Raw genomic sequence first — 57671 nt, 5'->3', positions numbered from 1 at the left:
GAACTGGGCGGCCCGGCCGACGTGACGGCCTATGCGCGCAGCATCGGCGACCAGGCCTTCCGCCTCGACCGCTGGGAGACCGAACTGAATACCGCGATTCCCGGCGACCCGCGCGACAGCACCACGCCGCGCGCCATGGCCCAATCGCTGCGCAAGATCGCGCTGGGCGACGCCCTGCCCGCTGCGCAGCGCCAGCTGATGCTCGAATGGCTGGTGGGGAATACGACCGGCGGCAACCGGATCCGTGCAGGCTTGCCGAAAGACTGGAAGGTGGGCGACAAGACCGGCGCCGGCGCCTATGGCAGCAACAACGACATTGCCATCATCTGGCCGCCGGGCCGCGCTCCGGTGGTGGCGGCCATGTACTCCGTGCGCAAGCAGGAAAAGATCGACTCGCGCCCGGACATCCTGGCTTCCGCTGCACGGCTGATTGCCGCCGCGCTGTAAGCGCTATTCGGGGAAGGTGCCGGGCAGCAGGATGTTCCGGTCCACCTTCTTCACGTCCCGCAGGCCGCAGAAGGCCATCGTGATATCGAGTTCATTACGGATGATCTGAAGGCTGCGGCGCACGCCCTCCTCGCCCATCGCGCCCAGTCCGTACAGGAAAGCGCGGCCGATGTAGACGCCGCGCGCGCCCAGCGCCAGCGCCTTGATCACGTCCTGGCCGGAACGGATGCCGCCGTCCATATGCACCTCGATCTCCTTGCCCACCGCCGCCGCAATGGCGGGCAGCGCGGCAATCGAGGACTGCGCGCCATCCAGCTGGCGCCCGCCATGGTTGGACACGATCAGCGCATCGGCGCCGCTTTCCACGCAGAGCCGCGCATCTTCCGCATCCATGATGCCCTTGATAATCAGCTTGCCGCCCCAGCGCTGCTTGACCCACTCCACATCCTTCCACGACAGCGTGAGGTCGAACTGCTGGCTGGTCCAGGACGACAGCGAGGACATGTCGGACACCGAGGTCGCGTGTCCCACGATATTGCCGAACTGGCGGCGCTTCGTGCCCAGCATGCCCAGGCACCAGCGCGGCTTGGTCGCCATGTTCACGATATTCGGCAGCGTGAGGCGCGGAGGGGCGGACAGGCCGTTGCGGATGTCCTTGTGGCGCTGGCCCAGCACCTGCAGGTCCAGCGTCAGCACCAGGGCCGAGCACTTCGCGGCCTTGGCGCGGTCGATCAGGCGCTCGATGAAGGCGCGGTCCCTCATCACATACAGCTGGAACCAGAACGGCTTGCTGGTGTTGGCCGCCACGTCCTCGATCGAACAGATGCTCATGGTGGACAGGGTAAACGGCACGCCGGCCTGTTCCGCCGCACGTGCCGCGAGAATTTCGCCATCCGCATGCTGCATCCCCGTGAGGCCGGTCGGCGCAATCGCCACCGGCATCGACACTTCCTGGCCCACCATCGTGGTCTGCAAGGTGCGGTTCGACATGTCGACCGCAACGCGCTGGCGGAACTTGATCTTCTCGAAGTCCGTGCTGTTGGCGCGATAGGTGGATTCGGTCCAGGAGCCGGAATCGGCGTAGTCATAGAACATGCGCGGCACGCGGCGTTCGGCGATGCGGCGCAGGTCTTCGATGCAGGTGATGGTGGTCATGCGCTAGTCCTTATGTTTGCGCGAACATCATCAGGCATTTTGCGCCGCTTGCCAACTGACCTCTGGTCAGCGCGGCAGCCCATGCCTGCTGAAAGCGGGATCGAACGTATAAAAAGCGGGCATGGTGAGGCGCGTGCCGCGCAGGATTTTCAGCACCGCATGCTCGTGGTGCCAGCCGCTGGTGAAAGCGACCAGCGCACCGGCTCTCGGTTTGATCACGATATTGAGCGCAGTCAGGTAAAACTCGCCGCCTTCGTAATCGTCATTCAGGTAGACGATGCTGGCGAAATTGCGGTGCGGCGAAGAGTGTGGTTTTCCGTCCGCATTCGCGTTGTCGCAATGCGGCGGCATATGCATGCCTTCCGGCCAGCGCACCAGCTGGATGGTGTCGGCGTAGATCGGCGCCGACAGCGCGTAATGCGCGGCGATGCGTTCGATGGCGGCGGCGCGGGCGCGGTACATCACGGCGCCCGCCTCCGGCAAGGCTGCCGCCACATCGTGGTGGAACAGGATGCGGCCCTTCCAGTAATCGAGCGGCACGTTGTCCACGGCCTGCCGGTCTTCCAGCTGCGCCGCTGCCGCGCACAGGGTGCGGCATTCCTCGGCACTGAGGAAGTCCGGCAGGTAGATGAAGTCTTCGCCGATGGCTGCCTGGCCGGGGTCGAGCCAGCGCGTGTCCGGCGATGGGCTGAGCACACCGTCATGCAGGCGCGCGCGGCCGGCAGTGTTGCGCTCGGTCTGGCCTTGCGGCAGGCGTTCCAGCAGGCTGGGCGGGGCGGCGCCGAAACGGTAAGAGGTGATACCGGCAGCAGGCAGGGAGCGGCCGTAATCCGGCAGAAAAGAATTTCGCATGAGCAAAATGTAGCATGCAGGCGGGCAAAGAAAAAGGGACCAGATCTTCCGATCTGGTCCCTCATATTGGTGCGGCTGGCAGGAATCGAACCCACGACCCCTTGGTTCGTAGCCAAGTACTCTATCCAGCTGAGCTACAGCCGCGTAAAACTTACTTATTTTATTATTATAACAGGGCGGTCGACACCGCCTGCTTTCTACTCTTTACTACTAAATTCTGGTGCGGCTGGCAGGAATCGAACCCACGACCCCTTGGTTCGTAGCCAAGTACTCTATCCAGCTGAGCTACAGCCGCTAAGAAGCAAAATTATATCGCATTCATTTCAAGTTGGAAAGGTTGAACTTTCGTCCAAGAATCGCGTTACACTGCCATTCATCCCAACCAAAAAGCCTGCGCTTTCTGCTTTCTTCCGAAGTGTCATCTCCGAAAGAAGCGAGATTATAGACAGAAGCGAACGGCTTGTCCAGAGTGAAAATGAAGAGATTTTTCGCCGCCGCACTTTTCGCCCTCCCCTTCGCCGTGCATGCCGATCCCGCGTGGAAAGCACTGGACGGCAGCCCGCGCCACGCCGCCGCCATCGAGCCGGAAATCCGGCGCATGATGGAGGCCGCCAAAGTTCCCGGCCTTGCGGTCGCCGTCATCAATGACGGGCAGGTGGTCTACCAGCAGGCCTTCGGCTACGCGGACCCCGCCAAAAACATTCCCCTGCACAGCGACACCATCATGTACGGCGCCTCGCTGACCAAGGCCGCCTTTGCCTATATGACGATGCAGCTGGTGGAAGAAGGCCTGTTCGGGCTCGACACGCCGGTGACGGAGCTGCTGAAGAAGCCGCTGCCGGAATATCCGGACTGGGCGGACCTGGCTGCCGACCCGCGCTGGAAACTGTTCACGCCGCGCATGATGCTGTCGCACACCACCGGCATGCCGAACTTCCGCTGGATCAACGACGACAAGAAGCTGGACATCAAATACCCGCCCGGCTCGCGCTATGTATATTCCGCCGAAGGCCTGCACATCCTGCAGCTGATCATCGAGGAACGCAGCGGCAAGTCGCTGACGGAGCTGATGCAGGTGCGCGTGTTCGACCGCTTCGGCATGCGCAACACCAGCATGGTATGGCGCCCGGACTTCGCCGGCCGCGTGACCGCCCATTTCGACAAGGACGGCAAGGAGGTGCGGCACAGCCAGCGCAGCCGCCCGCGCGCCGCCGGCTCCATGGATACCACGCCCGCCGACTATGCCCGCTTCCTGGCCGGCGTGCTGCGCGGCGAAGGACTGTCTCCGGCCGGCTTCAACGAGATGTTCAAGCCGCAGCTGGCCATCGTGCAGCCCAAACAGTTCCCCTCGCACTGGCCTGGCGAAACCGAGGCCAACAAGCCGCTTGGCCTGGCCATCGGCCTCGGCTGGCCGCTCTACAATTCCCCGGCCGGCCCGGCCTTCTTCAAGGAGGGGAACGACGACGGCACCAACAACTTCGCCCTCGGCTTCCGCTCCCAGCGCACCGGTGTGCTGCTGATGTCCAACAGCTCTAACGGCCAGCCCATCTTCGTGCCGACGGTGGAAAAACTGATCGGCCGCGTCTGCCTGCCCTGGTTCTGGATGAACTACATCCCCTATGACCAGCCGCAGTGGAACGACCCAAAATGGCGTGAAAATCCGCCCGTTCTTTCCTGCGGGAAATGACTTATTCACCAAACGTATGACCACCATCACAAGATATCATTGGCAAACGATTGCGCTATCAGGCATTATTCACCTGTCTCCTCTATTCTCCTCAAAAGGAATAGACTTCAGCCCGCTCCCGTAGCGGGCTTTTTTTTCCTGTTCTCAGCTATATTCCTCCGCTTAGCGCCCTGCCCAGCCGGAACAGCATTTATCGGGCTCATGGTGTATTCTGCGGTTTGGTTTTTTACAATGCCAGCGGAGAGCCGAGCATGCCACCAGCACCAGCCAACGAACAACATGGCCCAAGCGATACCGCCGCGGGCCCGGCCGAACATTGGCCGCTGCCCTTGCGCCTGACCGTCAATATCATGCAGAACACGCCCCTGCCGATGCTGCTGATGTGGGGCCGCCAGCAACTGATGCTGTACAACGCGGGCTACGCCCGCCTCGCCGGCCTGCCGGAAGAACGCGTGCCAGGCGGCACGGTGCCCGTGGTGCTGCCAGCGGCCTGGAGCTGGAATCCGGCAGTGCTGGAACTGGCCTGGGCCGGCGAGGCGCAGACCTATCCCCGCCAGCCGCTGCAGCTGTGGCGCGGCCCTGAAGCCCAGGAAGACCTGTTCGACCTGCACTACACGCCCGTGCACGAACAGGACGGCGCGGTGGCCGGCATCCTGTGCACCATCGCGCCGCCGGGCGCCGCCCAGCCGCAGCAGGCAGACCAGCCGCTGTCGGTGCTGGTGGTGGAAGACAATCTCGACGCGCAATACCTGGTGTGCGAAATGCTGCGCACCTTCGGCCACCGTGTGGAGGCCGCCACCAGCGGCGAGGAGGCGCTGCGCCTGCTGCAGGGCGGCCGCTACGATGTGCTGCTCAGCGACGTCAGCCTGCCCGGCATGTCCGGCGTGGACCTGGCGCGCGCGGCCCTGCGCGAAAATCCCGTGCTGCGGGTGGTCTTCGCGTCCGGTTACAGCAGCTCGCTGACCGAGCACCTGGACTTCCCTGCCATGTCGATACAGAAACCTTATGACATCGAGCAACTACAAGCGATTCTCCAAAGCATAGCAGCCGAAACCAGCCCCGCGCGCCCCCTGTAACTAGCGATCAACCGTGTGGGCCTTGCCGGAGGCATGAGGCTACAATCGGCTCTCGGCGGACGACCCCGCCACCGACCGATGCAGCCGAATATTCATGATTTTCTCCCCAGGGCAGGATGCCGACACGGCGCCCCTCAGCAACAGCAGCGACCGCCTTCAGGCCGTACTCGGCAGTATCGCTGACGGCTTCGGTGTGTTCGCGCCCGACTGGACCATCAGCTACCTGAACCCGGCCGCCGGCGAGCTGCTGTGCATTGAAGACGGCAGCGCGCTGGCCAACCGACCGCTGTGGGATGCCGTCCCTGCCCTGCTGGGCACCGTGTTCGAAGCGCAATGCCGCCTGGCCATGGAACGCGAACAGGCCTGCAGCTTCGAGCTGTATTACCTGCCGCGCCAGCGCTGGCTGGAGGTACGGGCCTATCCCTCCTCGGCTGGACTCAGCTGCCTGATCGCCGACATCCACGTGCGCAAGCAGCAGGAGCGTTCGCTGCGCGAGAACAGCAACCGCCTGCAGGTGGCCATGTCTTCCGCCCGCCTCGGCGACTGGAGCTGGGACGCGGCCAGCGGCAGCGTCATGCTGGGCCTGCGCGCCGCCGGCATCTTCGGCCTGCCGGCCAACCAGCCGGTCTCCTGGGCCGCGCTGCAGGAAAAGCTGGACCGGCGGGACCGGGAACCGGCGCGCAGGGCCTTGCTGGAGGCCTTCTCCTCGCGCCAGGACTTCGATATCGAATGCCGCATCGAACACGAGGGCGAACGGCGCTGGCTGTCGGTGGTGGGCCACGGCAGCTACGACGACGCAGACCAGCTGCGCGGCATCACCGGCATGGTGCAGGACATCACCGAACGCAAGGCCGCCGAAGACAGCCTGCGCCACAGCGAAGAACAGCTGCGCGCGCTGGCCGATTCGATTCCGCAGCTGGCCTGGATCGCCCAGGCTGACGGCGCCATGGTCTGGTACAACAAGCGCTGGTTCGAATACACCGGCACCACCGAAGCAGACATGCTGGGCGACGGCTGGCGCCAGGTCTACGACCCGGCCTGCATTCCGCCCATGGTGGCGCACTGGCAGCAGGCCATGCGGAACGGCGAGCCCTTCGAGATGGAATTCCCCATCCGCGGCGCCGATGGCCAGTACCGCTGGTTCCTCACGCGCGCCAACCCCGTGCGCGACCGCGAAGGCCATATGGTGCGCTGGTTCGGCACCAGCACCGATGTGGACCAGGTCAAGCGCGCGCAGGAAGCGCTGCGTGACGAAACCAATGTGCTCGAACTGCTGAACAGCACCGGCAATGCGCTGGCCCGCCACCGCGACCTGCAGCCGCTGCTGCAGGAAGTGACGGACGCGGCCACCCGCATCAGCGGCGCGCGCTTCGGCGCCTTCTACTACAACCACCATGACGGCGGCCCGCTGACGCTGTACACGCTGGCGGGACGGCCGCTGTCCGATTACGGCGACCTGGACCGCGCGCGCGCCACCCTCCTTTTCGGCGACAGCCTGCAGGGCGACGGCATCACGCGCTGCGACGACCTGCGCAACTTCCCCGGCTGCGCGCCGCACGAGAGCCTGAGCCAGCTGAAAGGCATGCGCAGCTTCCTCGCCGCACCGGTGGTGTCGCGCTCCGGCGATGTGACGGGCACGCTGCTGTTCGGCCACCCGGAACCGAATATGTTCAACGAGCGTACCGAACGCATACTGGCCGGCATCGCCGCCCAGGCCGCCATTGCGATCGACAATGCGCGGCTCAACGAAGCGGCGCGGCTGGCGGCGGAAGAACGTATCAGCCTCCTGATCAGCGAACGCAGCGCGCGCGAGGAAGCGGAACGCAGCAGCCAGATGAAGGACGAATTCCTGGCCACGCTGTCGCACGAACTGCGCACGCCGCTGACGGCCATCCTCGGCTGGTCGCAGGTGTTGCGGCGCGGCGGCAAAGGCCAGGCCGATATGGAGAAAGGCCTGCAGACCATCGAACGCAATGCGCGCGCGCAGGCGCAGCTGATCGAAGACCTGCTCGACATGAGCCGCATCATGTCCGGCAAGGTGCTGCTCGACATGCAGAGCGTGCGGCCGGAGGCCGTGGTGGAAGCGGCGATCGATGCGGTGCGCCCTGCGGCGGCGGCGCGCAATATCACGCTGCACAGCCGCTTCGAGCCCACCGGCATGGTGGCGGGCGATCCGGGCCGCCTGCAGCAGGTGGTGTGGAACCTGCTGTCCAATGCCATCAAGTTCACCCAGACCAATGGCAGCGTGCACATCAGCGTCAGCGAAAGCGCGGGCCAGGTGGAGATTGCCGTCAACGATACCGGCATCGGCATCGGCCCCGAGTTCCTGGCGCACGTGTTCGACCGCTTCCGCCAGGCCGATGCGTCCTCCACGCGCCGGCACGGCGGCCTGGGGCTGGGCCTGTCCATCGTCAAGCACCTGGTGGAACAGCATGGCGGCACGGTCGCGGTGGAAAGCGCGGGCGAGGGACAGGGCTCGTCCTTTACCGTGCGCCTGCCGCTGATCACGGAGCAAGCCAATGCGCTGATGCAGCCGCGGCCGCTGGCGCCGCTGCGCAGCACGGCGCTGCGCCCGGGCGCGGCGGCCGAGCGCGACCTGCGCGGCTTGCGCGTGCTGGTGGTGGACGACGAACCCGATACGCGCGACCTCATCAAGCGTGTGCTGGGCGACTGCAATGCGAAGGTGCAGGTCGCGGGCAGCGCCGCCGAAGCGCTGCAGATGATGCCCTCGGTGCAGCCGGAGCTCATCGTCAGCGATATCGGCATGCCGGAAATGGATGGCTTCGAACTGCTCAGCAAAATCCGCGCCCTGCCGGCCGCGCACGGCGGCCAGGCGCCGGCCATCGCCCTCACCGCCTTCGCCCGCGCCGAAGACCGCAAGCGCGCGCTGGACGCCGGTTTCACCCAGCATATTGCCAAACCGGTGGAGCCTGCCGAATTGATCACAACCGTTGCGATTGCTGCAATGCAAGGTTGAAAACAGCTGTTGCAGGCGGCCCGGACACTCCTACCGATGCACGCGGCGATGTCCTACAAGAAACTCCACAGGGCTTTGCTAGACTCAAAGGCATGAGAGCTCAGCTTTGAGCAATGTTTTTTTGACACGTGCGCCGCAGCAAATCGCTAGACGCTACACTTGCTTTTCACAGGCTTGTCGCCTGAACAACGAGACGAATATGCCCAGCCCAGATGAGATCCTGAACGCCAAGATCCTCGTGGTGGACGACTGCGCTGACAATGTGGATCTGATGCTTGAGATCCTGCGCGAGGCCGGCTACACCGATGTGATGGCAACCATGCTGCCCGATCAGGTATGCGACCTGCATCGCCAGCATAGTTACGATCTCATCCTGCTCGACCTGCAGATGCCGGGCCTGAACGGCTTCCAGGTCATGAAAGGTCTGAAGGAAATTGAACAGGACGGCTACCTGCCGGTGCTCGCGCTGACGGCGCAGCCCAGCTTCAAGATCGCCGCGCTGGAAGCGGGCGCGCGCGATTTCATCAGCAAGCCTTTCGACCTGCTGGAAGTGCACAAGCGCATCCACAATATGCTGGAGGTGCGCCTGCTGTACAAGGAACTGGCGCAGTACAGCCGCCAGCAGCAGGAACTGGCCCTGCATGATGCCTTGACCAGCCTGCCGAACCGCCGCCTGCTGGAAGACCGCATCGAAACCACCTTGCAGCATGCCACGCGCCAGCAGCGCAAGGCGGCCGTGATGTATCTCGACCTCGACGGCTTCAAGGCCATCAACGACACCCACGGCCACGCCTACGGCGACGAAGTGCTGAAGCAGGTGGCGCAGCGCCTGGTCTCGTCCTCGCGCAAGGAAGATACCGTGGCCCGCGTCGGCGGCGATGAATTCGTGATCCTGCTGTCGGAAGTGAGCGGCCTGGCCGATGCGCAGGAACCGGCGGGGAAGCTGATCGAAGTGGTATCCGAGCCTTACCTGGTCAACGGGCTGAACCTGCGCCTGTCCACCAGCATCGGCATCGCCCTGTTCCCGGACGATGCGACCAATGTCGGCGACCTGATCCACGCTGCCGACAATGCCCTCTATGATGCCAAGCGCAGCGGCAAGAACCGCTACTGCGCCGCCCCGGGCAGCGCGCAGGCGGCCGCTGCGGCGATGAAAAGCGTCGTCGGCTCCGCCGCCTGAACCGACTCACCACCCATATATAAAAAAAAAGCCCCGCCGCGGCGGGGCTCCGATCTCACCAGCTATCAATGAGCCGTGGCTGCTTCCTTACCCGATTCGGTCGATTCTTCCACCTTGCCCGCGTGCTGGTGGTCGGTTTGCGCATCCACCTTTTCCGGCGGCACTTCGATGCGCGTAATGCCGGAATCGACGGAGATGGGGTCGCTGGCCGGGAAGGTCATTTCCACCGCATCGTCCAGCAGCGTTTCCTTGGCCTTCTCTTCCGGCGCCATCTGCTCCTCGTCGGCCAGGGTGGCGATGGCGGAAGCCCACTTTACAAAGTTCAGGTTGGCGAGCTCGCGGATGGTGCTCACGCCGAAAGCCTGCTGCAGCGCTTTGGCGTCCTTGACGCTGACACCGCGCAGCGCGCTGAGCGGTGCGTCGGCCAGGTCGCGGAAGCATTTGCCCAGGTAGTCCTTGTCCACAACGGTATCGATATTCATGATGGCTGTCCTTTCACGCAGTAAATTTGCCGGATGTTTCACGCTTTCACTATGGCATGCGCGACCGCCACTGTATGTGCGCAATCGAACGTTGGGGGCGCGTTCTGTTGCCGTACAGTCTTTTGACTTTGAATTGTGCTGTTGCTATGATCCAAGCGAACTTTTGACTATAAGCATCGTTTTTTGCGCCAGCGAATAAACGGACAATACTAATCGTGCCAAAACTCGAAAAACCAAAAATCCTGGTCGTCAACGATGACGCGAACAGCCTGTTCGCGCTGACCAGTTTGCTGGCGCAATGGGCTGAGCAGGATTCGTATGAAGTCATCGCCGCCCGCAGCGGCGAGGAAGCCCTGCGCCATGTGCTGATGAACGATTTCGCCGTCATCCTGCTGGACGTGAACATGCCCGGCATGGACGGCTTCGAGACGGCCGAGGCGATCCACCAGCGCGCGCGCTCCGCCAACATTCCCATTATCTTCATCACCGCCTTCGTGGCCGATGAACTGGACCGCCTGAAGGCCTACCAGAAAGGCGCGGCGGACTTCCTGTTCACCCCCGTGATCCCGCAGGTGCTGTATGCAAAGATCTCGGTCTTCGTTGCCCTGGCGATGAAGAACGAGGAACTGAAGAAACAGGCACGCCAGCTGAGCCAGCGCACCACCGATCTCATCTCCAGCAACAAGCGCCTGATGCAGGAGATCGAGGAACGCAAGGTGGCCGAGCGCCAGAACCATGCGAAGGACGAATTCCTGGCCATGCTGGGCCATGAGCTGCGCAACCCGCTCAGCGCCATCAGCAGCGCGGCCTCGCTGATCGGCCTGCCCGGCGTGTCGCAGGACGGGGTGGCGCGCGCCAAGCAGATCATCCAGCGCCAGAGCCATCACCTGGGCCGCATCGTGGACGACCTGCTGGACCTGAGCCGCGCCATGTCCGGCAAGATCCTGCTGAACCGCGTGCCGCTGGACATGGCGGCCCTGGTATCGAACTGCCTGGATACCTACAAGACCACCGGCCGCACGGCGGACTTCACCATCAGCACCGAGCTGGAGCCGGGCTGGGTCAGCGGCGACGTGACGCGGCTGGAACAGATCTTCAGTAACCTGCTCGACAATGCGCTGAAATACACGCCGCCCGGCGGCGCCATCGATATCTTTGTGGAAGTGGAGGACGAGGAAGTCATCCTCAGCCTGCATGACACGGGCGTCGGCATCGCCCCCGAGCTGCTGCCGAATGTGTTCGACGTATTCGTGCAGGGCACCAGCACCATCGACCGCGCACAGGGCGGCCTCGGCATCGGCCTGGCGCTGGTGCGCCGGCTGGTGGAGCTGCATGGCGGCAGCGTGCAGGCGCACAGCGCGGGCGCGGGCGAAGGCAGCACCTTTACCTTGCGCCTGCCGCGTACCGAACGTGTTACCGAACCAAGGCAAGAGACCATGGAACCGAACCAACAGAGCAAGCCGAATGTGCTGCTGATTGAAGACAATGAGGATGGCCGCGAAATGATGGCCATGATGCTGAGCTGCTATGGCTATGAGGTGCGCAATGCGCCCGATGGCCTGCGCGGCCTGGAGCTGGCCACCAGCTACCGGCCGGATATCGCCCTGGTCGACATTGGCCTGCCGGGCATCGACGGCTATGAAGTGGCGCGCCGCATGCGCACCAATCCGGACACCCACCACATCAAGCTGATCGCCCTCACCGGCTACGGCCTGGCCGAAGACCAGCGCCGCGTGCTGGAAGCCGGCTTCGACCTGCACCTGGTAAAGCCGGTCGATATCGACAACCTGATGAAGGCCATCGCCAGCTGCACCGCCGGCGCGGCGGCTCAGCTGGAAGCGCCGGTCAGAGGCTAGGCTGGCTGTAGCGCACTTTCGGCGCGCCAGGCATTTCCACGCCGGGGACGGTATCGATCTCGTCCTTGCGCGCCTGGATCTGTTCACCCAGCTCGACCATGTCCAGGCCGCTCTTCTTCGCCTGCGGGAACATCTCCTGCTCCTCTTCCTTGACGTGGTGGTCGATGTATTCGCCCAGCACTTTCACTTTTGCGTCGTACAGGTCGTCATGCGGGTCCATGGTGCTGATCTGGGCGATCAGGTCCTTGGCGGAGGCGTGTTCCACCGTCGCTTCATCGACCAGGTCTTCGCTTTCTTCGAAGGCGCCGCGCACCGCAGGGTAGAAGATTTCCTCCTCGGCCGTGGCGTGCTTGGTCAGTTCGAGGCAGATCTTGTCGGCCAGTTTTTTTTTGCTGGCAAAGGCGCGGTCGCCCAGTTCTTCATACTGCTTGAACATGGCTTTGACTTCGTCGTGGTCTTTCTTCAACAGGGCAATAGCGTCCTGGGATTTGGCTGTCGCGCTCATGGCTGCTCCTTGGTGGTTGGTCGGCTTACAGGCACAGCTTCTCAGCTTTGTAAGCTGCTGTATGTGCGCCATTTCACGATTTATGCCCGTGCGACATTTCCTCAAAACCTCATGTATGATCGGTTTCCTTAACGATTGGCATTTATTTGATGACCATGTCCGCTTCTGCACCGGAAGACCAGCACAGCGCAATGCGCGCCGCCGACCTGAGCGACCTGCTCGGCCACGTCAACACCTGTTGGGACAATGAGCGCCGGGCTCTCGCGCGCCAGCTGCACGACAGCCTGGGCTCCTCGCTGACCGCACTGACCATGCACCTCGGCCTGCTGACGGCCAAGCTGCCGCAGGAACCGGCCCTGCTGGACCGCGCGACGCAGATGAAGAATTTGCTGCACACCATTATCGAGACCAACCGCCAGATGCAGCACCGGCTGTGGAACGACAAGCTGGAGTTCCTCGGCATCCGCGTTGCACTCAGCGAACTGGTCACACAGTTCGGCGAGCAGCACGGCATTACCTCTCGCTGCAGCCTGCCGGATGAGGAACCGATGGTGCCGCGCAGCCACGCCGTGGTGCTGCTGCGCACGCTGGAAGAAGGCCTGCGCAATGTCACCGCCCATGCCGGCGCCACCGAGGTGGATGTGATCGTTGACGACAACGAGGACGAGATCATGCTGACGGTGAAGGACAACGGCGTCGGCCCCGGCAGCCAGCCGGCCGGAACCGACGGCAAATACGGCCTGCGCGTGGTGCGCGAACGGGCGGTCTACCTGGGCGGCAGGCTGGCCCTGAACGGCAACCCGGACGGCGGCTCGGCGCTCACTGTCATCCTGCCCAAGCCGGTTCCGCAGGCCAGCTAATTCCAGATCCGGTACACCCAGAAACTTTCATCGGTCAGGCTCAGGCGCGCGAATTCGCTGGGCGGCAGGCCCGTGATCTGGCGCGCTTCGCGGCTCAGGTGCGCCTGGTCGGCATAACCGCCGCGCGCGGCGACATCGCTCCACGACACCTTGCCGTGCAGCAGTTCTGCGCGCGCCTCAAAAAACGACTGCTCCGCACGATGGATACGGCGCAGCGAACGCATGGGCTGCCCCGCCCACGCGCGGATACGCCGCTCGGCCATACGGGCGCTGCGGCCCAGTCCTGCAGCGGCGGCGCGAACAGCGAGGCCGCGTACCCAGTCCGTTACACCGGCGGCCAGCTCCGGCTGGCGTGACGCTTGCCAGCGCGGTTCCAGGAAGTCCTCGACGATGCGTGTGCGCGCCTCCGCATCCGCCGCAGCGAAGACAGCGGCCGCCATCGCCTGCCATCCGGCGTCCAGCACCTGTTCCATCGGCAGCATCTGGTCCATCATGCCAGCCATGTCGATGCCGGTCAGCCGGTGCATCGCGTCGGGGAAGAACATCAGCGTCATGAAGTGCACTTCGCCCGGGCTGCCGCTGATGGTGGGCATGGTGTGCGGGCCAAAGAACAGGGCCTGCCGCGGCCGCAGGACGGCACCCTCGATGGCTGGCTGCACCAGCGCGAGCTCGCCCTCGAACAGCAGGGTAATGCCGCAGAACGGCGTGGCCGGATACCGGTTCAGGCGCTGGTCGGGGGGCAAAGCGCAGCCGAGCGTACTGCGCTCGACGATGGCGCGCAGGCAGGAAGCCAGCGCAATGCGCGGCGCAATCAGGCGTGCAATGGTTGGCGGTGACGAAATGGCGTCCGGCATGCGATCATTGTAGCCGAGCCGTGTCGAAAAGATTCAAGACGCCGGTCCGCTGTCCTGCAATACTGGCTGCATCCGATGACCACCCACAGGAGAGTTCATGAGCGCACCTACCAGCGCCCGCACCGACACCGCCACCACGCCGCCGCGGCGCATTGCCGACCTTCCCGGCCCGCGCGGCCTGCCCCTGCTGGGCAACGCCCTGCAGCTGAAGCCGCGCAGCATTCACTTGCAGATGGAAAGCTGGGCGCGCAAGTACGGGCCCTGCTTCCGGGTGCAGATGGCCAACAAGCCGGTGGTGGTGTTCAGCGACCATGCGGTGATCGCCGATATCCTGCGCGAGCGGCCGGATACCTTCCGCCGGCCCGCCATCACGGCCGAGGTATCGATCGAGCTGGACGGCCCGCCGGGCGTGTTCCTGGCCGAAGGCACGCACTGGCGCAAGCAGCGCCGCATGGTGATGCAGGCCTTCGCGCCGCATGCCATCAAGGCCTACTTTCCCCTGCTGAACAAGGTTGGCGCCCGGCTGGAGAAGCGCTGGATGCAGGCGGCGCAACAGGGCGCAAGCATCGACCTGGGCGCCGACCTGAAACGCTTCACCGTCGATGTGATCGCGGGCCTGGCCTTCGGCGCCGAGGTCAATACCGTGGAAACGGGCGACGACGTGATCCAGGAGCATATGGAAGTGGTGCTGTCCGGCGTGGCGCGGCGCTCCTTCATGCCCTTCCCCTACTGGCGCTATTTCAAACTGAAAGCCGACCGCGAGCTGGAACACAGCTCGGCCGAGTTCCGCCGCGCCGTCAACGGCTTCGTGGCCGAGGCGCGCGCCGAGATGGCGGCCAATCCGGCGCTTGCCGCCAATCCTTCCAATCTGCTGCACGCGATGATCGCCGCCACCGACCAGCCTGACAGCGGCCTGGGCGACCTGGACGTGGTGGGCAATGTCACCACCATGCTGCTGGCCGGCGAGGATACCACGGCCAGCGTGCTGGGGTGGCTGGTCTGGCTGCTGCATACCAATCCGGAAGCGATGCGCCGCGTCCAGGCGGAACTGGACCAGCATGTGCCGGACGTGGAGCACATGACGCTGGCCCAGGCCGATGCGCTGGATTACATCGACGCCTGCGCGCACGAAGCCATGCGCCTGAAGCCGGCGGCGCCCTTCATTCCACTGCAGGCGGTAAAGGACACTCAGGTGGCCGGCATCGCCCTGCCCGCGGAAACGCTGCTGTGGTGCGTGATGCGGCATGACACGATGGACAAGCAGTACTTCCCGCTCGCGCAGCAGTTCGATCCGGAGCGCTGGCTGGAAGGCGGCGGCGGCGCGCGCGGTGTGCACCTGCCCTTCGGCGGCGGGCCGCGCATGTGCCCGGGCCGCTACCTGTCGCTGCTGGAGATCAAGGTGGCGATCGCGGCGCTGCTGCGCCGCTTCAATATCGCCAGCCTCGAGGCCGCAGACGGCCTGCCGCCCGAGGAGGTGATGGGCTTTGTGATGGGCCCCGCGCCGATGCGCATGCGGCTCACGCCGCGCTAGTGCGCATTAGTGCAGCTTGACCAGCGGCGTGGTGCGCTTGATGAGGAAGCGCGCCAGCGCCAGCACGCCGGTACGGATCGATCCCAGCACGGCCTGGTGGTGCATCAGGTGCAGGCTGGTGTACATCATGCGCGCGAAGAAGCCTTCCACGAACCAGTTGAACCCGCGCAATGAGCCCATCAGGCTGCCCACCGAGGTGGACTGCCCGAAAGACACCAGCGAACCGTAGTCGCGGTATTCGTATGGCTTGCCCAGCGGCGCCTGGCCGCGTTCGATGCGCAGGAAGGCGGCCAGCAGGTAGTCGGCCTGCTGATGCGCGGCCTGGGCGCGCGGCGGCACCGGCTTGCCGTCTGCGCCGATGCACAGGGCGCAGTCGCCCAGCGCGTAGATATTCGGGAAGCCTTTCACCACCAGTTCCCCGCTCACTTCGATCTGCCCGCCCTTGGCCACCGGCAGGCCGAGGCCGCGCAGGAAGTCCGGCGCCTTGATGCCGGCCGCCCACACCACGATATCGCAGGGATAGACCTCGCCCTTGGCCACGGTAACGTGGTCCGGCTTGATGTCGGTGACGCGGGTATCGGTAACGACGGTGATGCCGCGTTCATTCAGCAGCTTGAGCGCGGCGCCGGACACGCGTTCCGGTAGCGGCGCCAGGATGCGCGGGGCGCCTTCCAGCAGCGTGATGCGCACATCCTTCTTCGGGTCGAGGTGGCCGAAGCCGTAAGCGGTGTAGACGCCGCTCGCTTCGCGCAGCTCCGCCGCCAGCTCCACGCCGGTGGCGCCGCCGCCGATGATGACCACGTCCACGCCGGAAGTGCTGCGGTCGCCCTTCTCCAGCGCGGCCTTGGTCAGCAGCTTGAGCAGGGTAAGGCGGAAGCGCTCCGCGTCTTCGGTGGCATTGAGGGAGATGGTGTGCTCGGCGGCGCCCGGCACGCCGAAATAATTGGAGGTGCTGCCGACAGCCATCACAAGATGCTCGAAATGGATTTGCCGCTCCGGCAGCACGGTCTCACCCGCCTGGGTGGCGATGGCATCGACGGTAATGGTGTTGGCGGCCGTGTCCAGCGCGCGCATGGCGCCGTAGACATAGGTGAAGCCGTTGTCATGCGCCAGCATCTGGTAGGACAGGCCTTCCTGGTGGATGTCCAGCGTGCCGGCCGCCACTTCATGCAGCGAGGGCTTCCAGATGTGATAGAGGCGGCTGTCCACCAGCATCACCTTGGCGGGGCCCAGCTTGCGCCCCAGTTTGCAGGCCAGCTCCAGGCCGCCCGCCCCACCTCCTACGATCACGAATTTGCTTTGCAAACGGTTCTCCCTGAGTGATGGGGCGGCGGCCCGCCATCGTCAGTCGTGGCCCCTGCCGTGCCCCTTGCCGTGATTGTCGTGCTTGTCGTGCTTGTCGTGCTTGCGCTCGTGCTTGTCGCGGCCGTGACCACGGTCGTGATCGTGATGGTCCCGGTGTCCGTGCTCGGCGCGGTAGCGCGGCGCGTAATCGTTCAGGTACCAGCTGTCGCGCACAAAGTAGACGCGGCGCCCACAGGCATTATACCGGCCGCAGTGCTTGCGCCAGTTTTTCGCGTGGCCAGGCGGAACACGCAGGTACAGCGGTTCTTCGATGTAGTGCGCCGGGCGCTGCACGATGATGGGCTGGGCGTAAATCACGGGCGGCGGCGCCGTGTTGCCGATGTCGATGCGGCCATAGAAACCGGGCTGGCCGATATTGATGGATACACCGACGTCCTGCGCGGAGGCGGCTGCTGAAATGGCCAGCAGACTGGCGGCGAGGAGGATAGTTTTCATGTCGTACTCACTAAAAGTCATGGCAAGCGCCATACCGGCATTCTAAGGCTGAGCCGGGCGTCCGTATGTACGCCAGCGCACTTAAATATTGCGTGATAGAATATACTTAGATATCTAACCATTAGCCATCTTATATGTCGCTGACTATCGAAGAACGCTTTTCCCACGCCCTGCACAGCACGGCCCGCGCCTGGCGCCTCGCCCTGGACCGGCGCATGAAGGAGCTCGGCCTGAGCCAGGCCAGCTGGCTCGCGATCGGCTCGCTGGCCAAGTACGGCCCGGTGCCGCAAACCGAGCTGGCCCGCCTGCTCGGCATCGAAGACCCGTCCATGGTGTCCATGGTGGACCGCATGGTGAAGGCCGGGCATATGGAACGCCAGCCATCGCCGACCGACCGCCGGGTGAAGCTGGTCGCCCTCACGGACAGCGGCCGCGCCGTCTATGCCCACCTGCGCAGCCTGGCCGATCCCTTCCGCGAAGAGCTGCTGGGCGGCGTTGACCGCGACAAGCTGGCCATGATTACCGAGTTCCTTGAATCGCTGCAGGCCGCCATCGAATCGAAAGCATGAACACGGATACCGGCATCAACCGCCGCATGATCACGGTCTCCATCATGCTGGCGACCATCATCCAGGCGCTGGACGGCACCATCGCCAACGTGGCGCTGCCGCATATGCAGGGCAGCCTGTCCGCATCGCAGGACCAGATCACCTGGGTGCTGACTTCCTTCATCGTGGCTGCCGCCATCGCCACGCCGCTGACCGGCTGGCTGTGCGACCGCTTCGGCCAGAAGAACGTCTTCCTCGCCTCGGTGGCGGGCTTCACCATCGCTTCGGTGCTGTGCGGGCTTTCCAGCTCCCTGACCGAGATCGTGGTGGCGCGCCTGCTGCAGGGCATTTTCGGCGCGGCGCTGGTGCCGCTGTCGCAGGCCACGCTGCTCGACATCAATCCGCGCGAGAAGCACGGCTCGGCCATGGCGGTATGGGGCATGGGCGTGATGATCGGGCCTATCCTCGGCCCCACGCTGGGCGGATGGCTGACCGACAGCTACAACTGGCGCTGGGTGTTCTTCATCAACGTGCCGGTGGGCGCGCTGGCCTTCTACGGCATCTGGCGCTACATCCGCCCCGTGGCAGCGCCGCGCAAGATGCGCTTCGACGCCTTCGGCTTCATCACCCTCAGCCTGGCCATCGGCGCGCTGCAGATGCTGCTGGACCGGGGCGAGCAGAACGACTGGTTCGCCTCCACCGAAACCTGGGTGGAAGCCATCCTGCTGGCCATCAGCTTCGCCTGGTTCGTGGGCCACACGCTGACTACGCCGCCCGGCAAGTCCTTCTTCGACTACCGACTGCTGAAGAATGCGAACTATGTGAGCGGCCTGCTGTTCATCTTCATCGTGGGCCTGGTGCTGTTCGCCACCCGCGCGCTGACGCCGACCATGCTGCAAGGCTTGATGGGCTATCCGGCCGCCGTCGCCGGGCTGGTAACGGCGCCCAGCGGGCTGGGAACCATGGTGGCCATGATGGTGGTGGGCCGGCTCGTGGGCCGCTTCGACCTGCGCCTGCTGCTGGGCACCGGCTTTGCCATCACGGCCTTCTCTCTATGGCAGATGAGCCAGTACACGCTGGTGCTGTCGCAGAGCGACATCGTGTGGCCTGGCGTGATCCAGGGCTTGGGGCTGGGCCTTGTGTTCGTGCCGCTCAGCGCCGCCACCTTCGCCACGCTGTCGCCGGAGATGCGTGCCGAGGGCACGGCCATCTACAGCCTGGTGCGCAATATCGGCAGCAGCATCGGCATCGCGCTGGTACAGACCCTGCTGGTGCGGAATACGCAGGCCATGCACGCCTCGCTGGTGGAAAAGGTGAACATTACCAACCCGGCATTGCTGAACAACGTGGCCACGCCGGATGCGGCGCTGGCCCTGAACAATGAAATCACACGGCAGGCATCGATGATCGCCTACGTGAACGATTTCTGGCTGATGACCTTGTTGACGCTGGCTGTGATTCCGCTGCTCCTGCTGGTTCGCCCTCCGGCAAAACTGGCCGCACCAGCCGTCGATCACGCCGCAATGGAGTAAGAATGAAGAACACAATACCCAAACTGGCCGGCCTTGCCTTCGCGCTGGCCCTTGCCGGCTGCGCCGGCATCCCGGCCGACCGGCACCCGCTTGCCATGCGCAATGTGGCGGAGGAGCTGCCCTCCTCCATCAAGCTGGCGCGCGAAGGCTGGCCGGAAGCGCGCTGGTGGACCGCCTACGGCGACCACCAGCTGAACGATCTCGTTGATCGCGCGCTGGCGAAAGGGCCAACGCTGGAAGTGGCGGCGGCGCAGATTGCCTCCGCCCGTTCCGCCGTCAACCGCGCCAATGCTGAACTGGGGCTGGAAACGGGCTTGAATGCGGGCCTTACCCGCCAGCGCTACTCCGCCAACGGCCTGCTGCCGACACCCATCGGCGGTTCCTGGATCACGGAAGAATCCGTGAACGTGGAAGCGCGCTACCACTTCGACTGGTGGGGCCGCAACAAGGCACAGATCGAAGCGGCCGTGGGCGAAGTGAACGCACGCCGCGCTTCCTATGCCGCGGCTGAGCAGGACCTGGCCGCCGCCATCGCCACCCACTACTTCACGCTGCAGGGCCTGTGGGCCCGCCGCGCGAACGGCGGGCAGATGGTGCTGAAACAGGGCGCCACCATCGAGGACCGCAGGAAGCGCCTGGCGCATGGCCTGGCGACAGCCGACGACCTGCGCATCGCGGAAGCCGGCCTGCTGATGCTGAAGAAGCAGCTCGACCAGTTCGATACCGAAGCCGCGCAGGAAAAGGAAGCGCTGCGCGCGCTGCTGGGTGCGGACAGCCAGGCGCTGGCCGACCTGAACCCGCTGCCGCTGATGTCGGCCCCGCACCGCCTGCCGGCGCGCCTCGGCGTCGAACTGCTGGCGCGGCGCCCCGACCTCCAGGCGGCGCGATGGCGCGTGCAATCGGCCATGAGCCGCATCGATGCGGCGCAGGCGGCCTTTTATCCGGACCTGAACCTGAGCGCCTCTTTCGGCCTCGATACGGTCTCGATTCCGAAGCTGCTGCGCGCCGGTAGCGCCACGGCGCTGATCGGGCCTTCCCTGTCGCTGCCCCTGTTCGATAGCAAGCGCCTGTCCGCGCAGCTGGACAGCACCCGCAGCGAACGCAATGAGCTGGTGGCGGAATACAACCTCGCCGTCGTCAATGCAGTACGCGATGTGGCGCAGGATGGCGCGGCGCTGCAGGGCATTGAACGCCAGCTGGCGCAGCAGGCGGCGGTAAACGCCACCGCCGCCGCCGTGGCCCGCTCCACGGAGAAGAAGCTGCAGCAAGGCCTGGCCGACAACAATGCGCTGCTGACTTCCCAGCTCGCGCTGCTGCAGCTGCAGGACCTGGCGTTGCACCTGCAGCAGCTCCAGCTGCAGGCGGAAGTCGCACTCACCCATTCCCTAGGCGGCGGCTACTTCGCCGAATCGCCTGCCCTCACTTCCCGGTAAAACATCATGAGCGAAAACACCACGAATCAGGCCAATCCGGCCAAACGCAAGAAAGTGCTGGCGGGGATTACCGCATCCTTCATCGCCATCGGCGCCGCCTATGCTGCGTATTACGCGCTGGTGCTGTCAAAGTACCAGGAGACCGACAACGCCTATGTGGGCGGCAACCTGGTGACGCTGTCCTCCCAGGTCACGGGCAATGTGGAAGCGATCCGCGCCGACGAGACCCAGCTGGTGCAGGCCGGCGCCGAGATCGTCAAGCTGGATCCGGCCGATGCCGAGGTGGCGCTGCGCCAGGCGGAAGCGAAGCTGGGCGCCACGGTGCGCCAGGAACGCCAGCGCTACAGCGATGTGGGCCAGTACGACGCCCTGGTCGCCCAGCGCCGCCTGGCGCTGAAGAATGCGGAAGAAGACCTGGCGCGCCGCAAGCCGCTGGCGGCGGACCATACCGTCTCCGGCGAAGACGTGGAGCATGCGCGGCAGGCCGTGGCGAATGCAAAGGCGGCCATCGCGGTCGCCGAAAAGCAGGCGGAAGCCGCGCGCGCCGGGGTGTCAGGCGTGCCGCTGGCGGACCACCCTGCCGTGCAGGCCGCCCGCGCCGACTATATCGCAGCCTGGCTGGCTGCACGCCGCAATGCCATCCTGGCGCCGGTGTCCGGCTATGTGGCCAAGCGCAGCGTGCAGGTCGGCGCCCATGTCACGCCGGGTACGGCCCTGCTGTCCATCGTGCCGCTGGACCAGCTGTGGGTCGATGCCAACTTCAAGGAATCGGAGCTGCGCGATATCCGCGTCGGCCAGCCGGTGGAGATCGAGGCGGACCTGTATGGCAGCAAGGTGGCCTACCATGGCAAGGTGGCCGGCATGTCGGCTGGCACCGGCAGCGCCTTCTCGCTGCTGCCGGCGCAGAACGCCAGCGGCAACTGGATCAAGGTGGTGCAGCGGGTGCCGGTGCGCATTGCGCTCGATCCGAAAGAGCTGGCGGAGCATCCGCTGCGCGTCGGCCTCTCAACCACGGTGAAGGTGGACATCAGCAAGACCGGCGGCGCCATGCTGGGGGCGCCGATGCCGCAGGCGCCGGTGTATGCGACGCGTGTGCTGAACCAGCCGCTGGCCCAGGCCAATAGCGCCGCCGAGGGCATCGTGTCACGCAACCTGCACTGAGCCCGCCTCAGGCGGCCTGGCCGCCGAGCGCCGCCTGCAGCTGGCTGATGGCGGCCTGCGACTGGGCGATGACCTTGTCCGCAATGCGCTTGCGCACAGCCTGGATGCGGCCGGCCGCTTCCGCTTCCAGCATCACGGGCGTGAGCAGCTGGCGCGCCGATTCATAGAAGGCGTCGCCGAGGCGTTCCATCTGGCTGGTGAAGGCATCCTCCGCCGTTCTCAGGCGCTTGCGCAGTTCCTCCTCGAAGGCGCGGCGCTTGTCGCGGATCTCCGAACGCTTGCGCTTGTTGCTGTCCGTGGCCCATTTGAAGGCGCTGGCCAGCAGCACGGCGCCGCCGACGAAAGGCACCATCGGCGCCACCACCGGCACCACCACGGCAACGCCGAACAGATAGGCCGCCGTGCTGGTGCCGGCGGCCGCCACCGCGCTGCCCATCAGCGTGACATTGGCGGCCGTATCCACGGAGTTGACCAGCCGGGTGCTCAGGCGCAGGCGCGGCATCAGGCGGGCCAGTGCCGCATGGTGCTGGCGTTCGAACACGGTGGACTGGGTAATGCGCATATCGGCCTGGAACAGGCGCAGGTCGTTGTTCAGCAGGTCTAGCGCTTCCTCCTTGCGCCGCACCACGCGGTCCAGGCGGCGCTCCATCTCCTGGCCGAACTGCTGCTGTGCGATGCTGGACCACAGGTCTTCATCCTTCCACTGCCCGCTCTCCAGCCGCTCGCCGATGGCCAGCTCCACGGCGTTGCCCGCATCGTGCACGGCGTCGTCGATGTCCTGCTGCAGCAGGCGCCGTTCGTAGGCAATGCGCGCATCCACCAGCGCCAGCCGCTGCTGCACCTGCTGGCGCAGCTGTTCGGCGGTGGCAGCGAGACTGGCGGCGCCGGCCTCGCTGGCGGCGGCGCCCGCGGCCGAGTCCTGGTAAGTGGCGATGCCCTGGCTGATGGTCTGCAGCGCGCCCTGCACCGCTTCGCGCAGCTGGCCGGCATTCATCATGCCGCCGTTGAAGCCGCGCGCATGGTCGAGCAGCTCGATCTGGCCGGTGCTGCGGCCGAAATCGGCCACCGCGTCCACCAGCCCCCTGCCCTTCACCAGCTTGCGCGCCTGCGTGCCGAGATTGTTCAAGAGGCGGCGCTCCTCTTCCGGCGGCAGGCCGAACAGGTTCTCCGGCTGCAGGCGGATATCCAGCGCGCGGGCGATGCGCTGGGCCAGCGGCCGGGCGCCCCGCCCCTGCAGCGCCAGCAACGGCTTCACGGTATCGTAGGCGGCCAGCCGGGCTGACGGCGCCGCCGTCTGGCTGGCGCGCGCCAGCGCGTTCAGCGCCCAGTCCACCGTCACAAAGGACTCCATGGCATTCAGCATCAGCGCCGTAAACACGGCCGAGGCCTTGCCTTCGCCTGCGATATCGGTGACGGCGGCGAATTGCGCCAGCGTGATGCTCTGGTCCGCCCCCACGGCCAGCGCGCCGACCGTGCGCGCCAGCGCCGAGGCAAAGCTCTGGTCGTGGCACAGGTGCTCGTCCAGCGAGCGGATATGAAGCCGGCGCCCATTGGACGCCGGTGCGGCTTGCGGATCGACAGTAACGGTGCCATCGCTGCTGTTCACAATGCCCTCGCTGAAAACTGGATGTGTTCAGCAAATTCTAGCCAAAAGCCGGCAGCGATGAGGCACGAAAGCCTAGTAGTTCACTTGGACCTTTCTGAGCAGACACTTGATCTCATATCTTGCTCCGGTTCGCGGCTCGAGGACAGCATAGTGATCGAGCGTATCGCTGGAATAGCTGCGAGCGCGGATATAGGTTTTTCGCTTGAAAATAAAGGGTTCTACATCCGTGTATCGGCTGCGAAACCGGCTTATCGCCCCGGTGTCGGACTTTACGTCGACCCCCGTTTCGTCAGCCCCTTGGGAAAAAGGTGCACATTGGGAGATTTTCGGCCGCTTCTTGTCCCATTGGCATGGCAGCAGTATCGCGCCCGACTTTTCCATCGCCGGGATGGATCGCGGAGGTGCCTTGACCGAGCCAGGCAATACCAGGAGTACGGCACCGTGCTGATAAGTGTTCTCGAAGTTGCGTGTGTAGATGGTATCCATTCTGCCGTCGTTATCGAAGTCGAATCGTGCCATCGTCGCACTGTTCATATCCCCGGGAAGGTCGACGTTCGCTTCCTCGCTATCAGGTGACGTAAGCTGGCCCTGCCCGATTGTCTGCGCAGCATAGCTGCAAACCGCATCACGTCCACGCATTATCTCAATCGTTCCGGGAGCCGGGGCATTCTTCCCCGACGGCGGATATTCGACCAGATCGCGTGGGAAACGTGCAAGATCAGGGTACCGTACGCATACACCGCCCGAGGATAGATAGGCAGCTTTCTTGCTCCTCGACCGTGGTGACTGGCAATGTTTCAGGCTGCCATTGAGGACATCGAACCGAAACACATTATCTTCGCCCTGTTCCTTACAAAAGGCCGCGAACCAATGCTGTGACAGCACTTTCCGTCCATCCACCCACACACTGGCGAAGACCTCCGGGTCGCCACCACACATGCCCATGCTGGCGGTCTCGCGTCCAACTTTGACTCGAACGCTGTGGTTTTCCAGGAACCGGCACTCGCCCATGCCATCTTCAGCTACAACAAAAACTGAGTTCTGCCCAGAGACCAGCGGTGCCGAAGAGGTGCTGACGGCCTCGTGCTCCGCCAACTCACGCTGTTCGATGTTAGCCGACCAGCGGGTGCCTGACTGCCCGCATGTGACGACGAGTTGGCGCGGCAAGGGGTTGGGCTCCACACCCTGTGCCGGCGCCAAGTGGGTAAGACAGGCAAGGAATACGAGACAAAAGCGATGCACCGAGAATCTCCGTAATTTTTCTACGGGAAACTATAGCGCGTTCGCAAGCACGAAAATCTCACCTTTTATCACTTCGCAACGTTGCAGACACAGGTCAGCCGGGCAGCAACTTGATTACGCCGGCAATGAAAGCGGCCTGCGCGATCAGGGCGCCGAACATGAAGCGTATTAGTTCCGCCTTCAAGGCACCAATGCGCGCCTCGACCTCACTCCGTAACGCGGCAAAGCGCTCATCCATTTCTACTTTGTCTGCCATCCGCTCCTGGCGCAAGGCGGCGAATTGCTGGTCAACAACTTCGAAACGGCCCAGCATTTCGGCACGGAACAAATCGATACGGGAAGACATTTCCTGCCGCAGTACATCGATTCACTCCTGCTGCGCACTGGCGGCCTGAAGCTCCTGGCGCAGGAGCTTCAGGCCGGACTGGTGGACCACGGGGTCGAATTCGCTGGATGGCATGGCTGCTCCTTAAAACAGCATAGTGCATCCAGCGCATTGCGCCAGCCTTGCGCCGGCGCAGGGGAGCTCAGACCGTCACAATATCGCTGGTGATGGCGCCCACCAGCTGCACGCTTTCGAAGGACTCGGCAATCGTCAGCAGCACCTGGCCGCGGTCGAAGATGGGATCCAGTTTCATCAGCGCCGCAAGCTGCGCCGTCTCGGCCGGCGTCGCATCGCGCTCCAGGCCGGTCCGGTACAGGTAGCCGATGTAGGCTTCATCGCTGACCACATTGGCTGCCGAGTTGGGCAGCTCGTTCGGCACCAGCACCCGTGCGAAGGAATCGGCCACATCGCCGATCGACACGCCCTGCTCCAGCTGCGACAGCCAGTAGTTCAGGCCACCCGCATCCGGCGCCCGGCCGAAGGCCGTGTTGTACAGGCGGACCAGCACGCCCACATCGCTGCTGGCGATATCGACTGCGCTGGTCAGGCCCAGCTTCTCGTCCGAGTTGACGATGCCCAGTGCCACGCCGCCGCGGCTGAAGCCGTCATCCAGGCGGCCGGCCCAGTAATCCAGCTCGGCCTGCGAAGGGACGCGGTCCAGCGAGCGCTCATAGAGGGTGGCGACGAACTCGCGGTTGCCCGCATTGCCCGCTTCCGGCGAATGGGCGATGGTGTTGGCGATCGACTGCAGGAAGGTGCCGCGCTCGTTGGCTTCCTGCCAGTAGGCCACTTCGGCCGCGCTGGCGTCGCGCCCGAGCACCGCTTCGTACAGGCGCTCCACCGATTCCGGCACGCTGCGTCCCTGGGCAGTAAAGGCCAGCACTTCCACGCCATGCAGCGTATCCGTATTGCCGATGCTTGGCGCGCGCATGCTGAGCTGCAGCTGCCCGTCCACCACGCGCATGGCGTAGTCGCTGCGGCCGCCTTCGAAGTAGCCGGTATCGATGCCGGCTCCGCCGTCCAGCCGGTCATCGCCCATGCCGCCATTGAGCAGGTCGTTGCCGGCATCGCCGTACAGCTGGTCGTTGCCGCCGCCCCCGTTCAGGATATCGTCGCCCGCGCCGCCGTGCACGATATCGTCGCCGTTGCCCAGCCTGAAGTGCTGGCCGGCTGCATCGCCGAACAGCAGCGCGCCTTCGCCGCTGGCCGTTACCTGCAGCGCACCCTTCACCAGGCCGAAACCGACGTTTTCCAGACGCACCACCGAATTGCCCAGCGACTGGGCATCCAGCAGGACGGCGGTTCTGGCCGTGCCGTCCGCCACGATGCCGAAAGTGGCTTCATCGGCCGGATCGGCCTTGCCGCTCAAGCTGATCGATTGCATGAGCACAGGGGCATCGGCGGCCATGGCCCGGTTCAGGAACTCGCGCGCGCCAAGGTGCAGGGAATTGAGCTGGCCATCCGGCACTGCAGTGGCGTCGATCAGGGCGATCAGTTCGTTCAGCGCCGTGTCGGCCACGCGGGCCTCGGCGCTGCCGCTGGCTTCAAAGCCGGTTCCGGTGGGCAGCTGCACGGTGAGCTTTACCTGGCCGGTGCCGGGCGCTTTCACGATGCCGATATCGGCCAGGTTCGGGCTGCCGATGGTGTCCACGCGTCCGGCGCCGACGGGATCGACCCGGTAATCCTGCGTCAAGGTGCCGTCGGGATTTCGCACCTGCCTGATATAAACGGAAACGCCGTCAACGAGATCCATCGGAACCGGAACAGGTATGGTAGAGGACATGGCTGAAATCTTCCTATCGAGATTAAAGGGGTCCGAAAATCTTAATAGGAAAAAAATGTAGAAAATACGTTACATACAAATGGAAACAAAAAGGCTATCGCGGCGCCCCCCACACCATCTGCTCGGACAGGCCGTCGCTGCTCACGGACGCGAAGCCCAGCGCGGCATACAGGCGGCGCGCACGCGGATTCTCCAGGCGCACGCTGAGGGCCAGCATGGCGCACGCGCCAGCCGCCTCTTGCTGCAGCGCCCGCAGCAGCGCGGCGCCATAGCCCTGCCCGCGCGCGGCTGGCAGCAAGGCGATATCGACGATGCGCCACGGCGCCAGGCTGCGGTCCACCAGCAGCCGCCCCACCGGCGCGGCCTGCGTTTCCACGATCAGGTTGACGGCCTGCGGGAAGCTCTGGCGGTAGCCGCCGCTCTGGGCCCGCCACTGCATGTCCATCAGCAGTTCCAGCATGGCCGGCGTGGGCGCGGCAAACTGCAGGTCCTCGCGGGTCGAGGCGTACAGCGCTTTCAGGAAGGCTTCGTCGCCAGCCTGGGCAGGCCGCACTGTGAGACGGTCATGTTCGAGTTTCAGCATAAGGTTCGCAAATTGTTGAGATGGTGGCCGCTGTCCATCATAATGTGCCCATGAACCCTACAGCCGAATTTTTTGCGCCCCTGGCCGGCACGGTCTTCACCGTCGATACGGCGGCCGGTCCGATTCCCCTGCAGCTGGAAGGCTGCACCGAAATGCCGCGCCACGGCCTGCCGGAAACCTTCCGCGCCCCGCTGTCGCTGATCTTCAGCGGCCCGCAGCAGCCCGTGCTGGCGCAGGATAACTATTATGTCGACCACCCGGCCATGGAGCGGCAGCTGTGGTGCATCGCGCCCACCATGCCGCCGCTGCCGGGCGTTGCGGGTGCCATCGCCACGCCGGCCGGCATGCGGCGCTACCAGGTGCTGTTCGCATGACGCCCTCCGCCGAGGCCCGCGCTGCATTGCAGGCACTGGCACGTGAAATCACCAGCAGCGCGCGCGAGCGCGACGGCCTGATCCGGGAGGCCGTCGCACTGAGCCGCCTGCTGGAAGGATTGACCGGGCTGTCGCCGGAGTCGCAGCCCGACATTGGCGCCAACCAGACCACCACCAGCGCCGGCCTGGCGATCTCGCCCATCAAGGCCGCCCATTGCGCCCGCGAGCCGCTGCGCACCATTACTTTCATCAAAGGACTGGCCTCCGCCATTGAACAGGCCCGCAGGCCGGACCGGCCGGTACGCGTGCTGTATGCGGGCTGCGGCCCCTTCGCCACCCTGGCCCTGCCGCTCATGACCCTGTTCGATGCGCAGCAGGCCAGCTTCACCCTGCTCGACATCCACGCTGCTTCACTCGACTGTGCGCGCAGCCTGGTCGAGGGCTTCGGCCTGGCGTCCAGTGTGAGCCGCTATGTGCTGGACGATGCCTGCGCCCTGCGGCTCGACGCGGCACAGCTGCCGGACGTGATCGTGTCCGAAACCATGAATGCCTCGCTGCGCAGCGAGCCGCAAGTGGCCATCATGCGCCACCTGGCGGCGCAGGCGCCCGCTGCCCTGCTGGTGCCCGAATCGGTGACGGTGGAGGCCTGCCTGCTACGGCCCGGAAAGGAACTGCCGCCGCCGCTGGAAGGACCGGATGCCCAGCCCCAGCCCGCGCAGCGCGAACGCATCCCCCTCGGGCCGGTGTTCCGGCTGGACCGGGAAGCGATCACGGCATGGCAGAAGGAAGGCAGCCTGCTGCCCGCCGGCGCGGTACAGATACCCGCCGAGCTGCCGGAGCGGATGCAAGCCCGCCTGCTGACGAAAATCACGGCATTCGGGCCACACAGGCTGGACGACTACGAATCCAGCCTGAACCTGCCGCAGCACCTGCCGGGCAAGCCCGCGCTGGCCGGCGGCGAACACCTGCAGTTCGCCTACCGTATCAGCGAGGCGCCCGGCCTGATGCTGGTCCCGGCCGCTTAGGGACGCGGCGGGTAGATGCCGTTGACGCAGATCGCGTAGTTCATCACCACGAAGGGCGGGTCAGTTGCCGGCACGGTGACGGTGAAGGGCACGGGGATTGCGCTCGGAGTAACGGCGCCGGCCGCGGCAACTGTCACCGTGCCGCCCGTGATGCCGCCCCCACCGCCGCCGCCGGCCACTGCCGTATTGGTGTTCAGCGTGGTCATGCCGTTATTCGCCGTGGCCGTGTAGCCCAGTGGCGCGGCGCCGGGACCGCCCGCCTTCAGCGGTGCAAAGTAGCCATCCGCCAGCGGCGCCGCACTGGTGGCGGTGTCGTTGCTGATATTGACCTTGATGATGGGCTCGACGAAGGGCGAGCCGCCGGTGCCGCTGAAGGAGGCCGCGTGCGTGTGCTGGGGCAGCTGGTTCATGCTGGTAATCGTCACGGAACCGGCTCCGCTCACTTGGGTATTGCTGGTGCCGCCTTTCTGCGCCCACTGGTAGAAACCCAATGGGCCCTGGCCCGCCTGGACCGGCACACGGCCGCGCAGGTCGGGCAGCGCGAAGGTAGACATGCCGTCGCCGCCGTAGACGTTGCTGATCAGCGAAAAGAGGGCCTGGAACTGGTTCACCTGCACCAACTGTCCCTGGCACAGGAGCCAGCCGTCCGGGGCCCAGTTGAACGAAAACAGTCGAATCTCGCCTACATACGCTTCTGCCATACCTGCTCCTTTGTTTTGGAAGTGTTTCTCAAATAATGACAATACTCGTGCTGCCCACGCCGGCCAGCGGCGTGCCCTCCCTGGACTCCGGCTGCCGGCCATACCTGCCGGCAGCCATCGCCCATGTTCATCAATTGCCTGTCCCTCACAGCAGTGCGATGCTGGTGCCGATGCTGCCCACGATGGCGATGCTCTCTGCGGACTCAGCCACGTTGAGGAGCACCTGGCCGCGGTCGAACACGCCCTGCTGCAGCTGTTCCAGCAACAGGGCCTTCTCGCCGGCCGAGGGCGCGCGCTCCAGCGCAGTCTGGTAGAGCTGCTCGATGAAGGCCGCGTTGTCGCCCTGCGACAGCAGGCCCTGGGCCTCGGCCGACATGGTAAAGGCGTCGGCAATTGCCCCCAGCGAGGCGCCCTGCTCATGCGCGCCCAGCCAGTAATTCAGGCCCGCTTCGTCTGCGGCACGGCCAAACAGGGCGTGGTACATGCGCAGCAGCACCGCCACATCGCTATGGTTGAAGTCCAGATCCAGCGTGGACGCCAGCTTTTCGGCCGAGTTCACGAAGCCCAGCGCCACGGTAGCGCGGTCTACGCCGCTGCCCAGCAGCCCGGTCCAGTAAGCGCTTTCCTCCGCCGATGCAGTACGTCCCAGCACGTTCTGGTACAGGCCTGCCACGAACCCGCTGTCGCTGCCGGCGCCGCCCGGATTACCCGGCTGGCCGGATTCGTCCGAGCCCAGGATGGCTGCCGCCACATCGTGCATGGAAACGCCGCGCGCATGCACATCCTGCCAGTAGGCCACTTCGGCGGCGGAGGCGGAACGGTGCAGCAGGCCCTCGTACAGGCGCGCCAGCACGGCATCGTCGGCGCTGCTCTGGCCGCCGGTAAAGCGCAGTGTTTCCACCGCCGCCACCGTGTCGGTGCCGTCGCTGCCGGCCTGCGCCGCCATCACCAGCTTGCCGTCCACCATGCGTACCGAGTAGCCGTCGCTGCGGCCGGTGAAGCGCGCGATATCCTGGCCGGCGCCGCCATCCAGACGGTCGTTGCCTTCGCCGCCGAACACCAGGTCATTGCCCTCGTCGCCGTAGATCTCGTCATTGCCGCCGGCGCTGCCGACGACATCGTCGCCCGCGCCGCCGTGCAGCACGTCGTCATCCGCGCCGAGGAAAATGTTCTGGCTGGCGCCGTCGCCCCATACATGTTGCGAGCCGGCGCCGCCAGTCACCGTGGCGGCGCCGATCACGGCGGCGAACTCCACGTTCTGCAGTTCCAGCGCCGCGCCATTCGGCAGGCTGCGCGCATCGATCACGAGGGCAGTCTGTACCGAGCCGGCTTGCTGCGGCTGGCCGATAATGCCCAGCGGCGTACCGCTGCTGCCGCCGTTGCCGGTGACGACGATGGTCTGCACCAGCAGCGGCGTATCGTTGGACAGGCCGCCGAGGAAGCCGCTGCCGCCGCCGGTCAGCTGGTTCTGGTCCGCCGAACCGGCCGTGGTATGGGCCTGGATCTCGCGGATCAGGTCGGTCAGCGAGTTGCCGGCAGGTTTGGCTTGCCCGCCGCCGCTTGCCTGCAGGCCGACACCGACCGGCACCTGCACGGCCAGCAGGCTGGCGCCGCCCGCATCCTTCACCAGCGGAATATCGGCCACGGTGTTGTTGCCGACCTGTTCCACCCGCGACGGCGTCACCACAGGCACCGTGACCACCTGGCTGGTGCTGCCATCGGAATTCGTCACGGTGCCGGTCTGCACCGGCACACCGTCCACCGTGCCGGTCGCAGGCGGTGCCTCGGGAGACGGCGTGTTGTTGACAACGGCTATCGAGGCCAGGCTGGCCGCATCGTTACCTGCTGCGTCCTGGACTGCGTTCACATCGTTGCCCGCAGTCGGATCGGCATAGGCCACGCTGACTGCCTGTCCACTGCTGACCGCCGAGGCCAACGTCAGCGTTACCGTGTGTGCCGCGGCATTCACCGCCACCGCGCTCACGAGGACCGGACTGCCGGCGACGAGCACACCGAAGGCGCTGGTCGGCGGTACATTGGCTGCATCGAGCAGGCCGGCGTCGCTGTAGGTCAGCACCATGGTGGCGCCGTTGACCGTGGCGGTGAGCAGGCTTGGCGCCGCCGTGTCAGCAAGTACGCCTGTCAGTGCCGGCACATGGCTGGTCAGGCTCAGGCTGGCCTCGTTCCCTGCAGCATCGCGGATGGTGCCGCCGTTCAGCGCAATACCCGTGACGGCAATGCCATCGGCGTCGTTGTCGCCGCTTTGCACCGTATAGCTGTACGTGATGCTGTTGGCCGTGCTGCCCGTAACGGTGGCGTTGCGTGCCGTGCTGCCGACGGTCAGGCCGAGCGTGCTCGGGGTGCCGCTCAAGGTCACGTTGTCATCGAAAGTCACCGTGAAGCTGAGCGTGTCGCCGGCCACATATGTGTCGTTGCCGGGCACGGCAATGGTGCCGGTCACGGCTGGGGCGATGCCGTCGACCAAAACGCTGCCGGTGGAACCCACGCTGTTCAGGGTCAGCACCGCGTCATTGCCCGCCGCGTCGCGGATGGTGCCGCCGTTCAGCGAGAGGCTGCCCACCGTGATGCCGTCCGCATCCACGTCGCCGGCCTGCACCGTATAGCGGTAAGTCACCGTATTGCCCGTGCTCGACAAATAGGCCGCGTTATGTGCAGTACTGCCGATGGTCAGGCCCAGGGTGCTGCCCGCGCCGGTCACGGACACGTTCTCATCGAAGGTGACAGTGAAGTCCAGGTTCTGGCCTGCCACATAGGTGGCGTTGGATGGCACCGAAACGCTGGCTACTTGCGGCGCGGTCGTGTCGACCAGGATGCCCGCCGTCGAGGGCACATGGCTGGTCAGCGTGAGCACCGCGTTATTGCCTGCCGCATCCTTGATGGTGTGGCCGTTCAGCGTGATGGCCCCCACGGCGATGCCGTTGGCATCGGTATCGCCCGCCTGCACCGTGTAGGCGTAGGTGATGGAATTGGCGGTGCTGGTCTCAAAAGCCGCCTCGCGCGCCGTGCTGCCGATGGTCAGGCCCAGCGTGCTGCCGGAACCGGCCAGCGTCACGTTCTCGTCGAACGTCACGGTGAAGCGCAGCACGTCGCCGGCGTTGTAGGAGGCGTTTGCCGGCAGCGAGATATTGCCGCTGACCGATGGCGGGCCGCCGTCGACCAGCACGCCCGTCAGCGCCGGCAGATGCGAGGCGAGTCCGAGGTCGGCATCATTGCCCGCGCTGTCGCGGATGGTGCCGCCGTTCAGCGAGATCCCGGTGACGGCAATGCCGTCGGTATCGTTGTCGCCGTTCTGCACCGTATAACTGTAGGTGATGCTGTTGGCCGTAGTGGCGGTGATGACGGCGTTGCGCGCCGTGCCGCCGACCGTCAGGCCCAGTGTGCTCGCGGTGCCGGCCCGGGTGATGTTCTCGTCGAACGTCACCGTAAAGTCCAGCGTCTCGCCAACCACATAGGTGTCGTTGCCTGGCGCCGAAATGGTGCCGGTCACGCTTGGAACGGTGCCGTCGACCAGCACGCTGCCGGTGGCGCCCACGCTGTTCAGGGTCAGCACTGCGTCATTGCCCGCAGCGTCACGGATGGTGCCGCCGTTCAGCGAGAGGCTGCCCACCGTGATGCCGTTCGCATCCACATCGCCGGCCTGCACCGTGTAGCGGTAGGTCGCCGTGCTGCCCGTGCTGGACAGCAGCACGGCGCTGCGTGCCGTGCTGCCGATGGTCAGGCCCAGCGTACTATCGGTACCGGTCACGGTCACGCTCTCATCGAAGGTGACGGTGAAGTCCATGTTCTGGCCCGCCACATAGGTGGCGTTGGATGGCACCGAAACGCTGGCGACAGCCGGCGCCGTGGTATCGACCAGGATGGCCGTGGTCGATGGCAGGTGGCCCGACAGAGTCAGCACCGCATCGTTGCCCGCCACATCCTTGATCGTGGTGCTGCCCAGCGTGATAGCGCCCACCACGATGCCGTTGGCATCGGTATCGCCTGCCTGCACCGTGTAGGCATAGGTAATGGAGCTCGCCGTCTTCGAATCGAAGACAGCGTTGCGCGCGGTGCTGCCGATAGTCAGGCCCAGTACGCTGTCGGTGCCGGCGACGGTGACGTTTTCGTCGAAGGCAACAGTGAAGTACAGCGTCTGGCCGGCATGATAGGAACCGTCCGCCGGCACCGAGATATTGCCGCTCACCGAAGGCGGACCGCCATCGACCAGGACACCGGCCAGCGACGGCAGGTGGCCAGTAAGCGTCAGGCTGGCATTGTTGCCGGCCGCATCGCGGATGGTGCCGCCGTTCAGCGCAATGCCGGTGACGGCGATACCGTCGGCGTCGTTGTCGCCGTTCTGCACCGTGTAGCTATACGTGATGCTGTTGGCCGTGCTGCCCGTAACGGTGGCGTTGCGTGCCGTGCTGCCGACGGTCAGGCCGAGCGTGCTCGAGGTGCCGCTCAAGGTCACGTTTTCATCGAACGTCACGGTGAAGCTGAGCGTTTCGCCGACTACGTAGGTGTCATTAACTGGCACCGAAATAGTGCCGCTCACGCCTGGCACGGTGCCATCGACCAGCACGCTGCCGGTAGCGCCCACGCTGTTCAGGCTTAGCACCGCGTCATTGCCCGCCGCGTCGCGGATAGTGTCGCCGTTCAGCGTAAGGCTGCCTACCGTGATGCCGTCCGCATCCACGTCCCCGGCCTGCACCGTGTAGCGGTAGGTCGCCGTGCTGCCCGAGCTCGACAGCAGCTCCGCGCTGCGTGCCGTACTGCCGATGGTCAGGCCCAGCTCGCTGTCCGAACCGGTCACGGTCACGTTCTCACCGAAGTTGACGGTAAAGTCCAGGTTCTGGCCGGCCACATAAGTGCCGTTGGACGGCACCGATACGCTGGCGACTGCCGGCGCCGCGGTATCGACCAGGATGGCCGTGGTCGACGGCAGGTGGCCGGACAGGGTCAGCACTGCGTCGTTGCCTGCTGCATCCCTGATCGTGCTGCTGCCCAGGGTGATGCTGCCCACCGCGATGCCGTTGGCATCGGTATCGCCCGCCTGCACCGTGTAGGTATAGGTGATCGAGTTAGCCGTCTTGGAATCGAACACCGCATCGCGCGCCGTGCTGCCGATGGTCAGGCCCAGCACGCTGTCAGTACCGCTTACGGTCACATTGTCATCGAACGTTACCGTGAAAGTCAGCGTCTGGCCGACGCGATAGGAAGCATCGGCCGGCACCGCGATATTGCCGCTAACGGCCGGCGCCACGCCGTCCACCAGCACGCCCGCCAGCGACGGCAGGTGGCCACTCAGGCTTACGCTCGCATCGTTGCCGGCTGCATCGCGGATGGTGCCGCCGTTCAGCGAAATGCCGGTGACGGCAATGCCGTTGGCATCGCTGTCGCCGGCCTGCACCGTGTAGCTGTAGGTGATGGTATTGGCCGTGCTGCCGGTGACGATGGCGTTGCGCGCGCTGCTGCCGACGGTGAGCCCGAGCGTACTGGCGCTGCCCCCCAGAGTGACGTTTTCATCGAAGGTAACAGTGAAGGCCAGCGTCTCGCCTACCGTATAGGTGTCGTTACCAGGCACCGAGATGTTGCCGCTAACGGAAGGTGCAACGGCATCGACCAGCACGCTGCCGGTAGCGCCCACGCTGTTCAGGGTCAGCACCGCATCATTTCCTGCCGCGTCGCGGATGGTGTCGCCGTTCAGCGCAAGGCTGCCCACCGTGATGCCGTCCGCATCCACATCGCCTGCCTGCACAGTGTAGCGGTAAGTCACCGTGCTGCCCGTGCTTGACAGGTAGACTGCGTTCTGCGCCGTACTGCCGATGGTCAGGCCCAGCGTGCTGCCCGAACCGGTCACAGTCACGTTCTCACCGAAGTTGACGGTGAAGTCAAGGTTCTGGCCGGCCACATAGCTGGCATTGGACGGCACCGAAACACTTGTAACAGCCGGCGCCGTGGTATCGACCAGGATGCCCGCGGTCGATGGCAGATGGCCGGCAAGAGTCAGTACCGCATCGTTGCCTGCCGCGTCCTTGATGGTGGTCGCACCCAGCGTGATGCTGCCCACGGCGATGCCGTTGGCATCAGTATCGCCTGCCTGCACCGTGTAGGTATAGGTGATGGAGTTCGCCGTCTTCGAACCGAAGACGGCGTCGCGCGCGGTGCTGCCGATGGTCAGACCCAGCACGCTGTCTGTGCCGGTAACAGTGACGTTCTCGTCGAACGTCACCGTGAAGCTCAGTACTTCGCCTGCGCGATAAGAATCGTTTGCCGGCACACTGATATTGCCGCTTACCGCAGGCGCCACGCCGTCCACCAGCACGCCCGTCAGCGACGGCAGGTGGCCACTCAGGCTCACGCTTGCATCGTTGCCTGCCGCATCGCGGATCGTGCCGCCGTTCAGCGAAATGCCGGTCACGGCAATGCCATTTGCGTCGCTGTCGCCTGCTTGCACCGTATAGCTGTAAGTGATGCTGTTGGAGGTGCTACCAGTGACGGCAGCATTGCGGGCCGTGCTGCCTACGGTGAGGCCGAGCGTGCTGGCGCTGCCGGCAAGCGTCACGTCGTCGTCGAAAGTCACGGTGAAGTTCAGGACCTCGCCCACTATATAGGTATCGTTGGCCGGCACCGAGATGTTGCCGCTGACAGCAGGCGCCACACCATCGACCAGCACGCTGCCGGTTGCGCCCACGCTGTTCAGCGTGAGCACCGCATTGTTGCCCGCCACATCGCGGATCGTATGGCCGCCGAGCGTCAGGGATCCGACCGTAATGCCGTTGGCGTCCACATCGCCCGCCTGCACCGTATAACGGTAAGTCACCGTATTGCCCGTGCTCGACAGGAAGGCCGCCTCCTGCGCCGTGCTGCCGATCGTCAGGCCCAGTTTGCTGCCGGAACCGGTGAGGGTAAGGTTCTCGCTGAACGTTACCGTGAAATCGAGGTTCTGGCCCACCACATAGGTGGCGTTGGATGGCACCGAAACGCTGCTGACCGTCGGCGCCGTGGTGTCTGCCGGGGAAACGTCGATGGTATCGATGGCCATATACAGGCCGGTGCCGTCGGTTGCAGTGAACACGATCGTGTCCACGCTGCCCCAGGCTGCGCCGAAATTGAGCACACCTCCATCGACCGACGGATTTTTGACATAGCTCATCGTTGTGCCGCTGAACGATGCCGTGATGGTGATGTCCTCGGATACGCGCAGTGTCCCCGACGTGCCGCCGTCGTAGCCCTTCACAGTAAACTGTACCGACGCGGTGCCGCCAAACGACTCGAGGGAGAGCTTGGTCATGGCGAAGTTGTCGCTCAGCGAAGTCGACTGGAGCGTAAAGTTGCGCACATTATTCGCGGCGTCTGCATTCAGCACCAGCGTGTTGTTGGTGGTAGCAGTCAGCCCGAACGAAGCCGAGTCAACAATGTAAGTGGTGCCGCCGCCGTCCAGAAGATAGTTGAAGCCGCCCAGAGTACGCGGCGTCGCCGGGACGGTTCCGAGGTCGCCGGCATAAGACTGGAAGTTTTCATCGGCAGGCGCCGCCAGCAAGCCGGAGAAGGAAACCGGGCCGGACAAGACATTGCCGGCCTCGATCGAGCCCAGCTCGCGCTCCAGCTGCCAGTTGCCGCCCAGCAGAGAGGAACCGCTCAAGTCCTCCGATGCGGCGACATCGGCGCCGGTGAGTTCGGCCAGCCGGCTGGTGAAGGCCGTTCCGGCGGCGCCGCCGGCAACATTGCAACCATACAGCAGAACATCGGCCTGCTCGCCCAGCGCGGAGCGAATGACCGCCAGTTCGGCGCCATGGCTATCGAGGCCGTCCAGGTCCACGGTGCCGGAACCCAGCGCCAGCGCACCTTCGCTGCCGTGCGACAGGATATGCAGCGCATCGATTCCGCTCCGCCCCGCCAGCACAGCGGCAATCTGGGCCAGGCCATCATGGGCGCCGTCGATCAGCACCACCTCCACACCATCCCTGACGCCTGCCAGCAAGGTTTCGTAACCCGAAACCGACGTATCAATAAACGCAATCTCGTGCTTGCTGTTGCCGGGCATCGGCATATTCGTTTCAGCGGTCATTCGGGGAACTCCGGGGTATCAAAGGAAGGATGTTGTGTTATGCAGCGCGGTCAGGCTGGAGGATAATTAAAGCGAATAGTACTCAGATTTAAGGCGCATATTCTCACCAATATTCACATGTTTCTAAAAAGAAATATTTATAATCATAATATTATCGCAAAAATCGTTTCCGTTTAACACTTTTTTTGTATCAGTGGCAGATAGGCGACGTTCCCCTGCCATAGACAGGAAGCGAAGACGCGAGCTTGAGTACTGCGCATGCAATCCCGGCAAGATCGTTATTAACTTGCACTGCCCGTGGCAAGAATCAGCGTTTCCTTTATTTCCTCCATCACCACATAACTTTTTGATTGCGCCGCCCCCGGCAGATTAAGCAGCATATCGCCCAGCAGCTTGCGGTATTCGGCCATTTCGTGTATCCGCGCCTTGATCAGATAATCGAAATCGCCCGAAACCAGGTGGCATTCCTGCACCTCGGGAATACGCAGCACCTCGCGCCGGAACTGCTCGAAATGGCTGGCCGACTTCTGGTTCAGGGTGATTTCCACGAACACCAGCAGGGTCGCGCCCAGGGCTGCGGGATTCAGGCGGGCGTGGTAACCGCTGATTACGCCGTCGCGCTCCATGCGCTTGACCCGCTCCGTGGTGGGCGTGATCGACAGCCCCACCTGCTCCGCCAGGTCCTTCATCGAAATGCGCCCGTCCTGCTGCAGCAGCTGCAGGATCTTGCGGTCGAGTTTATCGAGGCTGCGCACCGATTCTTTCTGAGTTCGCATGAATTTTTCCTGTTTTCTGAACGTTTTATGGTGACAAACACTGGATGAACGAACTTATCATAGCGAAAAATCCCACACAACTATTATTCGAGGCAAGCATGCGTGTAGTCGTTCTTGGAAGTGGCGTCATCGGCGTTACCACCGCTTACTATCTGGCGCAGGCCGGCCATGAGGTAACGGTGCTGGACCGCCAGCCCGGCCCGGCGCTGGAGACCAGCTTTGCGAACGCGGGCCAGATCTCGCCCGGCTATGCCTCGCCCTGGGCAGCGCCCGGCATTCCGCTGAAGGCCATGAAATGGATGCTGCAGCGCCATGCCCCGCTCTCCATCACCCCGGACGGCACCATGTTCCAGCTCAAATGGATGTGGCAAATGCTGCGTAATTGCAACGCCGAGAGCTATGCGGTGAACAAGGAACGCATGGTGCGCCTGGCCGAATACAGCCGCGACTGCTTTAAAGTGCTGCGCGCCGCCACCGGCATCGAATACGAAGGCCGCCAGCAAGGCACCACCCAGCTGTTCCGCACCCGGAAGCAGCTGGACGACGCCGCCAAGGACATTGAAGTGCTGAAGGAAACCGGCGTGCCTTTCGAACTGCTGGACAGCGAACAGCTGCTGCAGGCCGAGCCGGGCCTGGCCTCCGAAAAGCTGGTGGGCGGCCTGCGCCTGCCGAATGACGAAACGGGCGACTGCCAGCTGTTCACCACCCGCCTGACGGCGATGGCGCAGGAGCTTGGCGTGAAGTTCCGCTACAACGTGGAAATCGGCAGCCTGGCCATGTCCGGCGACGCCATCGCCGGCGTGCAGTGCGGCGCCGAACTGGTGACGGCCGATTCCTATGTGGTCGCCCTGGGCGCTTATTCGACGCCATTCCTGAAGCCGCTGGTGGAGATTCCGGTCTACCCGCTGAAGGGCTATTCGATCACGGTGCCGATCGTGAACGCGGAACGGGCGCCCACCTCCACCATCCTGGACGAGACCTACAAGATCGCCGTGACCCGCTTCGACGACCGTATCCGCGTGGGCGGCATGGCCGAAATCGCCGGCTACGACAAGCGCCTGAACCCGCGCCGCCGCGAAACCCTGGAGCTGGTGGTAAACGACCTGTTCCCCGGCGCCGGCGATACCGCGCAGGCCAGCTTCTGGACCGGCCTGCGCCCGATGACCCCGGACGGCACGCCCGTGGTGGGCCGCACCGGCGTGCGCAACCTCTTCATCAATACGGGACACGGCACCCTGGGCTGGACCATGTCCTGCGGTTCCGCCCAGCTGCTGGCCGACCTCATGTCGGCCAAGCGCCCGGCCATCTTCGCCGACGACCTGTCGGTCAGCCGCTACACCCGCGAGGGCGCGGCACGCCAGCCGCAGCTGGTCAACGCCTGATAAAACGAGCGCCGGCGGGCACTGCCCCGCCGGCTCCTGCTTCCCTGCATTGTGGTTCTTTGGACCACTGCGTATAATTTTACGCATGAATAAACTGGAAGCCTTCGGGCATATCGCAGCGCTGGCGATTCGTGGGGATCTCGTCTTCCCTACCAGCGTCAATGCCGCCTTGCGCGTTCAGCTCGCGCTGGACGATCCCGATTGCCCGATGGAGGAAGCGATCCGCCTCGTGCTGGCCGAGCCCACGCTGGCCGCCCGCACAGTGTCGCTGTCCAATTCCGCCATGTTCAACCGCACCGGCGGCCCCACCGTCACCAATGTGCGCTCGGCCATCATGCGGGTGGGCTACCACAACCTGTTTGCGCTGGCCGCCGCCATGGTGGTGCGCCAGTTCGGCGCCAAGATCGAAGACCCGGAACTGCGCGCCAAGGCCGAACAGCTGTGGGACCATACCATCCACGTCGCCTGCCTGGCCCGCATCATTGCGCGCGAAGTGACGGGCGTAAGCCCGGATACGGCGCTGTTCGCCGCCATCGTGCATGAGGTGGGAGGCTTCTACCTGCTGTCGCGCGCGGATGAATTCCCCGGCCTGCTGGAACCCGATCCGGAGAACTGGCAGCCGGCCAGCGAAGAAATCATCACGCGTGAAGTGATGCACAAGCTGGGCATTCCCGAGCCGGTGGCCAATGCCATCGAAGGCCTGCGCGACGGCTTCCTGCAAGTGCCGCCGGAAACCCTGCTGGACACCCTGCTGCTGGCGAATCATTTTTCGCCGGTCGCCTCGCCGCTGGAAGTGGCGCGCGCCGAGCCGCCGCACTCCGACTCCGTTATCGACCTGTTCATCGATGAGGAAAAACGCGTGAAAATAAGGGAAGAAGCCGCGCTGGACGCGGCTTCCATGAGTGCTGCGCTGCTGGTTTAATCCAGCGCTTCGGCCGGACCGAAGAATTCGCAGAAGGTTTGCGATTCCGGCACGCCCAGTTCACGCAGCGACTGCTTCACGGACTTCATGAAGCCCACCGGGCCCAGGTAGTACACGTCCACATCGCGCGATTCGGGCAGCCACTGCGCCAGCTTTGCCGTATCCAGCAGGCCGACGGCATCGGGCGCATGGCCCTGGCCGCCATCGGCATAGATGTAACGGCGCTGCAGGCGCTTGCTGTTAGCCGCCAGCTGGTCCACGTGGTCGCGGAAGGCGTGCACGCCGCCATGGCGTGCGGCGTGGATGAAGTGGATGTCGCGGCCGGCGTTCAGGGCGCTGGACAGCATGGCCAGCGTTGGCGTAATCCCCACGCCGCCGGAAATCAGCACCACCGGACGGGCGCTCTCCGCCAGCGTGAACACGCCGGACGGCGGAATCAGTTCCACCACGTCGCCCTCATTCACCTGGTCGTGCAGGAAGTTGGACACCTTGCCGCCCGGTTCGCGCTTCACGCTGATCTGGTAGGTCTTGCCATTGTCTTCGGCCGACAGCGAATACTGGCGGCGCTGTTCCTGGCCATCGACCACCACGCGGATGCCGATGTACTGGCCCGGCGCAAAGCCCATCACAGGCTGTCCGTCTTCCGGACGGAACACAAAGCTGCTGATCTCTTCCGATTCCGGACGCTTGCGCGCCACCACGAAGCGGCGCAGCCCGTTCCAGCCGCCCGCCGTCTGCTTCTGGTTCTCATACGCCGCGCCTTCCGCACCGATCAGGATCTGGGCCAGCTGGCCGTAGGCAGCGCCCCAGGCCTCGATCACCGCGTCCGTCGCCACCTCGGCGCCCAGCACCTCGCGGATGGCGCCCAGCAGGGCCGCGCCCACTTTCGGATAGTGTTCCGGCAGGATCTGCAGCGACACGTGCTTGGCCACGATGGTGTTGACCAGTCCGCCCAGCGCTTCCAGGCGTTCGATGTTCTTTGCGTACATCAGCACGGCATTGGCGAGCGCGCGCTGCTGGTTGCCGCTGTGCTGGTGGGCCTGGTTAAAGTAGGACATCACCTCCGGGTATTCCCGGAACAGTTTCTGGTAGAAGTGGCGGGTCAGGGCTTCGCCGCCCTGCTCCAGGATGGGCACGGTGGCGGTAACGATGGCACGGTGTTCTGCGGACAGCATTTCGACTCCTTCTGGTTTAAACATGCATTTACTATGAATGTTTAAAAACCAGGAGTCAATGGACAAAATGTCCCAGCTTTGTCTGGAAAGTGTCAGGCCGCCGCTTCAGGCAGGGGGTGGAAGGCGATGGGCTGCTCCAGGATGGCTTCGCCCATTTTGCTGTGCGGCCTGGGCAGCATCTCCTCCAGCGTGACCTCGTCCAGCACCCGCAGGAAGGCTTCGGCCGCCTTGCCCAGCTTGGCCTTCAGTGCGCAGCCCTTGTGCAGCGCGCAGCCCTGGTTGTTATGGTCGAAGCACTCGGCGATATGGAAGTCGGACTCGCTCTGGCGCACCACCGCGCCGATGCTGATATCGGCGGGCTCCATGCGCAGGCGCAGGCCGCCGTTGCGGCCGCGCACCGTCTCCACCATGCCGCTCACGCCCAGCTGATGAATCACCTTGGTCAGGTGGTTCTTTGAAATGCCATGCAGGTCGGCGATATCCTGGATCGTCACCAGCTTGTCGCGGTGCATGCCCAGGTAGATCAGGGAGCGCAGGGTGTAATCGGTGAACGAGGTAAGTCTCATGGGAAAACCTTAAACATACATTTCAAATATTGCTTTATTACCTGCAACAAAGTAGCATTCCTGGTATAGCTTAATCCAAGGCGGCGCAGATGCCCATAAACCGTTTGTATCAAAGTGAATCAACTGCAAGCCCGCTTCCGGGGGCTGCGCTATGGCGCCTGGGCTTCCGGCCTTTCTATCTGCTGGCGGCGCTGTTTGCCGTGATTTCGGTGCCGGCCTGGGTGCTTCAAGCCACCGGGCACGCCAGCCTGAAGCTCGATCTTCCATGGCACATGCATGAGATGGTATTCGGGTTTGCCGCTGCCGTCATCATCGGATTTCTGTTTACCGCCGGACGCAACTGGACTAACCAGCCCACGCCGTCCGGCGCGCATCTCGCGGCGCTGTGCGCGCTGTGGCTGGCCGGCCGCTGCGCCATGCTGGCCTCGGCCGCTTACGGCTACCATCCGGCACTCGCCGCCATCGACGCACTGCTGCTGCCGCTGGCCGCCTGGCCGCTGTACCGGGCCATCCGGCGCGCCGCCAGCCACCGCAACCTGCCCATCATCGGCATCCTGGCGCTGCTGGCCGCCTTCAACCTCATCTTCCACGCCTCCATGCTGGGCTGGCTGGCGCTGTCGCCGCTGGCGCCCGTCCATGGCGCCATCCTGCTGATCACCATGCTGGAAGCGGTGATGGGCGGCCGCGTGATTCCCATGTTTACCGCGAACGGCGCGCCGGGCAGCAAGCCGCGCAGCCGCCGCTGGCTGGAGCGGGCCAGCCTGGCCTCGCTGGCACTGGCGGCGCTGGCCTGGCTGCTGGCCGGCCCCGGCATGCTGGCGGCGCTGGCCTGCTTCGCCGCCGCAGCCCTGCATGCCGCGCGCCTGCTTGGCTGGCATCCCGCCAGCACCTTGCGCCTGCCCCTGCTATGGGTGCTGCACCTGGCCTATGGCTGGATCGCAGGCGGCCTGCTGCTGCTCGGCCTGGCTTCACTGGGCATGGGCAGCGCCAGCACGGCCTTCCATGCGCTGGCGGTGGGCGCCATGAGCGGCCTGATCATCGGCATGGTCACGCGCACCGCCCTCGGCCACACGGCCCGTCCCCTGCGCGCCGGGCGCGCGGAAACCGCCATGTATCTCCTTTTGGAGACTGGCGCGGTGCTGCGCTTGTGTGCCAACCTTGCCAATGCCGGAAGCCGAAACCAAGTCTTGCTCGCCGCCGCAGCCTGCTGGTCGCTCTCCTTCCTGCTTTACCTGATCGTTTATGCGCCCTACCTGAGCCGTCCACGCCTGGACGGCCGGGACGGCTGAGGACATTCATGGATACCGTCACCATACTGCTGTCATCCTTCATCCTGTCGATAACAGGATTGTTCGTGTTCATCTGGTCGCTGCGCAAGCGGCTGTTCGACCCCACTTCGGCGGCGGCCAACGTCATCTTCTCGGAAGGCGAAATCGGCCATGGCGAAGAACCTGCGGCCAGCGCCGCGCAGAAGGCGGGCCTGGCGCAGCCGGTGGCCGGCGAACAGAAACCCGTGCTGGACGCCGCGCAGCAGCAGGCCATGCAGCGCGAACTGGCCGAGCGCGTGGAGGCGGACCGTTCGTCCGCCTTCACCACCTTCGTCTTCCTCAGCTGCGCCATCGTGTGGCTGCTGGTGGCAACGGCCGCAGGCCTGGCCAGCTCCATCAAGCTGCATGAGCCGGACTGGCTGGTGCAGCAGGCATGGCTTACCTTCGGCCGCCTGCGCACCATCCACCTGAATGCGGTGGCCTATGGCTGGGCCCCGATGGCGGCGCTGGGCATCGCGGTCTGGCTGCTGCCACGGCTGCTCAAGACCCACCTGGTGGGCGCGCGCTTCGCCATCCTCGGCGCCATGCTGTGGAATGCGGGCCTGATCGCGGGCCTGGGCTGCATCGCGGTCGGCATCAGCGACGGCATGGAGTGGCTGGAGATTCCGTGGCAGGTCGATATCCTGCTGGTGGCGGGCGGCGCGCTGGTGGGCCTGCCGCTGGTGTACACGCTGCAAAGCCGCAAGGTGGACCACCTGTATGTATCGATCTGGTATATGGGCGCGGCGCTGTTCTGGTTCCCCATCCTGTTCCTGATCGGGAACCTGCCTGCGGTGCACTTCGGCGTGCAGCAGGCGGCCATGAACTGGTGGTTCGGCCACAACGTGCTGGGACTGTTCTACACGCCGATGGCGCTGGCCTCGGTCTACTACTTCCTGCCCAAGATTATCGGGCGGCCGGTGCAGTCCTATAACCTGTCGCTGCTCGGCTTCTGGACGCTGGCCTTCTTCTACGGCCAGGTGGGCGGACACCACCTGATCGGCGGACCGGTGCCGGGCTGGCTGATCACGCTGTCCATCGTGCAGAGCGTGATGATGGTGGTGCCGGTGATTTCCTTCTCCATCAACCAGCACCTCACGATGCGCGGCTACTTCTCCAAGCTGTTCTACTCGCCGACACTGCGCTTCATCGTCCTCGGCGGCATGATGTACACGCTCAGCTCCATCCAGGGCTCGCTGGAAGCGCTGCGCAGCGTGAACGTGGTGGCGCACTTCACCCACTTCACGGTGGCGCATGCCCACCTCGGCCTGTACGGCTTCTTCAGCATGGTGATGTTCGGCGCCGTCTACTTCGTGATGCCGCGCGTGATGGCGTGGGAATGGCCGTATCCGAGCCTGATCGCGGCGCATTTCTGGCTGGTGGTGCTGGGCTTCTCCATCTACTTCATCGGCCTCACCATCGGCGGCTGGCTGCAAGGCCTGTATATGCTCGATGCCGCGAAGCCCTTCATGGAATCGGTGCGCGTCACCCTCCCCTGGCTGCAAAGCCGCTCCGTAGGCGGCGCCATCATGGCGCTGGGCCACGTGCTATTTGCAGGCCACTTCATAGCCATGGCTTTGCGCCATGGCCCACGCCGGGTGGGCGCGGCGCTGCTGCATACGCGCGCCACGCCATCGGCCATTCCGGCAGGAGCCTGATATGCAGGACGAACTGAAATTACTGGGCGGCGCCATGGTCACGCTGGCGCTCGCAACGTCGGCGCTGGTGGTGGTGCCGCATATCCAGCTGCGCGACGGCCAGCCCCCTGCGGCGCTCAAGCCCTATACGGCGGCGCAGCTGCGCGGGCGCGACGTGTATATCGCCAACGGCTGCATCTACTGCCACTCGCAGCAGCCGCGCGACAAAGCCTTCGCGCCGGACGACCAGCGGGGCTGGGGCCGCGCCTCGGTCGCCGCGGACTATTACTATGACAAGCCGCACCTGCTGGGCACCATGCGCACCGGCCCGGACCTGTTCAACATCGGCGCGCGCCAGCCGAGCGCCGACTGGCACCTGGGCCACCTGTACCAGCCGCGCGCCTATGTGCCGGGATCGATCATGCCGTCCTATCCCTACCTGTTCGACATCAAGGATGCGGCGGACCCGGGCGACCGCGTGGTCAAGCTGCCGCCGGGCTACACCCCTGCAGGCAAGGTAGTGGTGGCAAAGCCCGAGGTGATGGACCTGGTGAGCTATCTGCAGGGCCTCGACCATACCTATCCCGTCCTGCAAGGAGAGCGTCATGGCCGATGAGTTGGACAGCCTGGAAGCGCAGCAGCGCGAAAATCCGGACCCGCATGAGAAGAACCGGCCGGTGCCGCTGGTGGTGCTGGTGGTGGTGCCGCTGCTGCTGTTGTGGGCGGTGGGCTATATCCTCGTCTCGCAGCGCAATGACGATCCGGCGCTGGGCGATATGCGCACGCTGGCCACGCTGGAAGGCAAGCCTGCCGCGGCGCCGGGCGCCGCGGTGGATGGCGCGCAGGTCTATGCGGCGCAGTGCGTGGCCTGCCACCAGGCCACTGGCGCCGGCCTGCCCGGCGTATTCCCGCCGCTGGCCGGTGCGGACTGGGTCACTGGAAAGGAAGCGCTGGCCGCGAACATCGTCCTGCACGGCATTACCGGCAAGCTGACGGTGGGAGGCAAGGAATACAACGGCCAGATGCCGCCCTTCAAGGACAAGCTCAGCGACGCCGAGATTGCGGCGGTGCTGTCGCACGTGCGCACCAGCTTCGGCAACAGCGCGGGACCGGTAACGGCCGATGCCGTGAAGGCGGTGCGCGAGGCGGGCAAGGAGCGCAAGGAGCCGTGGAGTGGAGACAGTGAGCTCGCCAGCCTCAAATGAAGACGCGCGGCGCACGGCATATGCCGTCGCCGCTATCCTGCTGACCGGCCTTGCGGCGATATGGCACGCAACGCTGGGTTTTCGGGTGGTGGCGACGGAGGACGGGCGCCGCCTGTCGGTTGCCGAAGCGCCGCTTGCCGTCCCGGCAGTGCAGGCGGCCCTTGCTTCCGGCGAAAGCGGGACACTGCCGGCCCTGCTGGCGCGTGACGGCCGCGTTACGCTGGCTACCTTCATCTACACCCGCTGCAACGCCGTGTGTTCGGTGCTGGGCAGCGAGATGCAGCAGCTGCAAAGGGAAATCCGCGCGCGCGGCCTGCAGGATCGTGTGCGCCTGCTCAGCATCAGCTTCGACGCGCACGACACACCGGCCGTGCTGGCGGCTTACGCGCAGCGCATGCAGGCCGATCCGGCCATCTGGCATTTCGCCGCCATCCCGGACGCCGCCGAGCGCAGCAGGCTGCTGGCACAGTTCGGCGTGATCGTGATTCCCGCGCCGCTGGGCGAGTTCCAGCACAACGCCGCCTTCCACACCCTCACCCCGGCCGGCCGCCTCACCGCCATCACCGATTACGACACCCCCATCGCCGAGCTCGCCGGATGGCCGTACCCGTCCACCTTGGGGTCAGGCACCAAAGTGGACACAGGCTCTACCGGTTCAGCGCCTGAGCCCGTGTCCACCTTGGTGCCTGACCCCAGGGTGGACACGGGCCCGGCTGTAGGGAGCCGGAGATGAGATGGTGGGCGGGGATGGCGCTGCTGGCGGCGGCGTGGCTGTTGCGGGCCATGCTGGAGGCGTCCATGGTGCTGCATATGTTCGTGCAGCTGCCCGCCATCACCGTGGCAGGGGCGCTGCTGGCGTCTCCCGCGCTGCTCAGGCACTGGCGCCACGCCGATGCCCATGGGCTCAGCAGCTTCACGCTGCTGCTCGTCGTCAGCGCCTGCTGGATGATCCCGCGCGCCCTGGAAATGAGCCTCACCCAGCCCCTGGCCGAAGCGGGCAAGTTCGCTTCCCTGCTGCTGCTCGGCGCCGTGCTGCCGGATGCCATGCGGCGCGCCAACGCCGTCATCCAGCTTTTCTTTATCGGTAATTTCTGCTGGATGGGCGCCATCGCCGGCATCCAGTACCAGAACATGCCGCAACGCCTGTGCAATGCCTACGCGCTGGACGAGCAGATCCTGGCCGGCGTGCTGCTGGTCGGCGCCTCGGCCGCCGTCGCGCTGGCATGGTGCATCAGGCACTTTCCTTCAGGAGAATCACATGAGCATCGAACGCTTTGAACATGACCACGGCGAAATCCACGCCGGCATCCACGAACTGCGCAAGCTGATCGCCACCGGCATCGAACGCAATGCCGCGCCCATCACCCAGCTGCTGCTGGCCATGAGCGCATCCATCAAACTGCACCTGGCGGTCGAGGACCGCGTGGTCTACCCGGCATTCATGGCATCGACGCAGCCGGCCATGCAGGCGCTGGGCCGCAGCTATCAGGAGGAAATGGGCGGCATCGCCCAGCGCTATATGGAATTCGCGCGGCGCTGGAACCTGGCGAACCGCGTGGCGGCGCAGCCGGACGCCTTCCGCGCCGAAGCGAACGATGTGTTCAAGGCGCTGTTCCTGCGCACCCGCCGCGAGGAAGCCGAGCTTTACCCGGCCTACGCGAAGCTGTAATCCTCAATGCAGGGTGCGCGGCCGGATACGGCGGCGCGAACGCCGCTTGGAGGCGTAGGCGTCATGGGCGTAGCGCGATATGAAGGTCGCCAGCCCGCGCCCGGCCTGGGCCAGGGCCTTCATCGTCTCCACGCGGGCACGGCCCGCGCTGCCGTAGGTGTAATCGTAAATATCGCCGCTGACGAACTCGACTGAGATTTTCTCCCAGTCAATTTCGTAGGCGACGACACCGGAATGGCCTTCAATATTGCGATAGCGTTTCATGCGCCGAGTGTAGCCCGGCGCAGAAATCAGCGGCGCGCCATCGGATTCGGCAGGGGTTCCGCAATTTTATTCAGCAGATTGCGGTCCATATGGTGGAAAGGTTCGTTTTCCTTGCCGCGAATCAGCATGACGGTGTCTTCGTCATATGCCCAGCTGCCGTCATCGTTGACCGTGACCTTGATGCGGTACTCGACCGTGCGGAAGCCGTATTCGAGGAAGGGATTGGACAGGATGCCGTGGTTGGCGTCGCCCTGCTTCGCCACCAGCTCGAAGCTCTTCGCATCCGGCTCCACCGTGCCCTGCGCCATGGCAATCTGCCCGCGCGGAATGGCCAGCGTCTGGATCACGGTCTTGGTGGCCGGCTCCCACAGGAAGTAGCCGACCTGCTCGTGGTAGGTCTTCACATTGTCCGGCTTGTTTACAATGAGCACATAGCGCAGGCCGTAGAACAGCTGCGGCCCGTTCGTCACCGGGTCGATCGGCGCCAGCTCGATGCGCTCCACATAAGCCTGCTTGCGCGGGCCATCGGCCTTCGGTTTGATGTCGAGGCCGCGCGTGCCTTCCCAGGTGCCGGCGAGCGCACGCAGCGGGCCAAGATTGTCCAGGGTATTGATATCGACGGTGGACGGTTCGGTGTAGATATCTTCGGAGAATTCATTCATACAGGCAATTTTAGCCTAATGAACGGCCTCCAGTGTCAGGACAGAGAGCAGGCTCACCAATTTGGCAGTGTCCATGGGCTTCACAAAGTAATGGTCGAAGCCGGCCGCAATGGACCGTTCCTGGTCTTCCTTGCGGCCGTAGCCCGTCACCGCCACCAGCTGGACCTGGGCCGTTTCCGGCAGCTTGCGCAGCCGTGCAGCCAGCTCATTACCGTCGATATCGGGCAGGCCGATATCGAGGAAGCAGACCTGGGGACGGCGGCTGCGCGCCAGCTCCAGCGCTTCGGTTGCACGGTGCGCCACGCTGACCTCATGCCCGGCCGCTTCGAGGAAAAGCGCCAGCGTCTGCGCCGCATCGATATTGTCGTCCACCACCAGGCAGCGCAGGCGCACGTTTTGCGGCACCGCGCGCGCCATCGGCGCGCCCGGCCCGGCGCCCGTCTCGGGCAGTGGCTCATGGGGCAGCCGGACGGTGAAGCTGCTGCCCTTGTCCAGGCCCGCACTGGAAGCGTCCACCGTGCCGCCGTGCAGCAGCACCAGGGTGCGCGCCAGCGCCAGGCCCAGCCCAAGGCCACCCTGCGAGCGGTCCGAGGTGCGCTCGGCCTGCGTAAACAGTTCGAACACCCGCGCCACCAGTTCAGGCGCCATGCCGATGCCGTCGTCCGCCACTTCCAGCGATACCTGCCCGCCTTCACGCTGCAGGCGCACCCGGATATGGCCGTACTCCGGAGTGTACTTGGCGGCATTGTTCAGCAGGTTGGCCACCACCTGCACCATGCGCTTGTGGTCCGCGTGCACGCCTACCGGCTCGGGCGCGATCTCCAGCTGCAGCTGCTGCCGCTTGCTCTTGAAGAGCGGATAGGCCTGTTCCACCGCGTCTTCCACCACGCTGCGCAGGTCCAGCGGCTGGCGGTTCAGCTTCACCAGGCCGCGCGTCACGCGCGACACGTCCAGCAGGTCGTCGATCAGGCGCGTCATGTGCTCCACCTGGCGCGAGATGATTTCGGCGGTGCGCGACACGGAGGGATTGTCCGCATGCGCCATCTTCAGCACCTGCGCCCCGGAGCTGATGGGCGCCAGCGGATTGCGCAGCTCATGCGCCAGCATGGCAAGGAATTCGTCCTTGCGCTTGTCCGCCGCCTGCAGCGAGGCGGAGGCGGCATCGCGCTCCAGCTCCTTCTTCTGCAGGGCCTGCGCCATTTCATCCAGCGAGCGCGCCAGGTCGCTGATCTCTTCGTTCTCGTAGCGCATGCCGGTGCGGGTATCGAGGGAACCGGAAGCAATGCGGTTGGCGGTGCTGGCCAGCGTCTGCACCCTGCGCACGATCAGCACATCGCCGCCGAACCACGCGGCGAGCAGCGCCAGCGTGATGGTGGCCACCAGGCCCACGGTGGCGATCAGCTGGTCGCGCGTGGCCGCGGCCACAATTTCCTCGTAGGGAATGCCGATCATGACCGTGTAGTCGGAGACCTCGTGCGCCCCCACGCGCGCGAAGGCGTAAAGACGTTCCACGCCGTCCGCATCGTTCAGCACCATCGGCACTTTCGGCTGGCGCGCGTGCAGGCCAAGCAGGGGCTCGGGCAGCTTCTTGCCGAAGAACTGCGCCGGCTCCGGCCGGTGCGTGATGATGGTGCCCTCCGCGTCCGCGGTCCACAGCAGCGAACCGGGCGAGAGCTGCACGTCGAGCACGAATTTATCCAGCTCGGCCAGGTCCAGCGCGGCGAACAGCACGGCCTTCACTTCGCTGCCCTGGATCACGGGATAGGTGAGGTTGATGGTGTGCTTGCCGATTACGCGGCCGAACACATAGTTCCCCGCGATGAAACGGCGTTCGCTGATGGCGCGCTTGAAATGGGGGCGGTCGGCCAGGTTGACCAGGCCGACCGAGGCCACCGCGGAACAGGTCACGTCCCCGTTCAGCTGGATCACGCCGAAATTCACGAAGTCCGTATTCTTGGACAGGATGTCGGACATCAGCAGGCTGCAGTCCTCCGGATTGCCCAGCACATCCGGAATGCTGGACAGGTCGCGCAGGATCTGGCGCGCGCCTTCCAGCGACTGCGCTTCGTTGGCGGCCGCCAGGTTGGCCACGCGCTGCAGGTTCTCGCGCGCCACCTCGATGGCGTGTTCGCGCTCGCGCAAGCCGGTCAGCACAGTCATGGCGGCCATCGGCGTGATGGCGAGCGCCACCAGCAGGATCAGGCGCCCGCGCAGACTGTTCAGACGTAGCAGCGCCATATGCAGCTTTCTTTAGCCTTCCGCCATTCGGTTCCCAAGTGCAATGATGGCGTTGACACCCTTGCGCAATGTTGTCTCATCGTCGGCAATATACCCGATCCGGATGAAGCCGGGGCAGCCGAGCGCCTCACCGGGCATGATGGCCACACGGTACTCCTCGATCAGGGTTTCGGCAAAGGCAACGGTGTCTCGCGTCAGGCCGGAGATATCGCCCCACAGGTAGGGGCCGGAGTCCGGCGCATGCATGGTGATCCAGGGCACGGGCGCAAACATGTCGACCACCAGGTCGCGCCGCACGCGGTAGTCGGCCAGCAGCTCCGGCACGTCGCCCACGGCGAATGCCGCTTCGGCCGCGACCTGGCTCAGCGCCGGCACCGCCGCCGTGATCGGTCCCTGCAGCGCTTCCATGGCTTTGACCCAGACTGCGGGCGCCGCGGCAAAACCGGCGCGCCAGCCCATCATCGCGTAGCTTTGCGAGGCCGAGAAAATGGTGACGATGCCGAGCGCTTCCCAGTCCGCGCAGGCGGCAAGGCTGTGGTGCACGCCTTCGAAGATCAGCTTCTCGTAGCTTTCATCGACGATGGCATGGCAGCCACGCCCGCGCAGCCAGTCGGTAATGCAGTCCAGCTCCGTCCTGGTGAAGACCTTGCCGGTGGGGTTGTGCGGGTTGTTGACGATGAGGACCTTGGCGCGCGGCAGGCGGTCCATGAAGGCCGCGTCGATCACGTCCGGCTGGTCCACCAGCACGATGTTCAGGCCAAGCAGTCCGGAGGTGGCCACATACGCCGGCCAGTGCGGGCGGAAGACGATCACCGTATCGCCCGGATCCGTCATCACATACAGGGACTGGTACAGCGCCTGCTTGGCGCCGTTGGTGACGATCACATGGCAGGCCTCGGCCGCCATCCTGTTCTCATCGCGCAGCTTGGCGGCCAGTTTCGCGCGCAGCGCGGGGGCGCCGCCCACCGCCGTATAAGGCAGCAGCGGCTCCTGCAGCGCTTCCGCGACCGCGGCACGCACGGATTCAGGTGCGGGAAAGTGTGAAATGGCGATCGAAAAATCGATCACGCTCTCGCCTTGCAGCTTGAGGATGTCCACCCTTTCATGCATGGCGGTGGTGGCCAGCGGACGTGCCGCCGCGATGCGCTTCGATACCTGCATGATGCCTGTCCCCGGTAAGAATTGTCTGAAACAATTTTACCAAAGTGCAATCTTTTTGCAGGGCGCGAAATCCTATCGTGCGCGCCCTTCCCGCATACCCTTTTCTTATGCGGCCAGGGTGAGCGGATGCTTCAGCAGGCGCCCGATTTCCGGCGCCGGCAGCGGACGGCTGAACAGGTAGCCCTGCATTTCGTCGCAGCCGTTCTGCTCCAGGAAACAGCGCTGCTGCGCGGTCTCCACGCCTTCGGCGATCACCCGCATATGCAGCTGGTGCGCCATGGAGATGATCGCGCGGGCAATGGCCTGGTCGTCCGGATTGCTGTCCAGCTCACGCACAAAGGATTTGTCGATCTTCAGACGGCTGATGGGGAAGGACTTCAGCGAAGCGAGGCTGGAGTAGCCGGTGCCGAAATCGTCGATCGAGAGCGCAATGCCCATCGCTTCCAGCTCGCGCATCTTGTCCACCGCCTGCTGCACATCGCGCATGATCAGGCTCTCGGTCACTTCCAGTTCCAGGAAGCCGGGATCGAGGCCGCCGTCGCGCAAGGCGTCCGCCACCCGGTTCACCAGCCGGCGGTCATCGAACTGGCGCGGCGACACATTGACCGACACGCTCAGCGAAGGCAGGCCTTCATCCTGCCAGGCGCGCAGCTGGCGGCAGGCTTCGCGCAGCACCCATTCGCCTATCTGCACGATGGCGCCGCTCTCCTCGGCCAGCGGTATGAACTGGTCCGGGCGCACCATGCCGCGCTCCGGATGCTCCCAGCGCACCAGCGCTTCCACGCCGAAGATGCGGCCCGTGTCCAGCTCCACCTTGGGCTGGTAGACCACGCGCAGCTGTTGTTCGTCCACGGCCTTGCGCAGGCCTTCCATCAGCGCCAGCTTCTCTTCCAGCGTGGCGTTCATTTCGTGGGCATAGAACTGGCAGTTGTTCTTGCCCAGCTCCTTGGCGCGGTACATGGCGGCGTCCGCATTCATCAGCAGCGTGTCGGCATCGTCGCCATCGTGCGGGAACACGGCCACGCCGATGCTGCAACTGACCTGCACCTGCTGGCCTTCCAGCGTGATGGGATGAACCACCGCTTCCAGCACCTTTTCCAGCAGCGGCATGGCGTCGGCCGTGCCGCCGTGCTGCTGCGGCAGCACCAGCACGAACTCGTCGCCGCCGAAGCGGCCCACGGTGTCGGCGCGGCGCACGCAGCCCACCATGCGTTCGGCCACCACCTTCAGCAACTCGTCGCCCGCGGTGTGGCCCATGCTGTCGTTCACCAGCTTGAAGCTGTCCAGGTCCACGAAAGCCACCAGCAAGGACTGCTGCTGGCGTTCCGCCTGCAGGATGGCCTGCTGCAGCCGGTCGCCGATCAGGCTGCGGTTCGGCAGGCCGGTCAGCGTGTCATGGTGGGCCATGTGGACGATGCGCGCCTCGTTCACCTTGCGTTCGGTGATATCGCGCACGATGGCCACCACGCCGCCCTCCACGCCCACCACCTGCCAGTGGATCCACTCCACGGAGATTTCCGGCATGTCGTTGCGCCATTCCTCCTGGTGCACGCCGCCGTTCTCGGTAATGTGGACCAGCTTTTCCAGGATGCCGTTGCGGCGCATGCCGGGCAGCCAGCGGCACAGGGAGTAGCCGTGCAGCTCATGCTTGCTGCGGCCGGCCATCTGCTCGGCGCGCGAATTGGCCGCCAGGATGCGGAAATCGACGATCGCGCCATGGCGGTTGCGCTCCGCCTCCAGCACGAAGAACGCGTCCATGCTGGCCTCGGAGGCCGCCGCATAGGTTTCCTGGTCGCGGCGGATGCGGCGCCGTGCCTTCGCCCCCTGCCAGGACCAGAACCACACCAGGCCCGCCACCAGCAGCAGCACGCCGCTGGCAATGCCCGCTTCCCACATATGGCTGCGGCGCTGCTGGCGGAAGCCCGCCATCTGTTCCTCTTCCGACAGGCCCACCACCGTCACCAGCTTGTAGCCGTGCATGGCGCGCGCCGCCGTATAGCGCGGCACGCCGTCTACCGGTGTGGGAGCTGCGGTAAGCTCGTGATGGAAATCGGCCTGGCTCAACGGCGCGCCCGAGGACTGCTGTTCGCCGATGCGCAGCGAACGCGCGATGCCGTCGTCGCCCAGCACCCCCAGCAGGCCGAATTCGCCCTGGCGCGAGCGCTCATAGCCGCTGGTGAAATAGGCCGGGTCCACCTCCACGATGGCGATGCCGGCGAAGTCGCCCCTGGCGTCGTTCAGCCGGCGCGTGAAGTGCAGGTGCAGCTCGCGGTTGGCGCCGTCGCGCGTGGCGCGAGCCACATACAGCGCGTCGCTGCTGTTGCTGCGGTGCGATTCGAAGTACGGCATGCCGGCCACCGAGATCGGGCGCGCGGCGGGATGGCTGGCCACGATATTGCCCTGTGCATCGGCGATGCCGATCACGAACACCAGGCCGGAAGGCAGCAGTCCCTGCTGCCCAAGCTCGGCCAGGGCGCCTTGCGCGCCCTTGCGTTCCACCGCGTACTTGACGACCTTCAGCGTCTGGTCGATGCCCGCTACGTTGCGCGCCACCTGGGCCTCGTAGGTTTCCAGCAGCTCGCGCACCGATTCCGCCGCCGCCTGGCGTGCCGCCGCCTCTTCGTTGCGGATGAAATGGAAGGTCGCGCCCCAGATCACGGCCAGCAGCAGCAGCACGAACAGGGGCAGCGAGACATAGGTCTCCAGCCCCAGCCTGAGCCAGCGCGTGCGCTTGTTTTCGCTTTGAACGGGCGGCATCAGTGCACCACCAGTACGGCACGCACGCCGGCATCCAGCGCGGAACGGTCGATGTAGCCGATCATGCCGGGATTCTCGGCCACCAGCCTGCGCACGGCCAGGCTGTTCGCCAGTTCGCGTGGCGGCTGGCCGCGTCCGGTGAAAATACGCTTGGTCCAGTAGGCTTTCATCAGGGCCGGCGTGCGGTTCGCCACCTTGCGGTAGAACTCCTCGCGCAGCGGATCGCCCAGCATGAGGTCTACTGCAGTGGCCTCGCTGCCGTCCGGGAAGCGCGCCGTCTCGGCCAGGAACAGTTCGGCCACCTGTTCGGTGCGCAGCGCAGTGACGGCGCTGCGCGCCGAGACGATGACCACCAGTTCGCCGGAGTGGGCGGCGGCCGTCAGCAGCAACCCGGCCAGCAGGCATAAAGTCTTGAGCATCAACATGGCCTGCCTGCTCAGAAGACGAAGTCCACCACGGCGCTGTAGACGCCGAAGCTGTGCCCGGACCGGAAGCCCGGCTGCACATTGATCAGGGTGCCCTGGCTGCCTTCGCGCGGGCGCACACGGTCATATTGAAGCTTCAGCGCATAGCCGCTGGCGAAGTCCCAGCGCAGGCCTGCGGCGGTGGAGCGCTGTACGCCGATCATGGTCAGCTGCCGGCTCAGTTCCGCGTTCAGCACGGCGGCCTGCGCCGCCATCGGAGGCGGCAGGCCGGCGGTAGGAATCCCTGCCGTGGTGGATGCCATGTTCAGGCCCACGCTCGAATAGCTCAGGTAAGGCGTGAAGGCGCCGAAGCGGTAGCCGCCGCTCAGGTACCAGGCCTTGCGGTCGCCCAGCATGGAGCGCGCATTGACGCGCGCCGCCTCGCCCATCAAAAACCAGTTGCCCGGATCATAGTTGAAACCCGCGCTATAGGCGCTGATGCGCTTCGCGTCCAGCCCGTACTGCGCCGCCAGCGCGGCCCCGCTGCTGCCGAACTGGCCCAGGGCGCGGAAGAAGTCTTGCGCCAGGTCGGTATGGATCCGGGCCGACATGGCCGTGACACGCACACTGAGGTCGCCGCTAGTGGCAACGTTGGAGATGCTGGCGATGCCGCGCGCTTCCGCGCTGGACTCGCTGCTGATCGCGACGCGGGTGCGGCCGTACAGCAGCTGGGTTTCATTGCGGATGCCGGCCACATTCCAGCGGTAGCTCGCATCCACGCCGTCGCTGTTGCTGACCGGGAGGGAGCCATACAGCTCCACCGGCGTGCGCACCCAGGGCAGCGCATAGCTGGCCTTGCGGTAGTCGGCGGCCAGGAAGGCCGGCAGCGCAATGCGGCCCAGGCGCACGCTCAGGTCCGGCGTTGCCTGGTATTTCACATTGGCCCACTCCACGTGCGGGCGGTAATCGCCGTTCACGGTGCGCTCGGATACCACCTGCACCACGGCGTACCACTGCTTGTCCGCGTTCAGCGTAAGCTGGGCGCCGAGGCGGCTGTCCACATCCATGCTCCAGGCGCGCGTGTAGCCGGCGTGCCCCGGCGTGAGCGGGCTGGCGGTGAAGTCGGCATGGCGCTGTTCGGAATGCACGGCGCCGATGGTGCCGAAGCCGCCAAAGGTAAAGGCAGGCGCGCCGGCGCTTTCCTGCGCGAACGCCGGCGGCGCGAGCATGAGCGCAAGCGGCAGGACAAGGTGATGCGAACGAGGTTGGTACTTGGGCATGCGCACTGTGGTTTTCGACAAACGGCATCCCGCCACTCTTTGGCAAGCAAAAAAGATGGGGAGAATAAGTTACATGCGGCGAACTGGCCGGTCTGATAAAGCGAAAGGCACGGAGGTGGGGTGCCGCAAGATTCTCACACTTTATAACAGCCCCCTGTGACTGTCGATCAGTTTCCATGTAGAACTACCGCTTAGCCGCGCAGAAACAACATCCGATCAGGTAGACTGGAGCCCGTGTTAACAGCGAAGCTAGAAAAAATGGAACTTTCCTGTGGAACGCTCGTCATTAACGGTGAGCGGCAGATATTGCTTTGCCACGTTACCGGCACCGCGCAGTGGGATATTCCCAAGGGGCTGATGGATGAAGGCGAGACGCCGCTGCAGGCGGCGCGGCGCGAGCTGCTGGAGGAGGCCGGCCTGTCTTTCGACGAAGCGCGCTTCCTTGACCTGGGCCGCTTCGACTACCGGCGCGACAAGCGCCTGCACCTGTTCCGGGTGGATGTGGGCGACGAGCTCTGCACCCTGGAGCAGCTGAAATGCACCAGCTTCTTCCCCCATCA

At 65.0% G+C, this 57671-nt stretch carries 48 protein-coding genes and 2 tRNA genes (2 of these 50 cut by a window edge); 24 read left to right on the top strand and 26 right to left on the bottom strand.

The annotated features are described in order from the left end of the window. A protein-coding gene (gene bla / locus ACJRPG_RS07040; protein ID WP_407999328.1) for a class A beta-lactamase crosses the window boundary here: on the top strand, positions 1-447 show its 3' portion. It extends 423 nt beyond the left edge of the window; only the last 447 of its 870 coding nucleotides appear in the window; its start codon lies beyond the left edge, outside the window; the stop codon is at positions 445-447. A 3-nt stretch (positions 448-450) separates the two neighbouring features. Here bla and ACJRPG_RS07035 read toward each other — a convergent pair whose 3' ends face one another. From ACJRPG_RS07035 to ACJRPG_RS07020, 4 genes are all read right to left on the bottom strand, one after another. Next, positions 451-1602: an alpha-hydroxy acid oxidase gene (locus ACJRPG_RS07035; RefSeq protein WP_407999327.1), complete on the bottom strand. Its 1152-nt coding sequence runs from the start codon at positions 1600-1602 to the stop codon at positions 451-453. Between the two features lie 66 nt (positions 1603-1668). Beyond that, on the bottom strand, positions 1669-2454 hold the full coding sequence (locus ACJRPG_RS07030) for a 2OG-Fe(II) oxygenase (RefSeq protein ID WP_407999326.1): 786 nt from the start codon (positions 2452-2454) through the stop codon (positions 1669-1671). A gap of 67 nt (positions 2455-2521) precedes the next feature. Further along, a tRNA-Arg gene (locus ACJRPG_RS07025) sits at positions 2522-2598 on the bottom strand. Positions 2599-2672: 74 nt separating this feature from the next. Further along, positions 2673-2749, bottom strand: a tRNA-Arg gene (locus ACJRPG_RS07020). A 180-nt stretch (positions 2750-2929) separates the two neighbouring features. Here ACJRPG_RS07020 and ACJRPG_RS07015 point away from each other — a divergent pair. From ACJRPG_RS07015 to ACJRPG_RS07000, 4 genes are all read left to right on the top strand, one after another. Further along, positions 2930-4141 (top strand): serine hydrolase domain-containing protein, encoded by a 1212-nt coding sequence (locus tag ACJRPG_RS07015; RefSeq protein WP_407999325.1) that lies wholly within the window; start codon positions 2930-2932, stop codon positions 4139-4141. A gap of 251 nt (positions 4142-4392) precedes the next feature. Next, the gene (locus ACJRPG_RS07010; protein WP_407999324.1) at positions 4393-5217 is read left to right on the top strand and encodes a response regulator; all 825 of its coding nucleotides are present in this window, start codon (positions 4393-4395) and stop codon (positions 5215-5217) included. A 94-nt stretch (positions 5218-5311) separates the two neighbouring features. Further along, on the top strand, positions 5312-8194 hold the full coding sequence (locus ACJRPG_RS07005) for a PAS domain-containing hybrid sensor histidine kinase/response regulator (RefSeq protein WP_407999323.1): 2883 nt from the start codon (positions 5312-5314) through the stop codon (positions 8192-8194). Positions 8195-8393: 199 nt separating this feature from the next. Then, positions 8394-9374, top strand: a complete 981-nt coding sequence (locus ACJRPG_RS07000) for a diguanylate cyclase domain-containing protein (protein ID WP_407999322.1) — start codon at positions 8394-8396, stop codon at positions 9372-9374. A 65-nt stretch (positions 9375-9439) separates the two neighbouring features. On the opposite strand, the gene ACJRPG_RS06995 is transcribed toward ACJRPG_RS07000, so the two are convergent. Then, positions 9440-9856 carry a hypothetical protein gene (locus ACJRPG_RS06995; protein WP_407999321.1) on the bottom strand — a complete coding sequence of 139 codons (417 nt, stop codon included), beginning with the start codon at positions 9854-9856 and terminating at the stop codon, positions 9440-9442. Positions 9857-10071: 215 nt separating this feature from the next. On the opposite strand from ACJRPG_RS06995, the gene ACJRPG_RS06990 reads away from it, so the two are divergent. Further along, entirely contained in the window at positions 10072-11712 is a 1641-nt protein-coding gene (locus ACJRPG_RS06990) for a response regulator (RefSeq protein ID WP_407999320.1), read from the top strand. On the opposite strand, the gene ACJRPG_RS06985 is transcribed toward ACJRPG_RS06990, so the two are convergent. After that, a complete protein-coding gene (locus ACJRPG_RS06985; protein ID WP_407999319.1) occupies positions 11702-12217 on the bottom strand; it encodes a hemerythrin domain-containing protein in 516 nt (171 codons plus the stop codon). The genes ACJRPG_RS06990 and ACJRPG_RS06985 overlap by 11 nt on opposite strands. A gap of 155 nt (positions 12218-12372) precedes the next feature. Here ACJRPG_RS06985 and ACJRPG_RS06980 point away from each other — a divergent pair, with 155 nt between their 5' ends. Continuing rightward, positions 12373-13077: a sensor histidine kinase gene (locus ACJRPG_RS06980; RefSeq protein WP_407999318.1), complete on the top strand. Its 705-nt coding sequence runs from the start codon at positions 12373-12375 to the stop codon at positions 13075-13077. Here the strand turns inward: ACJRPG_RS06980 and ACJRPG_RS06975 are convergent. Beyond that, on the bottom strand, positions 13074-13931 hold the full coding sequence (locus tag ACJRPG_RS06975; RefSeq protein ID WP_407999317.1) for a helix-turn-helix domain-containing protein: 858 nt from the start codon (positions 13929-13931) through the stop codon (positions 13074-13076). The genes ACJRPG_RS06980 and ACJRPG_RS06975 overlap by 4 nt on opposite strands. A 97-nt stretch (positions 13932-14028) precedes the next feature. On the opposite strand from ACJRPG_RS06975, the gene ACJRPG_RS06970 reads away from it, so the two are divergent. Further along, on the top strand, positions 14029-15462 hold the full coding sequence (locus ACJRPG_RS06970) for a cytochrome P450 (protein ID WP_407999316.1): 1434 nt from the start codon (positions 14029-14031) through the stop codon (positions 15460-15462). A 6-nt stretch (positions 15463-15468) separates the two neighbouring features. Here ACJRPG_RS06970 and ACJRPG_RS06965 read toward each other — a convergent pair whose 3' ends face one another. Both ACJRPG_RS06965 and ACJRPG_RS06960 read right to left on the bottom strand, forming a co-directional pair. Continuing rightward, on the bottom strand, positions 15469-16767 hold the full coding sequence (locus ACJRPG_RS06965) for an NAD(P)/FAD-dependent oxidoreductase (RefSeq protein ID WP_407999315.1): 1299 nt from the start codon (positions 16765-16767) through the stop codon (positions 15469-15471). A 39-nt stretch (positions 16768-16806) separates the two neighbouring features. Continuing rightward, entirely contained in the window at positions 16807-17262 is a 456-nt protein-coding gene (locus ACJRPG_RS06960; RefSeq protein ID WP_407999314.1) for a hypothetical protein, read from the bottom strand. Between the two features lie 134 nt (positions 17263-17396). On the opposite strand from ACJRPG_RS06960, the gene ACJRPG_RS06955 reads away from it, so the two are divergent. Genes ACJRPG_RS06955 through ACJRPG_RS06940 form a run of 4 tightly spaced genes read left to right on the top strand, consistent with a single transcriptional unit; the run spans position 17397 to position 21936 of the window. Next, positions 17397-17831, top strand: a complete 435-nt coding sequence (locus ACJRPG_RS06955; protein WP_407999313.1) for a MarR family winged helix-turn-helix transcriptional regulator — start codon at positions 17397-17399, stop codon at positions 17829-17831. After that, on the top strand, positions 17828-19342 hold the full coding sequence (locus tag ACJRPG_RS06950; protein WP_407999312.1) for an MDR family MFS transporter: 1515 nt from the start codon (positions 17828-17830) through the stop codon (positions 19340-19342). Before ACJRPG_RS06955 ends, ACJRPG_RS06950 begins: the two co-directional genes overlap by 4 nt. A 2-nt stretch (positions 19343-19344) precedes the next feature. Then, complete coding sequence (locus ACJRPG_RS06945) at positions 19345-20775, top strand: efflux transporter outer membrane subunit (RefSeq protein WP_407999311.1); 1431 nt, start codon at positions 19345-19347, stop codon at positions 20773-20775. Between the two features lie 6 nt (positions 20776-20781). Next, complete coding sequence (locus ACJRPG_RS06940) at positions 20782-21936, top strand: HlyD family secretion protein (RefSeq protein ID WP_407999310.1); 1155 nt, start codon at positions 20782-20784, stop codon at positions 21934-21936. Between the two features lie 7 nt (positions 21937-21943). Here ACJRPG_RS06940 and ACJRPG_RS06935 read toward each other — a convergent pair whose 3' ends face one another. From ACJRPG_RS06935 to ACJRPG_RS06915, 5 genes are all read right to left on the bottom strand, one after another. Further along, on the bottom strand, positions 21944-23542 hold the full coding sequence (locus ACJRPG_RS06935) for a hypothetical protein (protein ID WP_407999309.1): 1599 nt from the start codon (positions 23540-23542) through the stop codon (positions 21944-21946). Between the two features lie 72 nt (positions 23543-23614). Continuing rightward, on the bottom strand, positions 23615-24709 hold the full coding sequence (locus tag ACJRPG_RS06930) for a hypothetical protein (protein WP_407999308.1): 1095 nt from the start codon (positions 24707-24709) through the stop codon (positions 23615-23617). 169 nt (positions 24710-24878) lie between these two features. Next, entirely contained in the window at positions 24879-25130 is a 252-nt protein-coding gene (locus ACJRPG_RS06925) for a hypothetical protein (protein WP_407999307.1), read from the bottom strand. A gap of 181 nt (positions 25131-25311) precedes the next feature. Further along, on the bottom strand, positions 25312-26952 hold the full coding sequence (locus tag ACJRPG_RS06920; protein WP_407999306.1) for a DUF4214 domain-containing protein: 1641 nt from the start codon (positions 26950-26952) through the stop codon (positions 25312-25314). 94 nt (positions 26953-27046) lie between these two features. Beyond that, positions 27047-27535 carry a GNAT family N-acetyltransferase gene (locus ACJRPG_RS06915; protein ID WP_407999305.1) on the bottom strand — a complete coding sequence of 163 codons (489 nt, stop codon included), beginning with the start codon at positions 27533-27535 and terminating at the stop codon, positions 27047-27049. Positions 27536-27585: 50 nt separating this feature from the next. Here ACJRPG_RS06915 and ACJRPG_RS06910 point away from each other — a divergent pair, with 50 nt between their 5' ends. Together ACJRPG_RS06910 and ACJRPG_RS06905 are read left to right on the top strand one after the other, a co-directional pair. Next, entirely contained in the window at positions 27586-27909 is a 324-nt protein-coding gene (locus tag ACJRPG_RS06910; RefSeq protein ID WP_407999304.1) for a DUF6916 family protein, read from the top strand. Beyond that, on the top strand, positions 27906-28934 hold the full coding sequence (locus tag ACJRPG_RS06905) for an SAM-dependent methyltransferase (protein ID WP_407999303.1): 1029 nt from the start codon (positions 27906-27908) through the stop codon (positions 28932-28934). Before ACJRPG_RS06910 ends, ACJRPG_RS06905 begins: the two co-directional genes overlap by 4 nt. On the opposite strand, the gene ACJRPG_RS06900 is transcribed toward ACJRPG_RS06905, so the two are convergent. The 3 genes from ACJRPG_RS06900 to ACJRPG_RS06890 form a co-directional block, all read right to left on the bottom strand. Further along, entirely contained in the window at positions 28931-29635 is a 705-nt protein-coding gene (locus ACJRPG_RS06900) for a phage tail protein (RefSeq protein WP_407999302.1), read from the bottom strand. The genes ACJRPG_RS06905 and ACJRPG_RS06900 overlap by 4 nt on opposite strands. 145 nt (positions 29636-29780) lie before the next feature. After that, positions 29781-37706, bottom strand: a complete 7926-nt coding sequence (locus ACJRPG_RS06895) for a DUF4347 domain-containing protein (RefSeq protein ID WP_407999301.1) — start codon at positions 37704-37706, stop codon at positions 29781-29783. Between the two features lie 281 nt (positions 37707-37987). Further along, on the bottom strand, positions 37988-38482 hold the full coding sequence (locus tag ACJRPG_RS06890) for an Lrp/AsnC ligand binding domain-containing protein (protein ID WP_407999300.1): 495 nt from the start codon (positions 38480-38482) through the stop codon (positions 37988-37990). Between the two features lie 98 nt (positions 38483-38580). On the opposite strand from ACJRPG_RS06890, the gene ACJRPG_RS06885 reads away from it, so the two are divergent. After that, positions 38581-39864 (top strand): D-amino acid dehydrogenase, encoded by a 1284-nt coding sequence (locus ACJRPG_RS06885; protein WP_407999299.1) that lies wholly within the window; start codon positions 38581-38583, stop codon positions 39862-39864. A gap of 85 nt (positions 39865-39949) precedes the next feature. Beyond that, positions 39950-40786, top strand: coding sequence for an HDOD domain-containing protein (locus ACJRPG_RS06880; RefSeq protein WP_407999298.1), 837 nt, complete (start codon positions 39950-39952; stop codon positions 40784-40786). Here the strand turns inward: ACJRPG_RS06880 and hmpA are convergent. Both hmpA and ACJRPG_RS06870 read right to left on the bottom strand, forming a co-directional pair. Beyond that, complete coding sequence (hmpA, locus tag ACJRPG_RS06875) at positions 40783-41961, bottom strand: NO-inducible flavohemoprotein (protein WP_407999297.1); 1179 nt, start codon at positions 41959-41961, stop codon at positions 40783-40785. The genes ACJRPG_RS06880 and hmpA overlap by 4 nt on opposite strands. 92 nt (positions 41962-42053) lie before the next feature. Then, positions 42054-42527 (bottom strand): RrF2 family transcriptional regulator, encoded by a 474-nt coding sequence (locus tag ACJRPG_RS06870; RefSeq protein WP_407999296.1) that lies wholly within the window; start codon positions 42525-42527, stop codon positions 42054-42056. 89 nt (positions 42528-42616) lie between these two features. Between ACJRPG_RS06870 and ACJRPG_RS06865 the strand changes: the two genes are divergently transcribed. The 7 genes from ACJRPG_RS06865 to ACJRPG_RS06835 are packed head-to-tail and all read left to right on the top strand — an operon-like array spanning position 42617 to position 48345. Further along, a complete protein-coding gene (locus tag ACJRPG_RS06865; RefSeq protein WP_407999295.1) occupies positions 42617-43816 on the top strand; it encodes an NnrS family protein in 1200 nt (399 codons plus the stop codon). 8 nt (positions 43817-43824) lie between these two features. Beyond that, on the top strand, positions 43825-45492 hold the full coding sequence (locus ACJRPG_RS06860; RefSeq protein ID WP_407999294.1) for a cbb3-type cytochrome c oxidase subunit I: 1668 nt from the start codon (positions 43825-43827) through the stop codon (positions 45490-45492). A gap of 1 nt (position 45493) precedes the next feature. Beyond that, a complete protein-coding gene (locus ACJRPG_RS06855; protein ID WP_407999293.1) occupies positions 45494-46087 on the top strand; it encodes a cbb3-type cytochrome c oxidase subunit II in 594 nt (197 codons plus the stop codon). Continuing rightward, complete coding sequence (locus tag ACJRPG_RS06850) at positions 46077-46676, top strand: c-type cytochrome (RefSeq protein WP_407999292.1); 600 nt, start codon at positions 46077-46079, stop codon at positions 46674-46676. Before ACJRPG_RS06855 ends, ACJRPG_RS06850 begins: the two co-directional genes overlap by 11 nt. Continuing rightward, positions 46654-47409, top strand: a complete 756-nt coding sequence (locus ACJRPG_RS06845; RefSeq protein ID WP_407999291.1) for an SCO family protein — start codon at positions 46654-46656, stop codon at positions 47407-47409. Before ACJRPG_RS06850 ends, ACJRPG_RS06845 begins: the two co-directional genes overlap by 23 nt. After that, a complete protein-coding gene (locus ACJRPG_RS06840; protein WP_407999290.1) occupies positions 47406-47954 on the top strand; it encodes a hypothetical protein in 549 nt (182 codons plus the stop codon). The genes ACJRPG_RS06845 and ACJRPG_RS06840 overlap by 4 nt, the downstream gene beginning before the upstream one ends. Next, positions 47935-48345, top strand: coding sequence for a hemerythrin domain-containing protein (locus ACJRPG_RS06835; protein ID WP_407999289.1), 411 nt, complete (start codon positions 47935-47937; stop codon positions 48343-48345). The genes ACJRPG_RS06840 and ACJRPG_RS06835 overlap by 20 nt, the downstream gene beginning before the upstream one ends. A gap of 3 nt (positions 48346-48348) precedes the next feature. Here ACJRPG_RS06835 and ACJRPG_RS06830 read toward each other — a convergent pair whose 3' ends face one another. The 7 genes from ACJRPG_RS06830 to ACJRPG_RS06800 all read right to left on the bottom strand — a co-directional run bounded on the left by ACJRPG_RS06830 (position 48349) and on the right by ACJRPG_RS06800 (position 57060). After that, positions 48349-48609, bottom strand: coding sequence for a hypothetical protein (locus tag ACJRPG_RS06830; protein WP_407999288.1), 261 nt, complete (start codon positions 48607-48609; stop codon positions 48349-48351). Between the two features lie 26 nt (positions 48610-48635). Continuing rightward, positions 48636-49271 (bottom strand): FABP family protein, encoded by a 636-nt coding sequence (locus tag ACJRPG_RS06825; protein ID WP_407999287.1) that lies wholly within the window; start codon positions 49269-49271, stop codon positions 48636-48638. 15 nt (positions 49272-49286) lie between these two features. After that, entirely contained in the window at positions 49287-51509 is a 2223-nt protein-coding gene (locus ACJRPG_RS06820; protein WP_407999286.1) for a hybrid sensor histidine kinase/response regulator, read from the bottom strand. Positions 51510-51521: 12 nt separating this feature from the next. Next, the gene (locus ACJRPG_RS06815) at positions 51522-52670 is read right to left on the bottom strand and encodes a pyridoxal phosphate-dependent aminotransferase (RefSeq protein WP_407999285.1); all 1149 of its coding nucleotides are present in this window, start codon (positions 52668-52670) and stop codon (positions 51522-51524) included. 105 nt (positions 52671-52775) lie between these two features. Beyond that, entirely contained in the window at positions 52776-55427 is a 2652-nt protein-coding gene (locus tag ACJRPG_RS06810) for a bifunctional diguanylate cyclase/phosphodiesterase (RefSeq protein WP_407999284.1), read from the bottom strand. Continuing rightward, complete coding sequence (locus ACJRPG_RS06805; protein ID WP_407999283.1) at positions 55427-55846, bottom strand: phosphate ABC transporter substrate-binding protein; 420 nt, start codon at positions 55844-55846, stop codon at positions 55427-55429. Before ACJRPG_RS06805 ends, ACJRPG_RS06810 begins: the two co-directional genes overlap by 1 nt. 17 nt (positions 55847-55863) lie before the next feature. Then, positions 55864-57060, bottom strand: a complete 1197-nt coding sequence (locus ACJRPG_RS06800) for a porin (protein WP_407999282.1) — start codon at positions 57058-57060, stop codon at positions 55864-55866. A 309-nt stretch (positions 57061-57369) separates the two neighbouring features. On the opposite strand from ACJRPG_RS06800, the gene ACJRPG_RS06795 reads away from it, so the two are divergent. After that, on the top strand, positions 57370-57671 hold the 5' portion of the coding sequence (locus ACJRPG_RS06795; RefSeq protein WP_407999281.1) for an NUDIX hydrolase. 115 nt of this gene lie beyond the right edge of the window; the window shows 302 of its 417 coding nt (coding positions 1-302); the start codon lies at positions 57370-57372; the stop codon falls past the right edge of the window.

It is taken from the genome of Pseudoduganella rhizocola (assembly GCF_045984285.3).
Lineage (GTDB): Bacteria > Pseudomonadota > Gammaproteobacteria > Burkholderiales > Burkholderiaceae_D > Rugamonas.
Note: the sequence above shows the minus strand (reverse complement) of the source record. Positions and strands in the feature narration are given on the sequence as shown.

Coding starts and splice junctions, on each gene's coding strand:
- ACJRPG_RS06895 (WP_407999301.1), bottom strand. CDS start 37,706: ATGACCGCTGAAACGAATATGCCGATGCCCGGCAACAGCAAGCACGAG.
- ACJRPG_RS06955 (WP_407999313.1), top strand. CDS start 17,397: ATGTCGCTGACTATCGAAGAACGCTTTTCCCACGCCCTGCACAGCACG.
- ACJRPG_RS07015 (WP_407999325.1), top strand. CDS start 2,930: ATGAAGAGATTTTTCGCCGCCGCACTTTTCGCCCTCCCCTTCGCCGTG.
- ACJRPG_RS06975 (WP_407999317.1), bottom strand. CDS start 13,931: ATGCCGGACGCCATTTCGTCACCGCCAACCATTGCACGCCTGATTGCG.
- ACJRPG_RS06950 (WP_407999312.1), top strand. CDS start 17,828: ATGAACACGGATACCGGCATCAACCGCCGCATGATCACGGTCTCCATC.
- ACJRPG_RS06980 (WP_407999318.1), top strand. CDS start 12,373: ATGTCCGCTTCTGCACCGGAAGACCAGCACAGCGCAATGCGCGCCGCC.
- ACJRPG_RS06960 (WP_407999314.1), bottom strand. CDS start 17,262: ATGAAAACTATCCTCCTCGCCGCCAGTCTGCTGGCCATTTCAGCAGCC.
- ACJRPG_RS06985 (WP_407999319.1), bottom strand. CDS start 12,217: ATGAGCGCGACAGCCAAATCCCAGGACGCTATTGCCCTGTTGAAGAAA.
- ACJRPG_RS06805 (WP_407999283.1), bottom strand. CDS start 55,846: ATGCTCAAGACTTTATGCCTGCTGGCCGGGTTGCTGCTGACGGCCGCC.
- ACJRPG_RS06865 (WP_407999295.1), top strand. CDS start 42,617: ATGCCCATAAACCGTTTGTATCAAAGTGAATCAACTGCAAGCCCGCTT.
- ACJRPG_RS06920 (WP_407999306.1), bottom strand. CDS start 26,952: ATGTCCTCTACCATACCTGTTCCGGTTCCGATGGATCTCGTTGACGGC.
- ACJRPG_RS06800 (WP_407999282.1), bottom strand. CDS start 57,060: ATGCTCGCGCCGCCGGCGTTCGCGCAGGAAAGCGCCGGCGCGCCTGCC.
- ACJRPG_RS06815 (WP_407999285.1), bottom strand. CDS start 52,670: ATGCAGGTATCGAAGCGCATCGCGGCGGCACGTCCGCTGGCCACCACC.
- hmpA (WP_407999297.1), bottom strand. CDS start 41,961: ATGCTGTCCGCAGAACACCGTGCCATCGTTACCGCCACCGTGCCCATC.
- ACJRPG_RS07035 (WP_407999327.1), bottom strand. CDS start 1,602: ATGACCACCATCACCTGCATCGAAGACCTGCGCCGCATCGCCGAACGC.
- ACJRPG_RS06890 (WP_407999300.1), bottom strand. CDS start 38,482: ATGCGAACTCAGAAAGAATCGGTGCGCAGCCTCGATAAACTCGACCGC.
- ACJRPG_RS07005 (WP_407999323.1), top strand. CDS start 5,312: ATGATTTTCTCCCCAGGGCAGGATGCCGACACGGCGCCCCTCAGCAAC.
- ACJRPG_RS06830 (WP_407999288.1), bottom strand. CDS start 48,609: ATGAAACGCTATCGCAATATTGAAGGCCATTCCGGTGTCGTCGCCTAC.
- ACJRPG_RS06850 (WP_407999292.1), top strand. CDS start 46,077: ATGGCCGATGAGTTGGACAGCCTGGAAGCGCAGCAGCGCGAAAATCCG.
- ACJRPG_RS06940 (WP_407999310.1), top strand. CDS start 20,782: ATGAGCGAAAACACCACGAATCAGGCCAATCCGGCCAAACGCAAGAAA.
- ACJRPG_RS06905 (WP_407999303.1), top strand. CDS start 27,906: ATGACGCCCTCCGCCGAGGCCCGCGCTGCATTGCAGGCACTGGCACGT.
- ACJRPG_RS06825 (WP_407999287.1), bottom strand. CDS start 49,271: ATGAATGAATTCTCCGAAGATATCTACACCGAACCGTCCACCGTCGAT.
- ACJRPG_RS06820 (WP_407999286.1), bottom strand. CDS start 51,509: ATGGCGCTGCTACGTCTGAACAGTCTGCGCGGGCGCCTGATCCTGCTG.
- ACJRPG_RS06860 (WP_407999294.1), top strand. CDS start 43,825: ATGGATACCGTCACCATACTGCTGTCATCCTTCATCCTGTCGATAACA.
- ACJRPG_RS06945 (WP_407999311.1), top strand. CDS start 19,345: ATGAAGAACACAATACCCAAACTGGCCGGCCTTGCCTTCGCGCTGGCC.
- ACJRPG_RS06900 (WP_407999302.1), bottom strand. CDS start 29,635: ATGGCAGAAGCGTATGTAGGCGAGATTCGACTGTTTTCGTTCAACTGG.
- ACJRPG_RS07030 (WP_407999326.1), bottom strand. CDS start 2,454: ATGCGAAATTCTTTTCTGCCGGATTACGGCCGCTCCCTGCCTGCTGCC.
- ACJRPG_RS06910 (WP_407999304.1), top strand. CDS start 27,586: ATGAACCCTACAGCCGAATTTTTTGCGCCCCTGGCCGGCACGGTCTTC.
- ACJRPG_RS06995 (WP_407999321.1), bottom strand. CDS start 9,856: ATGAATATCGATACCGTTGTGGACAAGGACTACCTGGGCAAATGCTTC.
- ACJRPG_RS06925 (WP_407999307.1), bottom strand. CDS start 25,130: ATGTCTTCCCGTATCGATTTGTTCCGTGCCGAAATGCTGGGCCGTTTC.
- ACJRPG_RS06810 (WP_407999284.1), bottom strand. CDS start 55,427: ATGCCGCCCGTTCAAAGCGAAAACAAGCGCACGCGCTGGCTCAGGCTG.
- ACJRPG_RS06885 (WP_407999299.1), top strand. CDS start 38,581: ATGCGTGTAGTCGTTCTTGGAAGTGGCGTCATCGGCGTTACCACCGCT.
- ACJRPG_RS07000 (WP_407999322.1), top strand. CDS start 8,394: ATGCCCAGCCCAGATGAGATCCTGAACGCCAAGATCCTCGTGGTGGAC.
- ACJRPG_RS07010 (WP_407999324.1), top strand. CDS start 4,393: ATGCCACCAGCACCAGCCAACGAACAACATGGCCCAAGCGATACCGCC.
- ACJRPG_RS06855 (WP_407999293.1), top strand. CDS start 45,494: ATGCAGGACGAACTGAAATTACTGGGCGGCGCCATGGTCACGCTGGCG.
- ACJRPG_RS06840 (WP_407999290.1), top strand. CDS start 47,406: ATGAGATGGTGGGCGGGGATGGCGCTGCTGGCGGCGGCGTGGCTGTTG.
- ACJRPG_RS06835 (WP_407999289.1), top strand. CDS start 47,935: ATGAGCATCGAACGCTTTGAACATGACCACGGCGAAATCCACGCCGGC.
- ACJRPG_RS06880 (WP_407999298.1), top strand. CDS start 39,950: ATGAATAAACTGGAAGCCTTCGGGCATATCGCAGCGCTGGCGATTCGT.
- ACJRPG_RS06915 (WP_407999305.1), bottom strand. CDS start 27,535: ATGCTGAAACTCGAACATGACCGTCTCACAGTGCGGCCTGCCCAGGCT.
- ACJRPG_RS06970 (WP_407999316.1), top strand. CDS start 14,029: ATGAGCGCACCTACCAGCGCCCGCACCGACACCGCCACCACGCCGCCG.
- ACJRPG_RS06870 (WP_407999296.1), bottom strand. CDS start 42,527: ATGAGACTTACCTCGTTCACCGATTACACCCTGCGCTCCCTGATCTAC.